Below are 54,298 nucleotides of genomic sequence, written 5' to 3'. Positions count from 1 at the left end.
GGCCGCCTCCAAGATCGCCGCGGCCACTTCCGCCCGCCCGGTCGGCACCTTCCCGCGGCCTGTTGCGGAAGTTGTAGTCATGTGACTACACTACCAAATGTAGTCAGTTGACTACACCCGTTTTGACCCAAGGAAGACGACATGACAGGTCAGATAACCGTCACCAAGCTGGGAAGCCGCATCGGGGCCCGGATCGACGGCGTGAGCCTCGGCGGCGATTTGGACGACGCGGCGGTCGAGACGATCCGCCGGGCGCTGTTGACGCACAAGGTCGTCTTCTTTCGCCACCAGCACCACCTCGACGACGCGCGGCAGCTCGATTTCGCCCGCCTGCTGGGCACTCCCATCGGCCACCCGGCCGCATCAACCCTGGCCGCCAAGCACATGCCGGTGATCACGCCGATCGACTCCGAGTACGGCAAGGCGACCCGCTGGCACACCGACGTGACATTCGCCGCCAACTACCCGGCGGCCTCGATCCTGCGCGCGGTCAACCTGCCCAGCTATGGCGGCTCCACGCTGTGGGCCTCGACCGTGGCGGCCTACCAGCATCTGCCCGAGCCGCTGAAGCACCTGGTGGAAAACCTCTGGGCGCTGCACACCAACCGCTACGACTACGTGGCAGGCGAAGCGGTCATGTCGATGAGCGAACCGCAGCGGGCGTTTCGACAAGCCTTCGAGAAACCGGACTTTCGCACCGAACATCCCGTGGTGCGGGTGCACCCCGAGACCGGTGAACGCGCTCTGCTGGCCGGCGATTTCGTGCGCGGCTTCGTCGGCCTGGACAGCCATGAGTCGAGCGTGCTGTTGGAACTGCTGCAGCGGCGAATCACCATGCCGGAGAACACTATTCGCTGGAGTTGGGCGCCGGGCGATGTCGCCATGTGGGACAACCGCGCGACCCAGCACCGGGCGATCGACGACTACGACGACCAGCCCAGGCTCATGCACCGCATCACCTTGATGGGCGATGTTCCCGTCAACGTGCGCGGCGAGCGCAGCCGAGTGGTCAGCGGCACACCGCTGGAGGTGTTGGCGAGTTAAAGCCCGATGACGACGACGCGATCGCCACGGCCGCGCTCGCGATCGTCACGAGACCGAGCTGACCGGATCGACCGGTAACCAGCGCAGCGCACCCGGGGCGGAGAGGGGCACCCGCGGGTGCGCTGGCGCTATCGGGTCCAGCCGGCGATAGGACTCGCCCTGCGCCGGGCGCTGGTCGTTCTCGCCGTTGTTCGGCCACAGCGACGCGGCCCGCTCGGCCTGGGCGGTGATCGACAGCGACGGGTTCACGCCCAGGTTCGCCGAGATGGCGGCGCCGTCCACCACGAACAGGGTCGGGTAGCCGTAGACGCGGTGATAGGGGTCGATGACCCCGTGGTCGGCGTTGTCGCCGATCACCGCGCCGCCGAGAAAGTGCGCGGTCAGCGGGATGTTCAGCAGCTCGCCCCAGGTGCCGCCGGCCACGCCGTCGATCTTGGCGGCGATGCGGCGGGTGACCTCGTTGCCGACCGGGATCCACGTCGGGTTCGGCTCGCCGTGGCCCTGCTTGCTGGTGTACCAACGGATGCCCAGCTTGCCGCGTTTGGTGAAGGTGGTGATCGAGTTGTCCAGGTGCTGCATGACCAGCGCGATCATGGTGCGCTCGCTCCACTGGCGCGGATTGAGCAGCCGCAGCATGGCCCGCGGATCCTCGCGGGCGGTGTCCAGCAATTGCTTCCAGCGCGGCACGTCGGTGCCTTCCGGTCCGGGGCCGTCGGTCATCAACGTCTGCAACAGCCCCATCGCGTTGGAGCCCTTGCCGTAGCGGACCGGCTCGATGTGGGTGTCGGGTGTCGGGTGGATCGACGACGTGATCGCCACCCCGTGGGTCAGGTCCAGATCCGGCGAGACCTCCAGGCGCCCGGCCCCGACGATGGATTCGGAGTTGGTGCGGGTCAGCACGCCGAGGCGCTTGGAGAGCCGGGGCAGCCGGCCCTCGTCGCGCATCTTGAACAGCAGGTGCTGGGTGCCCCAGGTCCCGGCCGCCAGGATCAGGTGCTTGGCGGTGTAGGTCCGCTGGTCGCGGCGCAGCCAACTTCCGGTGCGCACGGTGCGGACCTCCCACAGCCCATCGGCACGCTGCTCGAACCGCTTCACCGTGGTCATCGGAATGACTTGCGCCCCACCGGATTCCGCAAGAAACAGGTAGTTCTTCAGCAGGGTGTTCTTGGCGCCGTAGCGGCAGCCGGTCATGCAGCAACCGCATTCCAGGCAGCCGGTGCGCTCGGGTCCCGCACCGCCGAAGTAGGGGTCCGGCACGGTTTTGCCCGGCGCCTTGGTGCCGTCGGGACCGAAGAACACCCCGACCGGGGTCGGCACGAACGTCTCGCCGCAGCCCATCTCGTCGGCGACCTGTTTGACGACGCGGTCGGCGTCGGTGAAGGTCGGGTTCTCCACCACGCCCAGCATGCGTCGCGCCTGGTCGTAGTGCGGCATCAGCTCGTCGCGCCAGTCGGTGATGTGCGTCCACTGCGGGTCTTTGAAAAACGGCTCCGGCGGCACATAGAGCGTGTTGGCGTAGTTCAGCGAGCCGCCGCCCACCCCGGCGCCCGCCAGGATCAACACGTTCTTCAACGGGTGGATGCGCTGGATGCCGTAGCAACCCAGCTTCGGCGCCCACAAAAACTTGCGCAGATCCCAGGATGTCTCGGCGAAATCCTCGTCGGCGAACCGGCGTCCGGCCTCGAGGACGCCGACGCGGTAGCCCTTTTCCGTCAGCCGCAACGCGCTGACGCTTCCCCCGAAACCCGAACCGATGATCAGTACGTCGTAATCCGGCTTCATCGCACCAGTATGGCCTTACCCGCCGGTAACAAGCCAGCGGCCCTCGGGGCTCAGCTACCGACGGTCAGGCCGACCTTCTGGAACTCCTTGAGGTCGCAATAGCCGGCCTTGGCCATCGACCGGCGCAGGCCGCCGACCAGGTTGAGGCTGCCGAACGGGTCGTCGGACGGGCCGCCCAGCACCTGGTCCAACGGCGGGCGCTCGCCGACGGCGATCTGCAGCAGCGCGCCGCGCGGCAACGACGGGTGCGCGGCCGCGGCCGGCCAGAACCAGCCCTCGCCGAGCGCCTCGGCGGACTCGGCGAGCGGCGTGCCCAGCACCACCGCGTCGGCGCCGCAGGCGATGGCCTTGGCCAGCTCGCCCGACGTGTGGATGTCCCCGTCGGCCAGCACGTGCACGTACCGACCGCCCGTCTCGTCGAGGTACTCGCGGCGCGCGGCGGCGGCGTCGGCGATCGCGGTGGCCATCGGCACGCTGATGCCCAGCACCTCGTCGCTGGTGGTCACGCCCCGGGTGGCGCCGTAGCCGACGATGACGCCGGCGGCGCCGGTGCGCATCAGGTGCAGCGCGGTGCGGTGGTCCTGCACACCGCCGGCGACCACCGGCACGTCGAGCTCGGAGATGAAGGTCTTGAGGTTCAGCGGCTCACCATCGCTGGCCACTCTTTCGGCCGAGACGATGGTGCCCTGGATGACCAGCAGGTCGATGCCGGCCTGCAGCAACGCCGGGGTGAGCGCCTGGGCGTTTTGCGGGCTGACCCGCACCGCGGTGGTGACGCCCGCCTCCCGGATGCGGGCGACGGCCGAGCCCAGCAGGTCCGGGTTCAGCGGCGCCGCGTGGAATTCCTGCAGCAGCCGGATCGCCGCCGAGGGCTCGGGCTCCTTGCTGGCCGCCTCGACCAGCTGGGCGATCTTGGCCTCGACGTCGGCGTGCCGGCCGATCAGCCCCTCGCCGTTGAGCACGCCCAGGCCGCCGAGGCGGCCCAGCTCGATCGCGAACTCCGGAGAGACCAGCGCGTCGGTCGGATGGGCCAGCACCGGGATCTCGAACCGGTAGGCGTCGAGCTGCCAGGCGGTCGATACATCCTGCGACGACCGCGTGCGCCGGGACGCGACGATGCTGACTTCGCTCAGTTCATAGCTGCGACGGGCGGTGCGGCCCATCCCGATCTCGACCATCTGGGCCTCAGCGCGCGTAGTAGTTGGGGGCTTCGACCGTCATGGCGACGTCGTGCGGGTGGCTTTCCCGCAGCCCGGCCGCCGTGATCCGGACGAACTGGGCCTGCTGCAACTCCTCGATGGTCGACGAGCCGGTGTAGCCCATCGCCGCGCGCAGGCCGCCGGTCAGCTGGTGGATCACCGAGGACAGCGGGCCCCGGAACGGCACCCGGCCCTCGATGCCCTCGGGCACCAGCTTGTCTTCGGAGAGCGCGTCGTCGGCGAAGTAGCGGTCCTTGGAGTACGACTTTCCGGTCCCGGAGCCCCGACCGGCCATGGCCCCCAGCGACCCCATGCCGCGGTAGCTCTTGAACTGCTTGCCGTTGACGAAGATCAGCTCGCCGGGCGCCTCGGCGGTGCCCGCCAGCAACGAGCCCAGCATGGCCGTCGACGCCCCGGCGGCCAGCGCCTTGGCGATGTCGCCGGAGTACTGCAGCCCGCCGTCGGCGATCACCGGCACGCCGGCCGGCCCGCAGGCGGCGACGGCTTCCAGGATCGCGGTGATCTGCGGCGCGCCGACGCCGGCCACCACCCGGGTGGTGCAGATCGACCCCGGACCCACGCCCACCTTCACGGCGTCGGCGCCGGCGGCGACCAGCGCGGCCGCGGCCGACCGGGTGGCGACGTTGCCGCCGATCACCTCGACGCGGTCGCCGGCCTCGGCCTTGAGCTTGCCGACCATGTCGAGCACCAGCCGGTTGTGCGCGTGCGCGGTGTCCACGATCAGCACGTCCACCCCGGCATCGACCAGCATCATCGCGCGCACCCAGGCGTCGCCGCCGACGCCGACGGCGGCGCCGACCAGCAGCCGGCCGTCGCTGTCCTTGGTGGCCAGCGGGTGCTGTTCTGTCTTGACGAAGTCTTTGACGGTGATCAGGCCGGTCAGCCGGCCATGGCCGTCGACGATGGGCAGCTTCTCGATCTTGTGGCGCCGCAACAGGCCCAGCGCCGCGTCGGCGGACACCCCCTCCTGCGCGGTGATCAGCGGGGCCTTGGTCATCACCTCGGCGACCTTCTTGGTCTGGTCGACCTCGAAGCGCATGTCGCGGTTGGTGATGATGCCGACGAGTGCGCCCGATTCGTCGACCACGGGCAGGCCGGAGATGCGGAACCGCGCGCACAGCGCGTCGACCTGAGCCAGCGTGTTGTCCGGGCGGCAGGTGACCGGATCGGTGACCATGCCCGCCTCCGAGCGCTTCACCATCTCCACCTGGCCGGCCTGTTCGGCGACCGGCAGGTTGCGGTGCAGTACGCCCATGCCGCCGGCGCGCGCCATCGCGATCGCCATCCGCGACTCGGTGACGGTGTCCATCGCCGAACTCACCAGCGGCACTTTGAGCCTGATCTTCTTGGTGAGCTGGCTGGACGTGTCGGCGGTGGCGGGGACCACGTCGGAGGCCGCGGGCAACAACAGGACGTCGTCGAACGTCAGCCCCAGCATCGCGATCTTGTGTGGGTTGTCGCCCCCGGTGGGCACCGGGTCGTCGACCAAGCCACCGACCCGGACATAGGGACTGCCGACGAGGTCGGAGCTGGCTTCCAGGTGGGACGTGCCACGGGTCATCAGTGGGGCCCTCCATACGATGCGGCGTGAGAAGCCCATCCTATCGGCTCCCCTTCCCCCGGTGACGATGCGCGCCGGGACGGCGCGAGGAGGAAGCCGGGCAATCACGCACAGCCCTGGCGTTCGCTTGCTCGGGGCGCGCGGCGCACCCCGAACGGAACGGCTCCCTGCTGGCGTTATCCCGACCGGGCTGCGTAGGCTAGGGGCGTGCGCGACCACCTCCCACCGGGTTTGCCGCCCGATCCTTTCGCCGACGACCCCTGCGATCCGTCGGCGGCGCTGGAAGCCGTCGAGCCAGGCCAGCCCCTGGATTCCCAAGAGCGGATGGCCGTCGAGGCCGACCTCGCGGATCTGGCTGTGTACGAAGCGTTGCTGGCGCACAAAGGTATTCGCGGACTCGTGGTCTGCTGCGACGAATGTCAGCAGGATCACTACCACGACTGGGACATGCTGCGGGCCAACCTGCTGCAGCTGTTGATCGACGGCACCGTGCGCCCGCACGAGCCCGCCTATGACCCCGAGCCGGATGCCTACGTCACGTGGGATTACTGCCGGGGCTACGCCGACGCCTCGCTCAACGAAGCGACGTCGGATGCCGACGGCTTCCACCGCCGGCACTGATTACCACCGCTAAGGAGTAGCCGCCTTCGGCGTGGCTGACGAGGCCGTCGGGGCCGGCAATGTGGCGCTCGGATTGCGCGATTCGACCTTGGCGTTCAACAACTTCAGCTGGTTCGTCAGGTCCTGCTTGGTGACCGGGTCGTCGATCGACTGCACCAGACTGCTCACGTCGGTCAGCTGATTTCTGGCCAGGTCCCACTCGCCGCGGTCGATCGATTCCTGCACCTTGGCCAGGTCGGCCTTGGCGGCCAGCATTTCCTGCTTTTCGTTGACGCGCGGCTGGTCGAAGAACATCGCGTGCAGCCCGTGCAGCGGGGTGCCGGGGCGGGCCTCGACCACCATGGCGCCGAAGCCACTGAGCGCGATCAGCGCGGCGGCGACCGAGGCGATGGCGGTCAGACCGCGACGGCCCCGCCCGCGCTCGGCCAGCCCGGTGCGCAGTGCGTTGACGGCCTCCTCGGGTGTCACCAGCGCGCTGGCCGGGGGCCATCGCAGGTTGTCGCGCCAGTCCTCGAGCATCGTGGTCAGCACCTGAAAATCAGGGTCGTCGGGGTCCTCGACGCTCACCGGCCGGCGCTGGGCCAGCGCATCGAGGAGCAGATCGGTGCGGGCGAATTCATTAAGGGATTCAGGCACAGTCACCTGCCGCAATCATTTCGGACTTCAACCGCGACAACGCGCGGTGCTGGGCAACTCGGACGGCCCCCGTGGTACTGCCGACCGCGGCCGCGGTCTCTTCGGCGGACAGGCCGACGACGACGCGCAGGATCAAGATCTCGCGCTGCTTGGCGGGCAGGATTTCGAGCAGTTCGCTCATCCGGCTCACCGAATCGGCTTCGATGGCAAGCTGTTCGGGCCCGGCGTCGGGCGACCACCGTTCGGGAATCGACTCGGTGGGGTAGGCGAGGTCACGACCGGCGGCCCGATGGGCGTCGGCGACCTTGTGGGCCGCGATGCCGTACAGGAAGGCCAGAAAGGGGCGTCCGCGGTCGCGATAGCGGGGCAGCGCCGTGATGGTCGCCAAGCACACCTCCTGCGCCACGTCATCAGCTGACAGGCCACCGCGGTCGACCGTGCCGACGCGGGCCCGGCAATAGCGCACGACGATCGGACGGATGGTCTCCAGCACCTCCCTCAGTGCGCCGTGGTCTCCGGTGACGGCCTTGGCGACCACAGCATCGAGACGTTCCCCTGCTGGAATTGTCATCGACGGTGATATCCCTAACGTTACGAACCGGACACATCGCGGGCCAACTGGGCTAACTAACGAAATGACAATAACGGGCGGGAGGCCGATTCAAGCGGAACGCCACGTCCCACCGGCGTGCCGCACCTGGCCTGCGCAGACATCGCGGATTTCGTGCAGTTGACGTGCCGAAAAAGTGACGCTTTCGATATCAATCAGCAAGCACGCCAACGCCCAACGAAGCGGGAGCAGACCTAACCGTCCGGTGGACTGCAACGCGGCGTCCGCGACCGCGCGGGCACGCTCGAGGTTTCCCGCGCTGCACAGCGCGGCCGCCAGCACCACCTCGCTTTTGACGCGGTGCCGGGCCGACGGGATGGCCATGGCCGCCGCCAGCTGCACGGCTTCGCCGGCGTGACGGACGGCGACGTCGCCCTCGCCGCGGGCCATCGCGAGCTCGGCGGCCACCCACCGGCGGCGCACCGGAAGCCGGTCGGGCACCGACGCTTCGGAGTCCCGGGCCGCCAGCAGCGGGTCGGCGCGCGCCAGCAGCGTCGCCGCGGCCGCGAAGCGCCCGACGCCCAGCGCGTCGGCCGCCAGCCCGATCAGGGCGTCGGCCCCCGCCTCGGGATCGGTGCCGGCCACCGCCAGGGCGCGCCCGTCCCAGCCGCGCGCCAGGGTGTGCCAACCGAGCTGCCGCAGAAACGATCCCTGGGTGCTCATGGCCAACGAGGCCAGCCGGCCGGCCGGCGCGGCGCGCCGCAGCGCCGCGAGGTCGCGTTGGGCGGCGCCATAGCGTCCCTGTCCCCCGGCCGCCACGGCGCGCAGCCACAGTTGCGCCGGCGTCGTCGCCGAGGGCAGCGGCCAGTCGTCGGGCCGGTCGCCGAAGGCGGCGTCGGCCAGCTGCCGCCCAATCAAGGAAGTGTGACGAGTTTCAATCACAATGATGTAGTAAACAGTTTGTGGTCTTCCTGTTACCGAACAGTTAATCACTATAGCTCATGGATAAATTCGGTCCGTGGCTCCGGTCGGGCGCTGAGCTGGGAAATCTCCTTTCGGGTCAACTGCCTGGTAGCGCCGCGTCGGCACCGCAATTTCATTCGAGATGAACGCAAAGTTAATTCTGCCCCAATGGACACATACTTTGCCGGGCTAAGTGGCTATTGACGGAAATTCACCGTCGCCCCTAACGTCTACTCATGACGGGTAGTCATCGGGGACTCCACTCGACTTAATTTAAGTTGCACACATCGCTTTCGCGAACCTGACCTCACTTGGCGGGCCGTGCAGAGAGGGAACGAACCAATGCCACAGCCGGAGCAGCTACCTGGGCCCAACGCCGACATCTGGAATTGGCAACTGCAGGGCTTGTGCCGCGGCGTTGACTCAGCGGTGTTTTTCCACCCCGACGGCGAGCGCGGACGCGCCCGCATGCAACGCGAGCAGCGCGCCAAGGAAATGTGCCGGCAGTGCCCGGTGATCCAGGAATGCCGTTCGCACGCCCTCGAAGTCGGTGAACCCTACGGGGTTTGGGGCGGCCTGTCGGAATCCGAGCGCGACCTCCTGCTCAAGGGCGACATCGGCCGAGGCATCCGGCGCAGCGCCTGACCCCCCGATCCTGTTCGGCCCGCGCCCTCACGCGACGCGCGGCCGCTGAGTTTTCAGGTCTCCGCCGCGGCCTGGGCGGGGCATTGCGCGCCGCCCTCGCCCTCCCATCGGTGGATCTGCTTGTCGGGAACATATGCCGAATCATGTTGCATGAGAACAGTTTTCACTTTCTCGGTGAGTCCGTCGAGTTTCGGGACGCCGCGGCGGGTCGCTTCCATCACCTTCATCACCGCAAGACCACCTGTGGCGCGCGGCGTTTCGCCGCGTGCATCCCGTACGGCAGCGCCTTCAGTAGTGTCACGGACCGCCCCGTCCCGTCCGGGATGGCGTAGAAACGCTGATCGCCGGGACGGGCGCCGGCGATCGCTCGGCCCAGCGGGGACGCCATCGAGTACGCCTTGATGCCGGCGTCCCCGGGACACGGCCTGCCGAGCAGAAACGTCTCGGTTTCGCCGGTGTCGTCGTAGCGGATGGTCAACACCTTGCCCGCTTCGGCGACGGGATCAAAGGCGGCCCCTTCGCCGACGACGACCGCGTTGGACAGCAGACCCTCGATCTGGCAGATGCGCGCGCGTCGCACGGACTGACGCGCACGGCGTTTCGGGTTGTAGTCCATGAGGTCGTCGGGAACCTCGACACCGCGGCGCGACCGCAGCCCGGTCAGCTCCTCGTGCAATCGCGTGTAGTCCTGCGGCGTCATCCGGATGCGCTGAATGGTGGTCATGGCGCGTGGCATCCTTTCGTGTCGGAGGGGTTGCCGCCAGGGGCGGGCGGGCCGGTGCACCGCCCCTGACGACTCGGGTCGCCCTGGGGGCGAAGTCTTCGTCCGTTGCTGATTCCATGGTCACGTCGCCGGGCGCGTCGACGCTTGCCCCAGCCGGACAACGGCGCGATGCCGCGTTGTCGCGCTCCGACAACGCTCCGACAACGCCGGCGCCCCACCACAGCCCGAGCGGTCGCCCTCGACTGAACGATTCGCAGCCGCAGTCCGTGAACCAGACATGGACGCGGCGCACCAGCCGCCGTCTAGAGCCGACGCGGCGCCGAGACGCGTTGCGCCACGCCGGTGCTCGCACCCCGGAGGGGACGCACTGTGGCACACGCACGCACAACACTGGGACGACAAGCGTGGCTGGACCGGCCGAGCTACCGACTCGAGCACGCGCTGACCTTCCTGTTCGCCGCCGCGGGGCGGCATCGGGACCGGATCAGCAACTTCTTGCACGGCACCTGGCTCGGTCATCCGTTGCATCCGGCTGTGACGTCGGTCCCGATGGGAGCGCTGACGACGACGGTCGCGATGGATGCGGTCAGCGCGTTGCCCGGGAGCGCCGCACAGTTACGCGGCGCGTCGAGGTTCGCGCTCGGCGTCGGGCTCGTTGGCAGCGTCGGCGCGGCCGCCACCGGCCTGACCGACTGGCAACACACCCACGAACAATCGCGCCGGATCGGTCTCGTGCACGGCTTCCTCAACACCGTCGCGACGGGCCTGTACGCGACGTCCTGGTGGGAGCGCCGGCGCGGCCGACATCGGCGCGGGATGGCGGCGAGCGCGCTGGGCTATGGCCTGACCCTTGGCGCCGGCTACCTCGGTGGGACGTTGGTGTTCGGATCGGGCGCCGGGGTCGACCGCTCCGGCGCGCGGCTCGGTGGGGACCAGTGGACGCCGGTGTTGGCGGCCGCGGCGCTGGACGGCCAGCCTCAGCGGGTCGAGGTGGCCGGCGTCGGCGTGGTGCTGTATCGCACCGAAGGCCGGGTATTGGCCGTCGGTGAACACTGCCCCCACCTGGGCGCGCCGATGAATGACGGCTGGATCGACCGCGATCGCATCGTTTGCCCCTGGCACGGTTCACGGTTCGCGTGCGAATCGGGAGAAGTGTTGCGCGGACCGGCAACAGCGGCGCTGCCGCGTTATCCGGCGCGGATCCGCGACGGACTCGTCGAGGTGCGCGGAGTCGCACAATGAACGCCTACGACGTGCTGTTCGAGCACCACAAAGTCTTGCGCGGACTCTGCGAAAAGATCACCGCGATACCGCCGGACACCGACGAGCGCCAAGTTGCTCTCGACGAGTTGTTGATTGAGTTGGACATCCACATGCGCATCGAAGACGACCTGTTCTATCCGGCGGTATCGGCGGCGAGCACACTCGTCGCCATCGCCCATGCCGAGCACCGCCAAGTCTTCGACCAGCTGGCGGCGCTCCTGCGGACGTCGCCGACCGCGCCGGACTACGAACACGAATGGCAGTCGTTCGTCAAGGTCCTCGATGCCCACGCCTTCGAAGAGGAACGCGACTTGTGTCCGGCCCCAATAGATTTGAGTGAGGACTTGCTCGAGGGCCTCGGGAATCGAATGATCGAGCGCATCGCCCGGTTGCGTCAGTCGACCCTCAACAGGCTCCGCGTCCGCGGCCGCGTGGCTCTGCTCAGTTCGCTGTAAGCCCGCGGCGCGGCGCGCCACGCTCGTTTTGAAATCGGCGAATTGGGTAGGCACCGCCCATGAACAAGGGCGCATCTTTCGCGGTCGCGGTGCTCACCGCGACCATCGCACCGCTGGCCGCCTGCGCGAACCAGCAGAGCAGCCAACCGAATACGTCTCCGCTGACCAGCCCCGCCCCGGGCTCCGAGCGGCTGACCACCCAGCTCAAGACCTCCGACGGTACCCCGGTCGCCAACGCCACCTTCGAGTTCGCGAACGGCTACGCGACGGTGACCGTGGAGGCCGGCCCCAACCAGGTGCTGAGCCCGGGCTTCCACGCCCTGCAAATTCATTCGGTCGGCAAGTGCGAGGGCGACTTCGACTCCGCGGGAAGCGTTTACCAGGCGGCCAATCACACCGGATATCCCGCCAGCGGCGATCTGACCGCGCTGCAGGTGCGCTCCGACGGTTCGGCGAAGCTCGTCACCACCAGTAACTCGTTCACCGCCGCGGACCTGAGGAACAGCTCGGGCAGCTCCCTGGTCCTGCACCAGAGCGCCGACAACTTGGGCGCCGGCCCCGCCGCCGAGCCGAGCAAGCGCATCGCCTGCGGCGTGATCGCCGCGGCCTCGGCGACGACGACCTCCTCGACAACCAGTGTCACGACCAGCACTACCACCGTCGCCGTGCCGCCGCCGTCGACGAGCACCAGCACCAGCACGGTCACGGTCACCAGCACCCCGGCCGTGACGTCCACGCCGACCACGGTCGTGACGACGCCGCCCAGCCTGCCGCCGGGGACCCGCTGACGCGTTAGGCCGGATACGTTCGATCGCCTACTCGGTAGAAGAAGTGAATCGGGTGAGCAGATCCGTCAGTCGTTCGGCCTCCCCCGGACCCAAGACGGACACCAAATCCTGGGCCAACGGCTTGGCGGCCGCGTGAGCGGCATCGAACACCTCAAGCCCCTTGGCGGTGATCTCCACTGCCCGTACCCGCCGATCACCTGGAACGGGCTTACGGACGGCGAGCTTCTTACGTTCGAGGTCGTCGACGATCCGCATGATTCCCGCCTTGTCCGATCCCGTCGCATCGACCAGGTCCCGTTGCTCGGTGGGCCCGCGGTTGACGAGGACAATCAGCACGGCGAAATGCCTTAACTCGATGCCGAGCGGCCGAAGGGCCTCCGACATCACCGCGGCCGCGTGCCAGTGCGCCCGGCGCAGCAACAAACCGAGTGCGAAAGGCGACCGATCACCAGGTCGATCGGTGGCACGCGCGTCGGGCGCATGCCCGCGAGATACCTTGCGGCTCATGATGCTTGGGTTGTTTCGTTTCGATCCAGCGCCGACATTCGCGCGGCCGATGGGTCGGCCTTCCAGGGCTCGGGTGAATCGTCGTCCACGAAGGTGACCGTTTCATCGAGCGGTGCCCTGCCGGTACGGACGTAACTGACCGTCGGGTCCTCGTAGCCAATCGACATGCCACAGAAGAGTACTAACCGGTCCGGGGGGCTCACGATGTCTGCAACGGTCTCGCGAACCTCCGACCACGCCATCTGCGGACAGCTGTGTAGGCCCTCGGCGCGGAGCAGCAACATGACGGTTTGCAGATACATGCCGAGGTCCGCCCATTGGGCCGGGCCCATGTCGCGGTCGATGTAGCAGAACATGGCTGCGGGCGCACCGAAGCACTCCCAGTTGGCGATGGCCGCCCGATGGCGGGCTTCCCAGTCATCCCGCGCGATGCCCAGTGCGCTGTAGCGCTCCTTGCCGAACGTCGACCGCCGCTCGCGATACGGGGACTGCAGCGCCTGCGGGTACATTTCGTACTCCCGCTCATCCCACGGCGCGCCGGCGGCCACCCGTGCAACGGAGCGCTTTTTCAACTCTGCCAACGGCGCACCGGTGAGCACGTAGATGTTCCACGGCTGGATGTTCGACGCCGACGGCGACCGCGCTGCCGCGGACAGCACACGCTCTAGCACCCCTTTCGGAACCGGCCTGTTGGTGAACCCGCGCACCGCCCGTCGGCTTGTGACTGCCTCGTATACGTCCATGGCCTCCGCCTCTCATCCGATCATCTCGTATCATACAAGACTGTATCGTTCGATACTATTCCCGCGGCGACCGCCCTAGCGTTTGAGCCCGCGTGCACCCAGCAGCCGCTGACGCCCCAGACAGAAGAAAAAGCACCGCGCGCCCTGCACCGGGGAATTACTGTTCTGAGATGCAGACCGCGCTGTTCACCCTGGGCCTGGTCCTGTTCCTGCTCGGCCTGCTCACCGGGCTGGCCGTGCCCGCGCTGAAGAACGCGCGAATGGGGTTGTCGAGCCACCTCGAGGGGGTGCTCAACGGCATGTTCCTGGTGTTGCTCGGTTTGCTGTGGCCGCACCTGCACCTGTCCCACGCGTGGGGAATCGCGGCGGTCGCACTCGTCACGTATGCCGGCTACGCCAACTGGTTGACCGTGCTGCTCGCGGCGGCGTGGGGCGCCGGGCGCCGCTTCGCGCCCATCGCGGCGGGCGACCACCAGGCCTCGGCGGCGAAGGAAGGCTTTGTCAGCTTCGGGTTGGCGTCGCTGTCGGTGGCGATCGTGGTGGGCGTGGTCATCGTCATCGTCGGGGTCCTCGTCGGGCAATGACCGTGGCGCTACCGATTTCGTGCTACCCGATGGCATGTGCGGGTGCTTAGGTCGGGTTTGTGAGTTCCCTCGGTATTTTCTTTCGCGACACGGTCGCGGCTCGGATAGCGGTGGCGGCCGTACTCGGGATTGGCGTCGCTCTCGTAATCGGCAACACGGTCGGCTGGCGGTTCGCCCTGGCGGGCTGGGTCATCACCGCCGCTGTCTACGTGGTGTGGACGCGGCTCCTGCTCGGTGGAATGGACGCCGACCAAACCCGCGAGTATGCGACCAGGGAGGACCCCACCCGATGGGCCTCCGATGCGGTCATCGTGTCGGCGAGCGTCGCGAGCCTGGGCGGGGTCGGTTACGTGGTGGCCGCCGCGTCGCGGTCGGGCCCCGGCGCCCTCGAGGCCGCCGTCGTCGGCATCCTGACCGTCGCGGCATCCTGGTTCGCCGTGCACACGCTGTTCACCGTGCACTACGCGCGGCTCTATTACTCCGGTGAGCCGGGCGGAATCGACTTCCACGACCCGGAGCGACCGCGCTTTCGTGACTTCGCGTATGTGGCCTTCACCGTCGGCATGACCTATCAGGTGTCAGACACCGAGATCGGATTGACATCCATCAGGGCGACGGTGCTGCGCCACGCGCTGCTGTCCTACCTGCTCGGCGCGGTCGTCCTGGCGGTCACCATCAACCTGATCGCGGGATTGGGTTCCAAGTTCTAAAAAGTGTGCGGCGGCCTTTTTCGGGCGCCGACCGTGGGACCTATGCACGAAAAACGTTGGGATTTCGTCCATTACTTCCACGCTCGACGTTGCGCGACAGACTTATCCGGAACCCTGCGGAAGGTGATAGGCGAACGACTTCTCTTGGCGCTGCTTCATCTTCTCCAGGCACTGGTGGTGCTTGCGGGCGTGATACGCGAGCGGGAAGTAGGTCAGCCGGTCGGGCAGCACCCGATAGGCGGTGCGGATCGCGGTGTACACGCGGGTGAGTTGGCGTTCCTCCTTGGCGCTCCACGTCACGCCGAGCTTCTCGCGAAGGCGCGGATCGAGCAGACCCACGACCGACAGGTAGTTGAGCCGAAGCGCGGGCAGCACAGCAGCCCGCACCAACGGCGTCAGCGCTTTCGGCAGCGCCGGCGGCACGTCGACCTTGCCCGTCTTCATGTCCTCCATCAGCTGCAACGCCTGGGGCGTGCCCTGCAGCGTGTCGATCATCGATTCGAAGTAGTCGGCCATCTCCTGCTGCGACTCGGGATAACCGCGCATGGGCACGTGGAGCAACCGGGCCAGCCGGCGGTTGTCGCGCAGCAGCTCCTCTTTCTCGGCCGCGGTGAATTCTCGGCCGATCAACAACCGCCCGGCCTGTGCGTTGACGATGTAGCCGGTGGCGATCACCCACTGATAGGCCTGCGGGTTCAACGCGCTGATCTGCCTACCGGTCTCGGCGCTTTTCATGGTGATCGGCTGGTGCAGGGCGCGCACCCGGTCGCCTTCGGCCTTGGCCTCGGTGCCGCCGTAGGTCCAGCGCAGCACCGAGTCGACGGAACGAATCGCCCGGCCGCCCGGGTCGCCGTGGAAGGCCGCGGAGTATTTGCCGGTGACCTCGGCGATCACCGGGTGCATGGCCTGCATCATGAACGCCGCGCCCTCGAGGATGAGGAAGGTCCATCGCCCGGTGTGCTCGGCCGTCAGCGATTCCGGCGGAACGAGTTCGATCTCCTCGACTTCCTCGGCGGACGCGCGGACATCGAGTTCCGGGGTTGAGGTCATGGCGCCGACGCTAATGTGACCGTAAGGTCGCGTTCAAGTCGCGTTAGGAGTTCGTGTGGCCACTGCAAAGACCAGCTCAAAACACCGAAAAGCGCCGCAACAAGCGCGCTCCCGCGAGATGGTCGCAAAAATTGTGTCGTCGACGACGTCGCTGCTGCACCGGCACGCGCCCGAGCACATCACCACCAACCTGATCGCCGAGGAGGCCGGCGTCAGCAAGGGCTCGATCTATCAATACTTCGCCGACAAGGAACAGATCATCAACGCGGCGATCGAGCGGCTCGCCGCCGAACAGGCGCCCGCGATCGAGGGCATGCTCAGGGGCATCACGCTCGATCGGCCGGAGTCGGCGATGGAGTCATCGATCGACATCCTGATCGACTACACCATCGCCAACCGTCGGCTGATCCGCTACCTCGCCGAACGGCCCGACCACGTCCGCACCTTCGACAAAGTCTCCGGACTGAATGCCACCCTGCTGGCGATGACCACGCTCCACATGAACCACTACCGCAGCCAATACCGCGACGAGCTGAGCCCCAGCGCGCTGGCGTGGTTGTTCTTCAACATGGCCGTGGCGACGACGATGCGCTACATCGAGTCGGACGACCCGATCCGGCTGGACGAATTGCGGGCCGGCCTGAAATTCGCGTCCGCCGGATTACTGGCCGCAGGTCGCGCCGACGGCATCGCCGCCGAGTGACCACGCTGCTCAATCCGTAACGGGTATGTCCGCTATCCACTCACTAGCCGGTACATCTGACGGAGGTATGAAGACGAACTGCGGTATGTCCTGCCCGATGCACAACGGCCAGTCGACCACGCTGTCATCGTCTTGATGTTCGGGTCCGTGCACAGTGCAGCATCATCCCATGGCACCCAGACACCACAACAGGTTCATTAGCTGAGACGTCGCTCCGGCGTGGTGTATGTGCTGCCAGATACGTTGTTCGGTGCAAGTAGTGGCTTAGCTTACTGCCTCAAGAATCGTCGTCATCGCGCGCAGGCGTCCGACAACGAGAAACACCCCCGGTCCCAAGACCGAGGGTGCATCTCTGAGTCAGCCGAGACCCCTAGCTAGTGATGGTGATGCCCATGGCCGTGGCCGTGGTCGTCCTCTTCGGCCGGCTTGTCCACAATGGCCGTCTCGGTGGTCAGCACCATCCGGGCCACCGACCCCGCGTTGAGCACCGCCGAGCGGGTGACCTTGACCGGGTCGATGACGCCGTCGGCGATCAAGTCACCGTAGGTGAGCTTGTCCGCGTTCAGCCCGTGCCCGTTGGGCAGTTCGGTCACCTTGTGCACCGCGACCGCGCCGTCGAGCCCGGCGTTGGTGGCGATCCAGTACAGCGGGGCCGCCAGCGCCTCGGAGAAGACGTCCACGCCGAGTGCCTGATCGCCGGTCAGCGAGCCGCGCAGCGTTTCCAGCGCGTTGCGGGTCTGCAGCAGAGCCGAGCCGCCGCCCGCCACGATGCCCTCCTCGACGGCGGCCTTGGCGGCCGCGACGGCGTCCTCGACGCTTTCCTTGCGTTCCTTGAGCGCGGTCTCGGTGGCCGCCCCGACCTGGATCACCGCGACGCCGCCGGCCAGCTTGGCCAGCCGCTCCTGCAGCTTCTCGCGGTCCCAGTCGGAGTCGCTGGACTCGATCTCGGTGCGCAGCTGCTTGATGCGGTTGGCCACCGCGTCCTTGGCGCCGCCGCCGTCGACGATGACGGTGTCGTCCTTGCTGACCACCACGCGCCGCGCCGAGCCCAGCACGTCCGTGCCGACCTCGCGCAGCAGCAGGCCCGCGTCGGGGTTGATCACCTGGCCGCCCGTCACGATCGCCAGATCCTCGAGGAACGCCTTGCGACGGTCGCCGAAGAACGGCGCCTTGACCGCGACGGCCTTGAGCGTCTTGCGGATGGAGTTGACGACGAGGGTCGCCAGCGGCTCGCCCTCGATGTCCTCGGCGATGATCAGCAGCGGCTTGCCCGATTCGGCGACCTTCTCCAGCATGGGCAGCAGGTCGGGCAGCGAGCTGATCTTGTCCTGGTGCAACAGGATCACCGGGTCGTCCAGCACGGCCTGCTGGGCATCGAAGTCGGTCACGAAATACGCCGACAGGAAGCCCTTGTCGAAGCCGACGCCCTCGGTGAACTCGAGCTCGGTGCTCAGCGTGGAGGACTCCTCGACGCTGACCACGCCGTCGGTGCCGACCTTGGTCATCGCCTCGCCCACCAGCTCGCCGAGCAGCGCATCGCGCGACGACACGGTCGCCACCTGGGCGATGGCGTCCTTGCCGGAGACGGGGGTGGCCGACGCCAGCAGCGCCTCGGACACCGCGTCGGCGGCCTTCGAAATTCCCGCACCCAGTTCGATGGGGTTGGCGCCGGCCGCCACGAGGCGCAAACCGCCCTTGACCAACGCCTGGGCCAGCACGGTGGCCGTGGTGGTGCCGTCGCCGGCGACGTCGTTGGTCTTGGTCGCCACGGACTTCACCAGCTGGGCGCCCAGGTTCTCGAACGGGTCTTCCAGGTCGATCTCCCGCGCGACGGTGACACCGTCGTTGGTGACCGCCGGCCCGCCGAATGCCTTGGCCAGCACCACATGCCGGCCGCGGGGGCCCAACGTCACCCGGACCGCGTCGGCCAGCGTGTTCACGCCCGCCTCGATGGCGCGACGCGCCGTTTCGTCGTACTCAATAATCTTGCTCATCAGGCTCCTTTAAACCGGGCTATAACGCATGCCGCCCCGGAAATCACCCGCGCGGACGCGGGGATCGCCGGGGCGGGACACGGTTCTTACTTGGAGACGACAGCCAGCACGTCGCGTGCCGACAGGATCAGGTACTCCTCGCCGTTGTACTTGATCTCGGTGCCGCCGTACTTGCTGTAGATGACGGTGTCGCCTTCCGAGACGTCCAGCGGGATGCGCTTCTCGCCGTCTTCGTCCCACCGGCCGGGGCCGACTGCGACGACGGTGCCTTCCTGCGGCTTCTCCTTGGCCGTGTCGGGAATGACCAGACCGGACGCGGTCGTGGTCTCGGCCTCGTTGGCCTGCACGAGAATCTTGTCCTCGAGTGGCTTGATGTTCACCTTCGCCACGATTGGAGCCCTCCAGTGTTTGGGTCGGGTCCGGGACGAGCCCGGACCGGAGTTGGTGGCCGGTCCGGGCGGGCCCGGAACCTGCCGAATTATCAGGTGTTCGGCATTCGTCCATGCCCGAGCGCCGTCGTCGCGGGTGCCGACACAGGGCGTGGCCGATTGCCACCTAGCACTCTATACACGGGAGTGCTAGCACTCAAGGGGACCCTGCTGCTTCCCGCATGTTCGCCATGAGCGATCAGCTGACCTGCGCCTTCACCACCGGCAGGCCCGGGTCGCTGGGCGCGTCCAGCGGGGATTGTGGCGCCCCGGCCGCCACCAGGTGCGCGGCGAACGAGGCGATCATCGCCCCGTTGTCGGTGCACAGCCGCGGCCTGGGGATGCGCAACGTCAGCCCGGCCGCCGCGCAGCGCTGCTCCGCCAGCTCCCGCAGCCGCGAATTCGCGGCCACTCCCCCCGCGATGAGCAGGGTCGAGACGCCGAGGTCCGTCGCGGCGCGCACGGCCTTGCGGGTCAGCACGTCGGCCACCGCCTCCTGGAACCCGGCCGCGACATCGGCGTTCACCGCATCGGGGTGGCTTTCCAAGTGCCGGGCCACGGCCGTCTTGAGGCCCGAGAAGCTGAACGCGTAGGGGTCGTCGCGTGGCCCGGTCATGCCGCGCGGGAAGGCGATCGCGTCGCGGTCACCGGTGCGGGCCAACTCGTCGAGCACCTTGCCGCCGGGGTAGCCGAGCCCCAGCAGCCGCGCCACCTTGTCGTAGGCTTCGCCGGCCGCGTCGTCGACGGTGCTGCCCAGCTCGGCGATCGGCTCGCCGAGCGAACGCACATGCAACAGGTGGGTATGGCCGCCCGAGACCAGCAGCGCCACGCACTCGGGCAGTGGCCCGTGCTCGTAGACGTCGGCGGCCAGGTGCCCGCCCAGATGGTTCACCGCATAGAACGGGACGCCCCACGCGGCCGAATACGCCTTGGCCGCAGCAACTCCCACCAACAGGGCACCGGCCAGCCCGGGCCCGATGGTGGCCGCGACGACGTCGGGCCTGTCCAGGCCGGCGGTCGACAGCGCGCGGCGCATGGCGGGCCCCAGCGCCTCGAGATGTGCGCGAGAAGCGATCTCGGGGACCACGCCGCCGAACCGCACGTGTTCGTCGACGCTGGACGCCACCTCGTCGGCCAACAGGGTGACGGTGGCATCAACGCCGGTGCCCTCCAGCCGCGCGATGCCGATTCCCGTTTCGTCGCAGGAGGTTTCGATCGCGAGAATGGTGGTCATGTGATTGCCTCCCGCCGCATGGTGTACGCGTCGGCGCCGCTGACGCGGTAATAGCGCCGGCGCAGGCCGATCTGCTCGAACCCGACACTGCGGTACAGGCCGATGGCCGCCTCGTTGTCGGTGCGCACTTCCAGGTACACGACACCGCCGTCGGCGAATGTCAGCAGCTCCTCGAGCAACCGGCGGCCGATGCCCTGCCCCTGATAGGCGGGGTCCACGCCGATGGTGTGGACTTCGTGTTCGTAGGGTGGTGTGCGGCCCAACCGCGAGATGCCCGCGTAGCCGACGAGTGTTTCGCCGACGCGTGCGCCCACGTAATGATTGTGGGCGCTGGTTAATTCGCGGTTGAACGCCGCCGCCGGCCACGGGTCGTCGCCGTCGAAAAGCTGCGCCTCCAGCTCGGCGCAGCGCTGCGCGTCGGCCCGCGTCAGCGCGCCGACGGTCACCGGCTCGGCGATCATTGGCGCGCCGCCAGAGGTTTGGCGTCGGGCCGACGCAGGTACAGGGCCACCAGCGGCGCCGGGTCGGCGGACCAATCCGGTACCGCGGCAACGAGTCCGGCCGGTGTCGGGTACACGGGCTCGCACACCGGCAGGCCGAGCCCCGCAGCGTGTTCGGGTGAGCCGGCCACCTGCTGCGCGCCGCCGTGGTCGACGTCGGCGGGCGCGCTGACGGCCGGGCCGTGGACGCGCGCGCCGTCGCGGTAGCGGGCCCAGTAGACCTCGCGCCGGCGGGCGTCGGTGACCACCAGCGCGTCCCCGGTGGTGTGCACGCCGATGGCGTCCAGGCTGCACACGCCGTGCACCGGGATGCCCAGCGCATGTCCGTAGGCGGCGGCGGTGGCCATCCCGGCCCGCAGACCGGTGAACGGCCCCGGGCCGCAGCCCACCACGACGGCGTCGAGGTCGGCCATGGTCAGTCCCGCATCCCTAAGGGCGGCAACCACATTCGGCGTGAGCCGCTCGGCGTGGGCGCGGGCGTCGACGGTGACCCGCTGCGCCAGCACGGCCAGGTCCTCACGCCGCACGACGCCGGCCGTCACCGCCGGGGTGGAGGTGTCGAGGGTCAGCACGAGGGTGCTCATGAATCGGCCCCGCTGCCGGCCCAGCGCCAGGTCGCTATCCGCACGTCGGATCCGCTGAGGCGTTCCAGCCTGATGTCGAGGTGCCGCTCCGCGAGCCGCTCGACCAGGCCCTCGCCCCATTCCACCACGACCACAGCGTCGTCGAGATCGCTGTCCAAGTCCAGTGAATCGAGCTCACCGAGCAGGTCGGCGCCCTGGTTGTCGGCGTGGTCGAGCAACCGGTACATGTCGACGTGGATCATCGTCGGGGCGCCTTGGCGCCGGGGCGGATGCACGCGCGCCAACACGTAGGACGGCGAGGTGACCGGGCGGTCGACGTCCATGGCCGCGGCGATCCCCTTGGCCAGCACGGTTTTTCCCGCACCCAGCGGACCGGAGAGCACCACCACGTCGCCGGCCCGCAGCTGCTCGCCGAGCCGGGTCCCCAACGCGATCGTGTCCTCGACGCGCTCACACGTCGCGGTGCCGCCGCCATCAAGCTCAGCCACGGCGCCGCAGCCTTTCTCGTATCCGCCGCAGCCGCAGCGCCGCCTTGGTCGGGGTGGCGCGCCGGACCAGCCGCACCAATCCGCCGTTGATGGCCTCCGGTTTGTCCAGCAGCGCCAGGTGACTCGCCCCGACGACGATGACCAGCTCGGACTGCGGCAGACTGGCGGCCATCTTTCGCGAATACTCGTCCGGGGTGAGCAGGTCGTGGTCCCCGCAGGCGATCAGGGTCGGAATCCGCAGCAGTGTCCACAGCCCGGCGGTTTCGTCATGCCTTTCCAACGCGTCCAGAAATCCCACCATGGTGGGAATCGGCGTGCTGTTCATCATCCGTTGTGAGAAGGCGTCCAGGCTCCGGCTGACCTGCAGATCGCTGTAGGAGGCGGCCCGCAGCACCGGGCCGATCAGCGAGCGGGAGACGTTGCGGCCGCGGTGCATCAGGTTCGGCGCGGAGCGCGCCGCGACTCGAACCGCTTCCAGCGCAGGGTTTTTCAGGATCTCACCCAGCGGTGATCTCGCGACTCCTTCGGCCGCGGAGGAGATCAGCGCGGCGCCCACGATGCGGCGGCCGTACTGTTCGGGGAACTGACGGGCGTGCGACAGCACCGTCATGCCGCCCATCGAGTGGCCCACCAGCACGATCATTCCGCGTGGCACCACCGCGTTCAGCACGGTTTGCAGATCCCTGCCGAGTTGCGTCAGCGTGTAGGTCTCGGGCGCGGCCTCGCCGGATCGGCCGTGCCCACGCTGGTCGTAGAAGACCATTCGCACGTCCGGGCCCAGCTGGTCGGGCAGCCGGGTCCGCTGAAAGTGAAACGCTCCCATCTGCAGGCAGAATCCGTGCACGAACACCACGGTCAACGGCGCGTCGGCCGGGCCGGCTTCCCGGACCGCCAGCGGCAACCCGTCGGGCGTGGTCACCACCAGGCTGCGGTCATCCTCGAGTCTGTTGAAATCCTCGTGGGCGTAAGGGTCTTCGACCGTGGCGCGCTGGGTGATCGACCGGCGGGCCGAGGCTCCGATGATGGTGGCGATGGCCGTCAGCCCCGCACCTCCCGCAAGCCAGGCCCTGCCCTTGTAGCGCCTGCGGGTCCGCTCAGGGCTCAACGGTTCGCGCCCCGCGATAGGTCCTGGTGATCCGCCCGCGCGGGCTGGTGACCACTTCGTAGTGGATGGTGCCGAGCAGATCGGCCCAATCCTGGGCGGTGGGTTCGCCGTCGCCGCCGGGCCCGAACAGGATCGCGTCGTCGCCCTCGGCGACATCGGTGCGACCGGGCCCCAGGTCGACGACGAACTGGTCCATGCAGATCCGCCCGACTCCCGGTCGGCGCCTGCCGTTGATCAACACCTCCAAGCGGTTGCCCAGGGACCGGAAGACGCCGTCGGCGTAGCCGACCGGCAGCAGCGCGACGTTGGTGTCACGCTGCGCGGTCCAGGTGTGACCGTAGGACACGCTCTCCCCAGCGCGGATCGACTTCACCAGTGCCACACGGCATTTCACCGTCATGGCCGGGATCAGACCCATGTCGCCGAGCTCGGGCACCGGGCTCAGCCCGTATACCGCGATGCCGGGCCGCACCATGTCGAAGGCCAGGTCGGGACGTGACATCGTGGCCGACGAGTTCGACAGGTGCGCAACCTCGTAACGCACCCCCTGATCGCGCGCGTGGGCGAGCATGTCGGTAAACCGTTGAGCCTGAAGGTCATTGACGGGGTTGGCGGGTTGGTCGGCGTACACCATGTGGGACATCAGGCCGCGCAGCACGATCGTGTTCTCGGCGACGGCGCGGCGCAACGCGGTCAGCATCGACGGGTAGCGCTCCGACGGCACGCCATTGCGGTTCAGACCGGTGTCGACCTTGACGGTGACCGTCGCGGTCCGGCCGGTGCGGCGCACCGCGTCCAGCAGCTCGTCGAGCTGGCGCTCCGACGACACGGCGATCTGAATGTCGGCCAGCAGCGCCGGCCCGAAGTCGAAGCCCGGCGGGTGCAGCCAGGCCAGCACCGGCGCGCCGAGGCCGTCGGCGCGCAGCGCCAGTGCCTCGCCGACGGTGGCGACACCCAATTCGGCCGCCCCGGCGGCCAGCGCGGCGCGCGCCGTCTGGCCGGCTCCGTGCCCGTAGCCGTCGGCCTTGACCACGGCCATCACCTGCGCACCGCCGGCCTGCTCGCACAGCAGCCGCACGTTGTGCTCGATGGCGCCCAGGTCGACCAGGGCCTCGGCGAGGAGGCCCGGTGTCAGGGATACCGGCGTAGCAGACACGGCCGCCATTGTCCCAGAACCGCCCCAACGGCCGCCGACCGTGGACTTGTTGTGCGGATTCCGGCGTCGATTCGCGGCAACAACTCCACGCTCGGCGGGCGGCGCCGCAAAAACGCTAGTGCGCGAAGTGCTGGTCCGCGTAGTGACCGCCGGGCCGCAGCTTGTCCAGCGAGCTGAGCGCGGAGACGGCGTCGTCGTGCAGAGCCCGGGCCAGGTCGGCGGACAGGCCCTCGCGCACCACGATGCGCAGCACCGACACGTTGGTGGCGTTGTCGGGCATGGTGTAGGCCGGCACCTGCCAGCCGTAGGTCCGCAGCTCGTGGGACACGTCGAACTCGGTGTAGCCGCGATCCTTGGACAGCCGGAAGGCGACCACCGGGATCGCCGAGCCGTCGGAGACCAGCTCGCAGTGCTCGCTGACCCGCAGCTGTTCACCGAGCCAGCGCGCCGTCCCGGACAGCGCCTGCATGACCTTGGTGTAGCCCTCCCGGCCCAGGCGCAGGAAGTTGTAGTACTGGCCGACCACCTGGTTGCCGGGGCGGGAGAAGTTCAGCGTGAAGGTCGGCATGTCGCCACCGAGGTAGTTGACCCGGAACACCAGGTCGTCGGGCAGGTACTCCTTGCTGCGCCACACCACGAACCCGACGCCGGGATAGGTCAGCCCGTACTTGTGGCCGCTGACGTTGATCGACACCACCCGCGGCAGCCGGAAGTCCCACTTGAGCTCCGGGTGCAGGAAGGGCACCACGAACCCGCCGCTGGCGGCGTCGACGTGCACCGGGATGTCCACACCCCCGCCGGCCGCCAGCTTGTCCAGCGCGCCGCAGATGTCGGCGACCGGTTCCAGCTCACCGGTGTAGGTGGTGCCCAGGATCGCCACAACGCCGATGGTGTTCTCGTCGACGGCGTCGATGACCTGTTCGGGGGTGATGACGTAGCGTCCCTCCTCCATCGGCAGGTAGCGGGGTTCGACGTCGAAGTAGCGGCAGAACTTCTCCCAGACCACCTGGACGTTGGAGCCCATCACCAGGTTCGGGGTGCGGCCCTTCCAGTCTTTGCCGATTTTCTGGCGCCACCGCCACTTCATCGCCAGCCCGCCCAGCATCACCGCCTCGCTGGAGCCGATCGTGGAGACCCCGCACGCGCTGTAGGGGTCGGCGTCGTTGAGCCCGTCGGCGTGGAACAGGTCGGCCACCATGCACACGCAGCGCTGCTCGATGGCCGCGGTCGCCGGGTACTCGTCCTTGTCGATCATGTTCTTGTCGAACGTCTCGGCCATCAGCTTCCCGGCCTCGGGGTCCATCCAGGTGGTGACGAAGGTGGCCAGGTTCAGCCGCGAACTGCCGTCGAGCATCAGCTCGTCGTGGATGAAGCGGTAGGCGGCGTCGGGATCCATCGACTCGTCGGGCATCCGCAGCGCCGGGACCGGCGCGGTGAACAACCGGCCGGTGTAGGCGGGGGCGATGGCGTGCGCGGGCAGCGAAGGGTGTTGTGGCACCGGGGGATCCTCTCGATAGGTCTACAGGGCGGCCAGGGCGGCTCGGACGTGGGGCACGATGCGCGAGGCCGAGGTGGGCGCGTCGCCCGGGCCCGGGTCTGCGGCGGAGAGCGCCGCCGCGCGGGCGTGGACGAAGGCGGCCGCCCCGGCCGCCTCGCCCGGCGGCAGGCCCGCCGCCAGTAGCGCGCCGATCATGCCGGACAGTACGTCGCCGGAGCCGGCGGTGGCCGCCCAAGACTGCCCGGCCGGACTGAGGTAGACCGGACCGCCAGGATCGGCGACGACCGTGACGTTCCCCTTGAGCAGCACCGTGGCGCCGAACGCGTCGGCCAGCTTGCGGCACGCACCCACCCGGTCATCACCGGGGGGGTTACCCGCCAGGCGCGCGAATTCACCCGCGTGTGGGGTCAGCACCGTCGGCGCGGTGCGACCGGCCACCAAGTCGGGATGGGCCGCCAGGATGGTCAGCCCGTCGGCGTCCACGATCACCGGCAGGTCGGTGTCCAGCGCGAACCACAGCGCCGCGGCCCCGGCGTCGTCGGTGCCCAATCCCGGCCCCACGACCCAGGACTGCACCCGCCCGGCCGCCGCCGGGGTGGGCGAGGCGATCACCTCGGGCCAGTGCGCGAGCACCTCGCGGTGCGCGCTGCCGGCGTAGCGGACCATCCCCGAGGTCGCCGCCACCGCGGCGCCGGTGCACAGCACGGCGGCGCCCGGATACGTCGACGAGCCGGCCATCACCCCGGTGACGCCCTGGGTGTACTTGTCGTCGTGGGGTCCCGGCACCGGCCAGCGTGCCGCCACGTCGGCGGCCTCGAAGCCCAGTACGTCCGTGTCCGGCAAGTCCAGGCCGATGTCGATCAAGCTCACCCGCCCGCAGTCGCCGAGCGCGTGCACGGGTTTGAGTCCGCCGAAGGTGACTGTCAGCACGGCGCGCACCGCGGGGCCGCTCACGGCACCGGTCGCCGCATCGATGCCACTGGGGATGTCGACGGCGACTACCGGGATCCTCGCGTCGTCGACCGCGGCGAACACCTCGGCCGCCGCGGGCCGCAGCGCCCCCGAGCCGGAGATGCCGACCACCCCGTCGATAACGAGATCGGTTGCGGGCGAGAATCTTTCGACGATCCTGCCGCCCGCACTGCGAAACGCCGCCAGCCCCTTGCGGTGGGTGCGGTCGGGATTGAGCAGGATCGCGTCGGCGGCCGCGCCGCGACGGCGCACGAAGGTGGCCGCCCACAGCGCGTCACCACCGTTGTCCCCCGAGCCGACGACCGCGCACACCCGCCGTCCGGCGACCCCGCCGGTACGGGCCGTCAACTCGCCGAGGATCTCGGTGGCCAACCCGTAGGCCGCGCGCCGCATCAGGGCGCCGTCGGGCAGGCTGGCCAGCAGCGGCGCCTCGGCCTCGCGAATCGCATCTACGGAGTAGTAATGCCGCATCAGAGCCAGATTACGTGTCGCCGCCACGGGGGCTTGGCGCCCACCATCTTTCGCTGCGCGGCGGCATCAGCCCGGGCCCGCCGGGGGCACGCTGCGGCGCGCCATCGCCTTGAGGCGGGCCGGGCTCAGCGGCCGGCTGCCTTTGGAGCGGATGCGCGTCAGCGGGTAGAAGCACAGGCCGATGAGGATCGAGGCGAAGTGCCCGATCGCGGTGAAGTCCAGGTCGACGCGGTCCATGGTGAGCAACGGGAATCCGAAGATGACGAACAGCACTCCGAGGTAGCCCCAGCGCCAGGGCCGGGCAATGTGGTAGGCCAGCACGGCCATCACGCCGACAAGGAAATAGCTGACCCCGATGTCGCGCGCGTGCACGAGGCGTTGGGACGCGTCGCGTTCCTCGATCGCGAAGTACAGGATGCCCTCGCTGATGTAGGTGGCGAGGATGTGCGAGCTCAATCCGACTGTGAGCCAGCGCAGCTGGCCGAGCCAATGTTCGGCCGGCGCGAGAAACAGGGTGAACAGCAGCAGGTAGGGCTCGAAGTTCTTGCCGTCGATCCACAGCAGGCTGGAAAACAGGACGTCGAGGGGGTTTCTGCCCAACTCATGAATGTTGGTGGAGCGGTGCAGCAATACGGAGTGCAACTGACGGCCGGTGAGATGGTTCTGGATGATCGTCGTGACCATCAGCACCAACAGCCAGCCGTAGGTGAGCGGAGCAGTGCTGACGAAATGCCACACCGCCAGCGTCATGCTGCGCACCCGTGCCCGAACCGATGCATCCGCCACGACATCAACCTTCGCACGCGGGGCGCCGCGCCCCTACGAACACGCCGCCGCCCTCAGCTACTCGACGGTGCGGGCTCCGGAATCGGCGGCGCGGGAGCGGGCACCGGCGGATTCAAATGTCGCCACCAGCATCCGATGTAGAGCACCATCGAGACCGCCAACGCGAGCAGGACCCAGATCACGACGGTGATGTCGACCCAGCTGCCGAAGGGAGGCGAACCGGGTAGCGCGTTTCTCAGCGGCACCACCGCGAACAGCATCGCTGCGTACCACGTCGTCATCGGCGGCTGGAACGGCCGCCGGTCCCGCGCAGTCTGGACCGCAACGAACAGAGCCAGACTGGCGATCGTGATGAGCACGCCGAGGATGACGATGGCGAACGCGGCGGTGCTCAGCGACCGCCGCAGATACAGCCGGTACGGTCCGTCCGCCTGGGGCCTGGTCGCGGTGAGCTGCCACCCCGACAGGTGGTCGACGAAGGTGACGGGCACGTGCGCGGGGGCGCGGTCGGTCTCGGAGCCGTAGAAGATCTCGACTTCCAGCGGCCCGGAGCGATACCGGTCGAACGGCCAGCGTTCGATCTGCCCGCCGATGGTCAGCGGGACCGCCATCAGGCCGGGCAGCATGCCCTTGGTCCAGGTATGCCGGGACGGCATCGCCGACGATCTGACGCGGAGGCTGAGATCCTCCTTGAGATGGCGGGTTTTCGGATCCAGCAACTTCGATCCCGGATTCAACGCGAGGTTGACCGCGAGCACGCTGTTGTTGGACTGGATCTCTTCGACGTTGATCGTCGCCGAGGGCTCATCGCCGCTGACGACCGGGGTGACGTCCTCCAGACGCCGGACGGCATCGCCTTGGGCGTACATCATGACCGACGCGACGTATGCCGCGAGGACGAGCACGACGACACCTACGACCCCGTATCGGATGCCGCCCGATCGCATACTTCCTCCCGCACGGACGCCTTGACCAGCTGGCCGAAATGCTTTCCCAGGGCAATGTAATGGATCGGTTGCGGGTCCGTCGCCGATACGGGCGAAGCGGTCCGACTTCGCTACTCGACGGTGACGGACTTGGCCAGGTTTCGCGGCTTGTCCACGTCGTAGCCGCGCGCCTGGGCCACCGAAGCGGCGAACACCTGAAGCGGGATCGTCGACAGCAGGGGCTGGAGAAGTGTTGACACCGAGGGGATTTCGATCAGGTGGTCGGCGTAGGGACGCACGGTGTCGTCGCCTTCTTCGGCGATCACGATGGTGATCGCCCCGCGGGCCTGGATTTCGCGGATGTTGGACAACAGCTTGGCGTGCAGCACCGCCGAGCCCTTGGGGGACGGCATGACGACGATGACCGGCAGGTCGTCCTCGATCAGCGCGATGGGGCCGTGCTTGAGCTCGCCGGCGGCGAATCCCTCGGCGTGCATGTACGCCAATTCCTTGAGTTTGAGCGCGCCTTCCAGTGCCACCGGGTAGCCGACGTGACGGCCCAGGAACAACACCGTCGGCGACTGGGCGAATTGATAGGCCAGCGCGGCGACCGGCTTGATCGTCGACAGCACCCGCGCGACGAGGTCCGGCATGGCCTCCAGCTCGTGGTATTCGCGTGCGACCTCGTCGGGGTACTTGGTGCCGCGGGCCTGCGCCAGCGCCAGGCCGACCAGGTAGTTGGCGGTGATCTGCGCCAGGAACGTCTTCGTCGACGCCACCCCGATCTCCGGGCCGGCGCGGGTGTAGAGCACGGCGTCGCACTCGCGCGGAATCTGCGAGCCGTTGGTGTTGCAGATCGCCAGCACCTTGGCCTTCTGCTCCTTGGCGTGCCGTACCGCTTCGAGGGTGTCGGCGGTTTCGCCGGACTGCGAGATGGCGACCACCAGGGTGCTGCGGTCCAAAACCGGGTCGCGGTAACGGAATTCGCTGGACAGCTCAACCTCGACCGGCAGCCGCGTCCAGTGCTCGATCGCGTATTTGGCCAGCAGCCCGGAGTGATACGCGGTGCCGCAGGCCACCACGAACACCTTGTCGATCTCGCGCAGTTCCTGATCGGAGAGGCGCTGCTCGTCGAGCACGATCCGGCCGTCCACGAAATGGCCCAGCAGGGTGTCGGCGACGGCGGCGGGCTGCTCGGCGATCTCCTTGAGCATGAAGTACTCGTAGCCGCCCTTTTCGGCGGCGGCCAGATCCCAATCGATATGGAACTCGCGGTATTCGACATCGTCGTTGCCGTCGAAGTCGGTGATCCGGTATCCGTTCGCGGTAAGCACCACGGCCTGGTCCTGGCCGAGTTCGACGGCGTTGCGGGTGTGCGGGATGAACGCCGCCACGTCGGAGCCGACGAACATCTCGCCGTCGCCGATCCCGAGCACCAGCGGGGTGGAGCGGCGGGCGGCGACGATGGTGCCGGGGTCGTCGGCGTTGGCGAAGACCAGCGTGAAGTGGCCGTCGAGGCGGCGCAGCACCGCGAGCACCGACGCGGCGAAGTCGCCGGCGGTCTCGCCGTGGCGGTAGGCCTGCGCCACCAGGTGCACCGCGACCTCGGTGTCGGTGTCGCTGGCGAACTCCACGCCCTGGGCTTCCAGCTCGTGGCGCAGGTTCGCGTAGTTCTCGATGATGCCGTTGTGGACCACCGCGATCTTGCCGGCGGCGTCGCGGTGCGGGTGCGCGTTGCGGTCGGTGGGGCGCCCGTGGGTGGCCCATCGGGTGTGGCCCAGACCGGTGGTGCCGGTCAGGGACGACGGCGGCATCTGGGCGACCGCCTCCTCCAGGTTGGCCAGCCGCCCGGCGCGGCGGCTCACGGTCAAGGTGCCGTCACCGTTCGCCAGCGCGATGCCCGACGAGTCGTACCCGCGGTACTCCATCCGGCGCAGGGCGGCCATGACGACGTCACAGGCGGGCTGCTGCCCGACATAGCCGACAATTCCGCACATTCTGAACAGGGTAGTGCAGGCGGCACACCGAACCCGCAATCCGGCGCTATGGTTAGGCCGCCCACCTGCAGAAAGGCGCGTCGTGACCGGCCCTTACCGCCAGTTCTCCCTCCCGCTCGTCGAGCACACCGGCGCGATTGCGTTCTTCCAGCAGCGCAGCTACACCGTCACCGGCACCCTCGAACAATGCGAGCAGGCGTATCACCGCGCGCAGACCCACAACCTGCTGGCCGGCTGGTGGAGCGTGCTGTCGCTGGTGGTGATGAACTGGGCCGCACTCCTTTCCAATTGGGGCGCCGTTCGGCAGGTCCGCAAGCTGGCCGAACAGCCCGCCACCGGCTATGTCGCCGCGGCGTCCGCCCCGGCCGGGCCGCCGCCGGGGTGGTATCGCGACCCGTCAGGACCCGGGCACCGCTACTGGGACGGCCTCAGGTGGACGTCCTGGACCAACCCGCCCAGTCCCTCGTCATTCACGTCACCGCCGACCGGCGGGAATTCTTTCACCTGATGTCTGCGCGACGTTTTCATTCGCGTCATCGCACCCGGGTGCTACGCCCCTAATATTCGAATTGTCAGCAAAGATCGTCACCGACCGAAGGACGAGCTGCGTGAGGCTGCCCGAACGCTCTGGCTACCTCGATTTCCCGGTTTCACCGAAGCATGAATTCAGTCGTCAATGGCTGTTCACCGGGAATTGCGCAGCGGGTCGCACTGAAATGCATCGAAATGCGTAACTTGCTTCGACCGACCACCGTGCACCATGAGGAGGCGACCATGACCGCAGTTCGGTACGACGACGTGGTGCCCGCCCCGTCGGCTCCAGCGCCCACGCGCGCCGCCCGGCCACGCCGGCAGCCGCCGGCGGGTTCCGGAAACGCCTTGATGGACATGACCACCCACGTGCTGACCGCCACGCTGCACCAGCTCTACGCGGCGCTGTGGCGAGCGGGCGTCATCGAGGTCACGGCCTAGTCATCTGTCCCGGCGCGTGACGGCGATGCGCTAACGTCGACGCGTGGCCCGCATCCGCAAGCTCGTCGCCGCTCTGAGCCGCCGTGGTCCGCACCGGGTTTTGCGGGGTGACCTGGCCTTTGCCGGGCTGCCGGGAGTGGTGTACACCCCGGAGGAGGGCCTGAATCTGCCCGGCGTGGCGTTCGGCCACGAATGGCTCGCCGGCGCAGGCCGGTATGCGAACTTGCTCGAGCATCTGGCGTCGTGGGGCATCGTGGCCGGCGCTCCCGACACCCAGCGCGGTGTGGCCCCCTCGGTGCTGAATTTCGCCTTCGATCTCGGCACCGCCTTGGACATCGTGTCGGGCGTGCGGCTGGGACCCGGCAACATCAGCGTGCATCCCGCCAAGCTGGGTGTGGTCGGTCACGGATTCGGCGGCTCGGCCGCGGTGTTCGCCGCCGCCGGAATGCCGGCCAAGCCCGCGGCGGTGGCGGCGATTTTCCCCAGCGTCACCAGCCCGCCGGCCCAGGAACCCGCCGCGACGCTCAAGGTCCCGGGCGTGATCTTCACCGCGCCGGGCGACCGGACGACGCTGAATTCGAACGCGCTGGCGCTCGCCGAGGCGTGGGAGCCGGCGGCGCTGCGCATCGTCAGCAAGGCCGAGCCCGGCGGGCTGGTCGAGGGCCGGCGGCTGGCCACGGTGCTCGGCCTGCCCGGCCCGCACCGGCGCACCCAGCGCTCGGTTCGCGCATTGCTGACCGGGTACCTGCTCTACACCCTCGGCGGCGACAAGAAGTATCGCGAGTTCGCCGACCCCGACGTGCACCTGCCCGGGACCGACGCCATCGATCCCGAGGCCGAGGCGATTCCCCTGGAAGACAAGATCGTCGCCCTGCTCAAGTGAGGGGAGTTCATGTCCGCCGCGCACGCGCTGTACACGCGCTGGATCACCGAACTCTGGAACGGACGGCCCGTCGCCGCTGAGCTCGTCACCGACGACTTCGTCGGTCACTGGCCCGGCCGGGAGGTACACGGGCCCGACGCGCTCGCGCAGATCATCGAGCAGACACGAAACATGTTCTCGGACTTGAGTTTCAGCATCGAGGTCGGCCCGCTGTCCGACGGTGACCTGGTGGCCGGACGTTGGGTGGGCACCGGCCGCGGCCCGGCCGGCCCGGTCTCGTTCACCGGCAACGACATCCTTCGCCTGTCCGCCGACGGCCGGCGGTTCGCCGAGTACTGGACGGGCACTTCGGCGGGCTGAGGGTCCGGACCCCCGCGGTCGCGTGGTAAGTGTCATGGATGCGAATCGGGATCGCTCTCAACTATTCGGGTGGTTTTCACGAAGCCGTGGACCGCGTCGTCGAACTCGAGAAGTCCGGCATCGAGGTCGCGGTGGTGGCCGAGGCGTATTCGTTCGACGCCATCAGCCAGCTGGGATACCTGGCCGCCAAGACCAACACCGTCGAACTGGCGTCCGGGGTGCTTCCCCTCTACATCCGCACGCCCTCGCTGCTGGCGATGACGGCCGCGGGCCTGGATTTCGTGTCCGACGGGCGATTCCGCTTGGGCATCGGCACTTCCGGGCCGCAGGTGATCGAGGGCTTTCACGGGGTCCCGTTCGACGCGCCGCTGGGGCGCACCCGCGAGATCGTGGAGATCTGCCGCAAGGTGTGGCGCCGCGAGCGCGTGCAATACGCCGGCAAGCACTACCAGCTGCCGCTGCCCGCGGACCGGGGCACAGGCTTGGGCAAACCGCTGCAGCTCATCAATCACCCTGTGCGCGAACGCATTCCGATCAGCATCGCCGCGTTGGGACCCAAGAACGTCGAGCTCACCGCCGAGATCGCCGAGGGCTGGCAGCCCGTCTTCTACCTCCCGGACAAGGCCGCGTCGATCTGGGGTGAGCCGCTGGCCGCCGGCGCCGCCAAGCGTGATCCGGCGCTGGGTCCGCTCGACGTCATGGTGCACGCGTCGCTGGCGATCGGGGACAACCTCGACGAGCGGCTGGCCTGGGTCAAGCCGCAGCTCGGCCTCTACATCGGCGGGATGGGCGCCAAAGGCCGCAATTTCTACCACAATCTGGCGACGCGCTACGGGTACGGCGAGGTCGCCGACCGGATCCAGGAGCTGTACCTGTCCGGCCGCAAGCAGGAAGCGATCGACGCCGTGCCCGACGAGCTGGTGCGGGGCATGTCGCTGATCGGCCCGCCCGGATACGTCGCCGAACGCATGGCCGCCTTCGCCGAGGCCGGGGTGACCACGCTGTTGTTGAGCCCGTTGGCCGCCGACCGCGACGAATCCATTCGCTTCGTGCAGGAAGCCCTGCGGCTGCAGCCCTGAGCGGTCACTGTCCCGCCTGCGGGAGCTGGTCGGCGGCAATCTCGCACGGCGTCTTCGCCGGGTCGGCCGCGGGTGCCGGTTCGGCGACGGGGGCGGCCGGCGGCGCGTCGGGTGGTGATGGCGTATCGGCCGGCGGCGGTGCGTCGGCCGGCGGTCGTGTGTCGTCGGGCGGGATTGCGTCGTCGGGCTCGGGCTGAGATTCACCCGCCGGCTCCGGCTGGCCGGCGTCGGCGGGCTCGTCTGGATCGTCGCGGGCCTTGTCGGCGACCGTGTCCTCGGGATCGTCTGCGTCAAAAGGCTTTTCGTCGAAAACATCGTCGCCGTCGTTCAACGCGGCCGCGCCGTCCGTCCCGTCGCCTGCCGACCCGAGCACGTCGCCCATCGCATCGACGATCCGGCCGGCCAGCCCGAGCAGCCCGCCGCCACCCCCGCCGAGCCCACTGCCGAGTCCGCCCCCGCCGAGCCCGCCCAGGTCGCCCAGACCTCCGGCGGGCAGCCCCGACGCGTCGCCGAAGCCGGTTCCCCAGTCCGCGGCGGGCGCCGGCGCCGGGGGAGCCGGCGCGGGGGCGACCGGCGCCGGTGGAGCGGGCGTGGCGGCGACCGGCGCCGGCGCCGCGGCCGCCACCGTCGCCGCTGGGTCTTCCAGCCGCACCGCGGGTGCGGCCACCGGCGGGGCGAGCTGCACCGGGACAACGCTCACCCCGAGATCACCGGGAAACTCGAACCGCGCTGCCGGGGCGGCGGCCGCCCTGTCGATCACCATGGCGTAGGACGTCTGGACCCCGTCCGACGTGGACCGCATCGCGTCCAGCCAGTCGTGGCGAATGTCGTTGTCTACGTATGGAATCACCTGCCCGCGCACCACTTCCTCGGCGCCTTGTGTGTTCCCCGCCGTGATCGCGGCGGCGGCGGCCAGCCAGGCCGGCCGCTGCGCCTGGGTGCGGTCGTCCACGGCGATCGCGGTCGCCGCTTTCGAATCGATGAGATGCCACAGGTTGTCGCGCAGTGACTCGCATCGCTGGGCGGCCGCGCGTAGTTCGGCGGCGAGCGCGTCCGCGGAGTCGCAATGCCGCTGCAACAGCTGCACCGCGGCGTCCCCGCCCGGTCCGGTCCACGCCGCGGCTAGCTCGGCCACCTGGGCGCGCTGGATGCGCAGCGCTTCGGCGGCCACCACGCCGGCCGCGCGCAGCTCCGCACAGTCACGGTCGAGCGCGCGCAGGTCGAGTCCGTCCTCGCTCGCATACCATTCGCGGATCTGCGCGGGATGCGCTGTCAGGTCGCGATGTTGGTAGCCGAGCGCGTGGCCGGCCTGCACGTAGGTCTGCGTGTGCTCGACGGCGACCCGGCCCTCGGTGAGGCGCGCGTCCACGTCCAACCGGGCGGCCACGGGTTAGGCGATCCGCGCCGCGGCATACAGTTCGGCGTCGGCGTAGCGCTCGGCGCTGGACCGCAGGGCGGCGGCGATCTCGGTGGACGCGCGCGACCACTGCGACACCTGCTGCGTCAGACGCTCCAACTCGGCGCGCAGCGCGGCGCCACGTGCGGCGTGCGCCCGCCCCGCGCAGGCTCCGCCGAAGGCCAGCCTGGCCAGGTGATCGCTGACCGCGCGGTCGAGAAATTCTGCGGCCATGGCGAATTGGTTAGCGACGCGGTGCGTGGCCGGCGCGTCGATCTGGGTGCGGGCGGCGGCACTGGGCCGTGTTCCACCAACGACTTTCATGCCTAATCCGACGCCGGGAGGCGGGTCGGGGTTCCGGGTGCGGACGGATCAGTGCGCGGCGCTGACCGCTTCGGCGACCCGGGTGGCGAGCCGCTGAGCGATGCCCTCTTCGGGGGCCTCCACCATCACGCGGATCATCGGTTCGGTTCCCGAGGGGCGCAACAGGATTCGGCCGGTGTCGCCCAGTTCGGCCTCGGCCTGCCCGACGGCGGTCTGCACCGACGGTGCGGTGGCGGCCGTCGCCTTGTCGGCGACGGTGACGTTGATCAGCACCTGCGGCAGCGTCCGCATCGCCGAGGCCAGGTCGGCCAGCGACGAGCCGGTCTGCGCCATGCGGTTCATCAGCCGCAGCCCGGTGACGATGCCGTCCCCGGTCGAGCCCAGCGCGGGCATCACGATGTGCCCGGATTGCTCGCCGCCCAGGCTGTAGTCGCCGGCCCGCAATTCTTCGACGACGTAGCGGTCGCCAACGCCGGTGGTGCGCACCGTGATTCCGGCCGTGCGCATCGCTAAGTGCAGCCCCAGGTTGCTCATCACGGTGGTCACCAGCGTCCTGGAGGCCAGTTCGTCGGCCTCGTGCATGGCCAGCGCGAGCACCACCATGATGTGGTCGCCGTCGACGAGATTGCCGTCGGCGTCGACGGCCAGGCAGCGGTCGGCGTCCCCGTCGTGCGCCAGGCCGAGGTCGGCGCGGTGCGCGACGACCGCCGAGCGCAGCGAATCCAGGTGCGTGGAGCCGCAGTTGTCGTTGATGTTGAGCCCGTTGGGTTCGGCGTTGATCGCGATCACCCGCGCGCCGGCCGCGCGGTAGGCGCGCGGGGCCACCGCCGAGGCGGCGCCGTGGGCGCAGTCCACCACCACGGTCAGCCCGTCGAGGCGCAGCGTGCTGGCCTTGCTCAGGTGGCGCAGGTAGCGGTCGGCGGCGTCCTCGGCGTCGAGGACCCGGCCGATCCCTGCGCCTTCCGGGCGCGGCCCGGGGTCCCCGACCAAGGCTTCGATCCGGTCCTCGGTGCCGTCGTCGAGCTTGCGGCCGCCGGGGCCGAAGATCTTGATGCCGTTGTCGGGCATCGGGTTGTGCGAGGCGGAGATCATCACCCCGAAGTCGGCGTCGTAGGCGCCGGTCAGGTAGGCCACCGCGGGGGTGGGCAGCACGCCCACGCGCAGCGCGTCGACGCCGTGGCTGGTCAGCCCGGCGATCACCGCGGCCTCGAGCATCTCCCCGCTGGCCCGCGGATCGCGGCCGATCACCGCGACCCGCCGGCCCGGTGCCGACGCGCTCGCCAGGTGCCGCGCGGCCGCGGAACCCAGCGCCAGCGCCAGTTCGGCGGTCAACTCGCGATTGGCGACCCCACGGACACCGTCGGTGCCGAATAGTCGACCCATGCGAACAAACCTCTCACAGTTGTCGGGCTAGCACCTAACGTGCCCGTTCCTTTGTGGCCGAAACCGGGCGCGGGTGGGCGCAGACACGCCGCAACCGGCCACAACTTGTGCACCGCGATGCCAAGTTGTGGCCGGAATGCGACGGCTGATCAGCGCTTGCTGTACTGAGGCGCCTTACGGGCCTTCTTCAGGCCGTACTTCTTGCGCTCGGTGGCGCGCGGGTCACGGGTGAGGAAGCCGGCCTTCTTCAGCGCGGGGCGGTCGTCCGGCGAGGCCAGGATCAGCGCCCGCGCGATGCCCAGGCGCAGCGCGCCGGCCTGCCCCGAGGGGCCGCCGCCGTGCAGGTGGGCGTAGATGTCGAAGCTCTCCACCCGGTCCACGGTGACCAGCGGGGCCTTGATGAGCTGCTGGTGCACCTTGTTGGGGAAGTAGCCCTCCAGGCTGCGGCCGTTCAGGTTGAACTTGCCGGTGCCGGGCACCAGGCGCACCCGTACCACGGCCTCCTTGCGGCGACCGACGGTCTGGATGGGCCGCTCGAACAGGTAGGACTCGGCGGGCGCGGCGACCTCGGCGGCCTCGACCGGGGCTTCGGTCACCTCGGCGGCGGCCTCGACGGCCTCGACGGCCTCCGGGGTTTCGGGGTTCTCTGGGGTCTGGAGGCCCTCGGTCGTTTCGGTCACTGGGCCACCTGCTTGATCTCGTACGGAACCGGCTGCTGCGCGGCGTGGGGATGCGTCGGGCCGGCGTAGACGTGCAGCTTGCGCGCGATCTGCCGGGCCAGCTTGTTCTTGGGCAGCATGCCGACGATCGCGTCCTCGACGACACGGTCGGGGTGCTTGTCCATCAGTTCGCGGATGGTGCGGCTGCTCAGACCGCCGGGATACCCCGAGTGGCGGTACGCCAGCTTCTTGTCCAGCTTCTGGCCGCTGAAGGCGACCTTGTCGGCGTTGATGACGATGACGAAGTCGCCGCCGTCGACATTGGGGGTGAACGTCGGCTTGTGCTTGCCGCGCAGCAGGTTGGCTGCCGCGACGGCAAGGCGGCCAAGCACCACGTCCGTGGCGTCGATGACGTGCCACGACCGCGTGGTGTCACCCGCCTTTGGCGTGTACGTAGGCACAGCGCTTACCACTCTTTCTCTGCGAGCCCCGGTTCCGAGGCTGTGGATCCCGGTGTGAACCGAGGGCCGGTCAGGCGTCCGCGGTAAGGGCTTGTCTCGGCGACCGACATTGACCCGAGGCCCTGGCGTACCGCACGCCAACGGAGCAGCTTACCGACCGCCATCCCCGCAGGTCAAAATGACTGTGTGGTCCCGACGGCTCTCCCCCGTCAGGACCACACAGTCTCACGCGCGGCCGGGACCGCGCGGTGTCTTTTCGGCCGCTACCGCGTCCACACGCCGGCCGCGCGGCGGTCGGCGTCGGCCACCTCGTCCGCACCGTCGCGCACCGCGTTTCCGAGCTCGACGAGCAGCTCGTTGAGTGCGGTCGCCGCTTGATGCCATTTCAGCTGCTCAGCCTGGTAGGCGGCGGCCGCTTCGCTGGTCCAGAGCTGCCGCAGTGGGGCGATGTGTGCCCTCAGCTCGTCGAGCGCGGCATTGAAACGGGCCGATGTCGAGTGAATTTCCTGGCGCACCGAGTATTCGATTTCACCGAAGTCGTAGGACAACACCGAATCCACAGAAATCCACTCTCCTAAAGGTTTGCGCCGGCGCCGGCGATGCGATCGGCGTGGCTCTGGCCGGCCCCCTGGAGGGTGGCCGCGTTCTGCCGAATGGTGTCGGCGATGGCGTGCAGGGCGTGGTAGAGCCGCACCGACTCCGCGTTCCAGCGATCGATCACGTCCTTGAAGCGCGTGGCCGCCAACCCGCCCCACGCCGACGGCGGCACGGCGCTCATCCGGCCGATGAACGCCTGCAGCATCGCCCGGATTTCGTCGTTGCGGGCGTCGGTGGTGCCCGCCACCGACCGCATCAGGTCGAAGTCCGCGCTCAATGGGTTTGGTGCAGCCATACCCATTTCGACCGCGGCGGCCGGCGTTCGGTTCCACGAATCTGTCATCCGATCGCGTGGGCGGATCGCACGGCCTGCTCGCAGGCGTCGCGGACGGCGTCCTCGCCGCCCGGCCGGCTCTGGCATCCGATGCTGATTCGCACGGGGCCGTCCAGCAGCACCGTCCACCGGACGTGATGAGCCGGGCGCACCTCGCGGTAGGTGACCGCGGGCCGGCCGGCGCCGGTGCCGGACGGGTTGAAGTCGACAAACAGCCCGGCGGGCTCGGCGTCGATCGCGCGTTTCAACCGTTCGGCGGTGCCGCTCAGCGTCTCGCCGGCCACGGGCGACTGGGTGATGTGCAACGCGACCTCGAGATCCGCCGGGGAGGTGACCTGCACCCGCGCCGAGCCCGGCCCGGTGACCACCCGTCGCGTCGGCCATGCCGACGGCACCGACAGCGCCACCCGGCCTTCCACCAAAAACGTTGTGGGCAAAGACGTTGCAGACTCCACCCGGTTCAGGGGGACCTCTGCGGGCCGGTTCGGAGCCATCGCCGCCGGAGCCGCCGCGGCGACGACCATGGCGGCGCAGCCCAGTGCGCCCAGCGTCCGCGCCCGCGACGGACGGGCGGTGGCACGTGCGGCAGCGGTCGGTGCCGACGGCGCCGGACGCGCCCGGACGGCCGTCCGCGCCAGCCGGGCGAGCCGAAGGTCGTTGATTTCCAAAACATCTGGTCCCGTCTGCCCGTTCCGGCATAGCGCGTCGGCGATCGACGCCGCCAGTGCCGACGCGCCGGCGACCGTGCTCGGCGTGTCGATCAGCGCGGCTGCGGGCGCCGCGCTGGCGATGACGCCCGCGACGGTGTCGGCGACGGCTTGCCGATCGGCGTTGCGCGGTACGGCGGTCACCACCTCGGTCGCCGTGATCGCGATCAGCCGCTCGGTGATTTCGACCGCCACTATTGATTGCGCGCGAGAGGCCTGCTCCAGCAACCACGATCGCGGGCGCGTCCGAACCTCGCCGGCCACCCTCGCAGCGGCCGAGGTCACCACAGCCACGCGCGACGAGGACCACCAGGACGGGTGCACGACGACCATGCCGTCGCCGGTCCCGCAGGTTGCCGAACGCAGCGCGGCTTCCCACAGCGCATCGACGGTGAGCGGCCGCTCCCCCACCAGCGCAATGCGGTCGTCGATCGCGCCCAGGGCCGAGCGGGCGACGTCGGCCATCTCGCCCTCGTCGATTGTTCCTGCACCACAACACAACCGACGGATAGTGCCCGGTCCGGCCTCGACGATCGGACGGTGCTGGTTCACGGCGGGCTCCAGGCCACCTGGACGAGATCGTCGTCGTCGACACAGCTGGTCAGGATGCCGCGGCCAGGCGGCAATTGCGCCGCGCGGGGCGGGCCGAACGGGGTGGCCTCGGCGGGAGATCCGCTCATGTTCAGCGACATGCAACCGAGGTCACGCAGGCCCGCGAGCAGCGGCTCGAACATCGCGCGCTCGGCTCCCCCGCCGCGTCGGGCGACCACGAGATGCAATCCCAAATCCTGGGCGTAGGGCAGGAATTCGACGATCGGCGCCAGCGCATTGCCCGCCGGGGTGGCGACCAGGTCGTAGTCGTCGACCACGACATAGAGGTCCGGCCCGGACCACCACGAACCGGTGCGCAGCTCGGCCTGGCTCGCGTGGGGTGGCGGCATCCGTGCGCTCAGCAGGCCGAGCAGGTCGGGCAGCAGCACGGTCAACGCGGCCGGCGACATCGCATACCCGCGAAGATGGTTCGACTCGACGACGCCGAGCAGCGTGCGCCGGAAGTCAACGACCACCAGTTGGGCTTGGTCGGCGGACTTCGTCCTCACCAGCTCCCGGCACACGGTCCGCAGCGTCGCGGTCTTGCCGCAGTCATTGCCGCCGACGATCACCAGGTGCGGCCTGTTGTCGAAATCGATTGCCACTGGCCGCAGTTCACGCTCTCGCACGCCGAGCAACACCCGCGTGCCAAATTCGCTTCCCGACGCGCCCAGCAAGGCCTCGCGCTCCACGTGATCGGGCAACAATGGTATCGGCGGCGCAACCGCGTTGCCGGCGGGCACCTTGGCGATGGGCGTCGCGATCACCATGTGCAGCCCGTCCCGGGACAGGCCGCGGCCCGGGCTGCCGTGCGGCACGTGCGCAGCGGCCTTGCGGTCCAGTTCGGAGTCGGCGGGATCGCCGAGCCGTAACTCGATGCGGGTGCCGAGCTGATCCCGCAGCGATGGCCTGACGTCGGCCCAGCGGGGCGCCGACAACACCACGTGCACACCGAACGAAAGCCCGTGGGTCGCCAGGGCGGTGATCGAGGCCTCCAGCGTCTCGAATTCCTGGCGCACGGTTGCCCAGCCGTCGATGACGAGGAAGACGTCGCCGAACTGATCATCGATTGCGCCGTCCGGCATGGCGCGCCGCCGGCGGTAGTCGGCGATCGAGGCGATCGCGCGCTGACCGAACGTGGTCTCGCGCCGTCGCACGACCGATTCGCATTCGGCGACCATCCGCCCGACGAGCCGGGACTCGGCCCTGCCAGCGACGGCGCCGACGTGCGGCAATGCCCGGGCCGACGATAGCGTCCCGCCGCCGAAATCCAGGCAGTAGAACTGCACTTGGCGCGGGTCGTGCGTGGCCGCCAGGGCGGTGATGAGGGTGTACAACGCCGTCGACTTGCCCGATTGCGGTCCACCGACGATCGCCACGTTGCCCGCGGCGCCGGACAGATCGACCATCAGTGGCGTTCGGCACTGCTCGAATGGGCGATCGACAAGGCCGACGGGGACGGCGGTCAGCCCGGCCGGCGTGGGCACCGCGCCGTTCAGCAGGGTGTGCAAATCCGGAGCCGGCCCCAGCGGAGGCAGCCACACCCGGTGCGCGGGCGGCCCCTGCCCACGCAGCCGGTCCAGGACCGCACGCGAGATTGCCGGTGGGGAGGGCGCGCTCGCCTCGTGGGTGCGACGGACCGCTCCGGTGACCCGGGTGGTGAACACCTGGACCGAGCGCGCCGCCACAGGTGGCGCACCGGAAGGAGGGCCCGTCCGCAGCGGTTCCGAGACCGAGGCGGCCTGGAAGCGAATCGGTTCGCCGCCGCCGACCCGTAGGAAACCGGCGCCGGGCGCGGTGGGCAGCTCGTAGGCATCGAGATTGCCCAGCACCGTGCGGGATTCGGAGGCGGACAGGGTCTTCAGGCACAGCCGGTACGACAGGTGGGCATCGAGCCCGCGTAGCCGGCCCTCGTCGAGGCGCTGACTGGCCAGCAGCAGGTGCATGCCCAGGGAACGGCCAAGGCGGCCGATCGCCACGAACGTATCTACGAAATCCGGGTGCCGGCTGAGTAATTCGGAGAACTCGTCGACGATGACGAACAGCACCGGCAGCGCCGCCGGCGGCGGGTCGCCCGCCTGCCGCGCGCGTTGGTAGGCCTCGACGCTGACGCAGCCCACCGTCCGCAGCAGCTGCTGACGACGGTTCATCTCACCGGCCAGCGCGTCGCGCATGCGGGTCACCAGCGGCGCGTCGTCGGCGAGGTTGGTGATCACGGCGGCCACGTGTGGCGCTCGCGCATAGTCGAGAAAAGTTGCGCCGCCCTTGAAGTCGACGAGCAACAGGTTGAGTTCTTCCGGCGAGTTGAGGGCCATCATGCCCAGCGCGATGGTGCGCAACAGTTCCGACTTGCCCGACCCGGTGGCACCGACGCAGAGCCCGTGCGGGCCCATGCCGTACTCGGCCGGCTCCTTGATATCCAGCTCGAGCGGTGCGCCCTGCATGGTGGTCCCGACGGGGACGCGCAGCCGGTCACGACGTCGTTGGCGGCGCCATAGCGTCGCCGGGTCGAAACGTTGCACATCGTGCAGCCCGACCAATCCGGGCCAACTGGGATCACCGCCTCCCGCGCCTGGCCGATGCCCGGCCAGCCGGCGGGCGCACACCAACGCATCGACGGGATCCATCCGGTCGGGGCACGTGACCGGTGCAGTCTCGGTGGACTGCCGGATCGCCAGCGGCGCACCGTCGCAGCCGGCGCCGATCGCGATCGTGCTGGTACCGCTGATCGCGGCGGCGCCCTCGGCCAGTTCGGCGACCATCACCACCCGCGTCGCCTGGACACCCGCCAGGGCCCGCTGTGCCTGCGCGGCATCCGAATAGATCATCCGCACCGGGCCCGCCGAGTCGGCTTCGCCGGGATGTTGGTTGTGCGGCAACCATTTCAGCCATTCCCAGTGGGCGCGATACGGGTCGCTGATCGCGGCGACGATCCGCACCTGGTCGGGCGCATGCAGCACGGCGAGTTGGCAGATCATCGCGCGTAGCAAGCCACGCGCGGCGCTCACGTCGCCGTCGATCGTCACGAGCGATCGGTCCCCCAAGGCGACCGCCACGGGCCCGACGATCGTGGAATATGCACCCAGGAAACGACGCAACGCCGTGTCGGTGACCGGATCGCGCAGCTCCTCGGCGGGAAGCTCCGGCGCCACCACGCGGCGGGCAAGCGGCTGGGTTCCCAGGCCCACCCGCACGCGGCAGAAGTCCGCGTCGCTCGACTTGCGCTGCCACATTCGTGCGCCGCCGATCAACGTCCACAATGTGTCGGGATCGGGATGGCGCCAGATAGCCGATGCCCGCTGCGCCATGGCGGCCTCGGACACGGATTGACCGAGCCGACTCAGGTATTCGAGGTATTGCCCGCGATCGGCATCGATGCCATCACCGCGCCCGCGGGCACGCCCGGTCAGTCCGGACCCGAGCACCGAAACCAGCATCATCAGCGGAAAGGCCAGGAACATGGGGTGGCGAGTGATCGCGCTCCCGGACGCGAACGCAGTCGCCATGACACCCATGCTCACCACGGACAGCGCGACCGGCGCCACGCGGGGCAGCAGGCTGGGCGCTGCCGCCGGCGGCAGGTCCGGTGGAGCCTCGACCACAAACGGCGGCTGTTGTGCCGCGGGCACCGAAACTTCGCTCATCGCATCGCCTCCAATTCGACGACGGTAAGGAGCACCGAAAACCGCGACAAGTCACCTGTGGACAGCCGCACACCCGGGTCGCCGAAACCCGGCTATGTTCCCCAGGATCCGACCGAAGGGTTCGCCGTTGGCTGCATCCGAAACCGGGCCGTGCCGTGTCTGCGTTCATTGGGGCACCGCCGCCACTGATCTGGCGCTGCCCACCGGAGTTCCTGTCGCGGTGCTGATTCCGTCGCTCATCGATGCCCTCGAGGTTGGCCGGACGGGCCAGGAGGCGATGCGCTACCAGTTATCGGTCCCCGGCGGCCCCGCACTGGACCCGTCGAAGACGTTGGCGCAGAACCGCGTCGGCGATGGGACCGTCCTGGTGCTGAGCCGCGCCGACGTGGCATCGCATGCGCCGCGTTACGTCGATGTCGCGCAGGAGGTGTCGGCCACGCTGGAGGACGCCCGCCGGTCGCGCGGCGACGGCGGGAACCGGCGGATCTCCCGGCTCTCCGGCGCGGTGGCGGCCGTCGTCCTGACCGCGGTCGGTGCGCTGGCCTTGCTGCGAAATATCGTCAGCGCCAGTCACACTCGAGACACCGGCGTATCGGCGGCCGTTGTGGGATCCGCCGCGCTCGTCGCTCTGGGGCTTGCGGCGATCGCCCACCGGGCCTATCGAGATCCGGTCGCCGGGCTGGCGCTGAGCGTGATCGCCACCGTGTTCGCGGCGGTGGCCGGGTTTGTCGTGGTGCCGGGGCCGCCAGGCGTGTCCAACGTGCTGCTGGCTGCGGCGGCGGCGGCCGTCGCCTCCGTGCTGGCGATGCGGCTGTCGGGCTGCGGTGTCGTCGCGTTGACGGCGGCGGCATACTTCGCGGCGGTCATCGCCGCGGCGGCGCTGGCGGGTGCAATCAGCGGAGCGCCTCCGCATGTCATCGCTTCGGCAGCCGCGACCCTATCCCTCGCCCTGCTCGGGGCGGCGCCGCGCGTGTCCATCGCGCTGGCGGGGTTTTCGCCACGATGGGCGCCGTCCGGCGTCGCCTACCCCGAACCGAGTGACTCGGGGACGCCCGCGCAGGCGATCCGCGCCGACCGGTGGTTGGTGAGCCTGCGTGCCGGACTGGCGGCATCGGCGGGCGTCGGCGCCGTCGTCACCGTGCTGGCCGGCGGACCGCGGCCGTCCTGCCTGGCGTTCGGGGCCGTGACCGCCGCGCTGTTGCTACTGCGCTCCAGATCCGGCGAAGGCGCACGGATGCTGGGCTTCGCTGTCAGCGGGATCACCACCACGGCAACGGTATTCGGCGTCGCAGCGGTGCGCATACAGATGCAGGGCCCGATGCTCGCGGCGGCGACGGCGCTGATCTCAGCCGCGACGTATGTCGGCTTCGCCGCGACAGCGTCATCGCCCGTCGCACTGCGCTGCGTCGAAGTGCTGGAGTGGCTGGCATGGGCGGCACTTGTCCCGCTGGCCTGTTGGGTCAGCGGAGTCTACGGGGCGGTCCGGGGAATGAATCTCACATGAGGTCCTGGCACGTGGGGCGCGTGCTGGCGGCGTCGGCGCTGACGATGGTTTCCGCGTTAGGAACGCCGCAGGCGCAGGCGGTTTCGCCCCCTGGTGTCGACGACAGGTGGCTGCCCGAGCCGGCCCTGCCCGCGCCGCCACGGCCGACCGTGCAGCGCGAGGTCTGCGCGGCGCTGACCGTCGACTCGGGCCCGGGCCGTGGCCAGGGGCCGGGAGCGTTCGATCTCTCGGAGGTGTGGCGCCTCACCCGCGGTGCCGGACAACGGATCGCGGTCATCGACACCGGAGTCTCGCGGCATCGCCGGCTGCCCGACGTGGTGCCCGGCGGCGACTACGTGTCCACCGGCGACGGCACGCAGGACTGCGATGCGCACGGCACGCTGGTGGCCGGAATCATCGCGGCCGCAGCAGATTCCAAGTCCGGCGGCTTCAGCGGGATCGCTCCGGACGCCACGTTGATCAGCGTTCGGCAGTCCAGCGCGAAGTTCGCGCCGGCCAGCGACCGGTCCCGTAGCGGGGTCGGTGATGTCGACACCATGGCCAAAGCGGTTCGGACCGCCGCAGATCTGGGCGCCTCGGTGATCAATATTTCCTCGGTGGCGTGCGTTCCGGTGACGGCCGCGCTCGACGACCGCGCGCTGGGTGCCGCGCTGGCTTACGCCGTCGACGTCAAAAATGCCGTCGTCGTTGCGGCGGCCGGCAATACCGGCGGCGCCGCGCAGTGCCCGCCGCAGCGACCCGATGCCACCTGGCAGACCATCACGGTCGCGGTCAGTCCCGCGTGGTACGACGACTATGTGCTGACCGTCGGTTCGGTCAATGCCGAGGGAGCGCCCTCGGACTTCACCCTCCCGGGGCCGTGGGTCGATGTCTCCGCGCCCGGCGAGGCGGTGACCTCCCTTGCGCCCGATCCGGTGTCCGGCACGAGTTACGCCGCCCCCGTGGTGAGCGGTCTGGCCGCGCTCATTCGGGCCCGCTTCCCGGCGCTGACCGCGCGCCAGGTGATGCAGCGCATCGAGGTGACGGCGCATCATCCGCCCGCCGGGCGGGATCCGCTCGTCGGAAACGGCGTCATCGATCCGCTCGCCGCGGTCAGCACCGGGACGGGCCCGCCCGACAGCCCTCCCAAGCCGCCGCCGGCCGCGGCCGCCGTGTCGCCGCCGATCACACGGCCGCCCGATACCCGCGCCCGCGACACCGCGGTGCGCGGCGCCGCGATCTGCTTCATCGTGCTGACGGTCGCCCTGGTCGCCGGCGCGGTCAGACGGCGGCTACGGGGAACCCGCGACCGCGTCCCGGGCGAGTGAGGCGCCGCGTCTGCTCAGCTCCGGTCCGGCCGGCAACAGCGTGAGCACCGGCCAGGGCGCCGGGGTCGCCTCGATGAGACCGAGATCGTGCGCGGCGTCGTCGTCGTGGATGGCGAACCGCACCCCGGTGTCGACGATCAGGTACCGGCCGCCGGCCTTGTCGCCCGCCCGCACGTAGGCGGCGCGACCGGGTGGCACGTACGCGCCGTCCAACGCGGGGCCCGGGCCGTCGGCCTGCGCCAACGTCACCGCCGCCCGACCGGGCGGCACCGGCAGCCGGCTACCCGCCAGCAACGCCACACCGGGTCGCGCGCCTTCCCAGCTGACGCATAACGTTCCGGCGGACACCGGCAGCGTCGGCGCCCGCTCGGGAAAACCGGCCACGGGCAGTTCGCTGACGACGGGAGCGGCGCGGATCGCCTCGGGGGCGACGGTGGAGGGATTGACGGTGCCCTGGGAGCTGCCGAAGCGCACCAGGTCGGCGGCGACCTGGCCGATTCGCTGCACGCCGCCGGCCAGCACCACGTAATACTCGTCACCGTCGGCGCGTGTGATGCGAAGCACACTGCCGACGCGAAATCCCGGGAGCCCCGGCGCGGCACCACCCAGGCCACGGATCCGGGGGGCCGAGATCGGCGGCGCCTCCGGGATCGCGTTCAGCAACGCCGGCGAGACGCGCCGCGGCGCGCGGCCCTCGAGGCGCAGCGCACGCACGACCGCGGCATCGGCAAGGTCCACGATGGCCCGGTGACCGTCGTAGAGCAGGTAGACCGGCGAACCCGAGGCGGGAGCCGCCAGGACGGCCTGCCCGGTGGGCATGCGGGTAACCGCGTTGTCGGCGACGGGGCCGACGATGACCGTCGTGCTGTCGGCGCCGCCGCCATCGCACATCGCGAAGGCCAGCTCCTGCGCGGAGAGCGGCCTGCCGACGAAATGCGGCGCGCCCGGAATGCCCAGCAGCGGGCCGCGTTTGCCGCGCTCCAGGTCGGCCTGGGCGACCGGCTGCGGATCGGCGGCTGTCCGCGCGATGAGCCGCGCCGATGCCACATTCAGCACCGGATGCCAGACGTCGCCCACCCGAACGAACAGCGCGCCCGATTCCCGGGCCATCACGATCTGCGCCCGATCCAGCGCGACGTGCGGTCTCAGCAAACCCAGAAGCGCGCAGCCGGCCAGCGCGAGGACCGTCAGCGCACAGCCGGTCGCCAGCGACATCGACGGCATCCGCAGCCGTGGGCCGCGCTGGTAGATCGCCTCGCCCAGCAACGCGTACTCGATGCGGCGCCGCAGATACCGGTGAGCGCTGATACGCAGCCACGTGGTCGGCTGACGCGGCACTGATCCCCCCACCCTGCGAAGTCCGTCTGGGCTCACGGTAGGCCGCCGATCGGCCGCGCCGGAGCGGTTATCCACAGGTCGCAGGAGTTTCGCCGCGGCCGAAATTGGGTAAAATTGCCCGGTGAAAACTCGCCGCACGCTTGCGCGCTTCGTCGGCCTTGGCGCTTCCGCCCTGGTTACCGCCGCCGGCCTCCTCGCCACGCCGGTGGCCTCCGCCGATGACTGCCCGGACGTCGAGGTCATCTTCGCCCGCGGCACCAACGAGCCCGCGGGTCTGGGCCGGGTCGGCGACGCTTTCGTGGACTCGCTGCGCCAGCAGACCAACTTGAACATCCTGCCCTACGGGGTGAACTACGCCGCCAGCAAGCTGCAGCTGCACGGCGGTGACGGCGCCAACGACACCATCGACCGCGTCAAGAAGAGCGTGGAGAAGTGCCCGAACACCAAGATTGTGCTGGGCGGCTACTCGCAGGGCGCGTCGGTGATGGACATCGTGGCCGGCGTCCCCATCGGCGGCATCAACTGGGGCAACTCGTTGCCGCCGCAGTACGCGGGCAACATCGCGGCCGTCGCCACCTTCGGTGACGTGGCCGACCGCGCGGGCGGCACGCTGCCCAGCCAGAGCAAGCTGTTGGGCTCCAAGGCCATCGACCTGTGCAACCCCAACGACCCGATCTGCCACGCCGGGCCCGGCAACGAGTGGAGCGGGCACACCGAGGGCTACGTCCCCGTCTACACCACCCAGGCCGCGGCGTTCGTCGCGTCCAAGCTCGTCGGCGCCGGACAGTCGGTGCCCGGGTACGGCCCGTCCTTCCCCGGTGCCGGCCCGCAGCTCCCCGGCCAGCCCGGCTACGGCCAGCAGACACCGGTGTACGGGCAGACCCCGCCCGGGTCGGGCCCCTCGATCCACGGCGGGACCGGCACCGCCCCCGCACCCGCGCCGCTCGCGCCCGGGCCGACGACGTCGGTACCGCAAGCACCTCTCGTCTAAATCGTTACCGGCGGGTTATCAACGCGCGCTTAACATCTCTGTGTGAGGCTTATCCCTTTAGGGCTGGGCGTCGGATTGCTCGCGGGGGCAGCGTTATTGGTTGCCCCGCAATTGGTTCCCCGTGCATCGGCGTCCTGCCCCGGCGTAGAAGTGGTCTTTGCTCGAGGAACCGATGAGGCGCCCGGTGTCGGGAAGGTGGGCGGGGCGTTCGTCAACTCGCTGCGCGAGCAGACCCGCAAAAGCGTTGGCGCATATGGCGTGAACTACCCGGCCGACAAGGACTTCCTGGCGGCCACGGACGGCGCCAACGACGCCAGCGGCCACATCCAGCGCATGGCGGTGAACTGTCCCAACACCAGGCTGGTGTTGGGCGGGTACTCGCAGGGCGCCGCCGTCATCGACATCGTTACGGCCGCACCGGTGTCCGGCTTCGGGTTTCGCAGGCCGTTGCCGCCCGCGGCCGCCGATCACGTCGCCGCCGTGGCCCTGTTCGGGAATCCGTCGGGGCGGGCGGGCAACCTGATGAGCGCGCTGAGCCCGAATTTCGAGGGCAAGACCATCGACCTGTGCAACCCGGGCGACCCGATCTGTTCGGGCGGCCTTCGGTGGGCGTCGCATCTGAGTTACGTGCCCGGATTGACCAACAAGGCTGCGAGTTTCGCGGCGGCGAGGGTCTAGCGCGAGCGCACGTCGCGGGTGATGAGGTTGCGCGCGGCCAGTTGGTCATCGGGCGGGTAGTCGACGCCGACCAGCGTCAGCCCGTGCGCCGGGGCGGTGGCGTAGTCGCTGGATCGGGCTGTGGCGGATAGCAGTTCGCGGCACCAGGAGACGGGGCGCCGGTGTTCGCCGACGGCCAGCAGCGCCCCGACCAGTGAGCGCACCATCGACCAGCAGAACGCGTCGGCGCTGACCCGCGCGGTGATCGACTCACCGTCGCGCGTCCATTCCAGGCGTTGCAGGTCGCGGATGGTGGTGGCGTTCTCGCGGTGACGGCAGAACGCGGCGAAGTCGTGCAGTCCCACCAGGTCCCCCGACGCGGCGGCCATCGCCTCGACGTCCAGGGGGCGCGGCCATGCAGTGACGTAGCGGGCCTGCTGCGGCTGTACACCCCACGGCGCCGTCGACAGTCGGTACACGTAGTGGCGGCGCAGCGCCGAGAACCGGGCGTCGAAACCCGCAGGGGCGCGGGCGATGTCGATGACCCGGACGTCGGTGGGCAGAAAGCGGCCCAGCCGGCGCAGCAACGGCAGGAACTCGGCCTCACCGACGTGCGGCGCACGCGAATACGCGTTCGGCACCGCGGCGGCCGGCACATCGACATGGGCCACCTGCCCGGTGGCGTGGACCCCCGCATCGGTGCGCCCCGCCGCGCGCAGCCGCACGGGCGTGCGAAAGACGGTCGTCAGCGCATCGTCGAGAACCCCGGCCACGGTACGCTGGCCGGTCTGAGCTGCCCAGCCTGCGAAACCTGTTCCGTCGTAGGCGATATCGAGCCGAAGACGGACGTCCTCGCTAACTCTCGTCAGCCTCGTCGTCCGCCTTCTCGGCGGCCTCGGCTTCGGCACGCGCGGCGACGGCCTTGTCGGCCTTGTCTTCGGCTTCGGCCTGGGCCTTGGTCGGCTCCTCGGAGGCCCCGGCTTCCGTCTGGGTCTCCTCGGCGTCGGCCGTGGCCTCCTCGGCCGTCGGGCCGACGGCTTCCTCGGGCTCGACTGCCGCCTGAGGCGCCGCCGCCGCCGCGACGGGAGCGTCAGTCTTCTTGGACGCCTTCACCCGACGAGCCCGGTCGGCCTCGGAAGTGACCGTCTTCTCCCGCACCAGCTCGATCACGGCCATGGGCGCGTTGTCGCCCTTGCGTGGTTCGACCTTGATGATGCGGGTGTAGCCGCCATTGCGGTCGGCGAAAAACGGCCCGATCTCCTCGAACAGGGCGTGCACGACGTCCTTGTCGCGGATCTTCTTGAGCACCTCTCGACGGTTGTGCAGCGCACCCTTTTTCGCGTGGGTGATCAGCTTTTCCGCATACGGCCGCAGCGCACGCGCCTTGGGCTCGGTCGTCTTGATCCGGCCGTGCTCGAACAGCGACGTCGCCAGGTTGGCCAGCAGGGCCTTCTGGTGCGATGACGACCCGCCGAGGCGAGGGCCCTTGGTGGGCTTGGGCATTGCGACTATCTCCTATGTGGGGCCGACCCCCGTATCAGGTAGGGCCGGGACGGACGTGGCTTGTCGGACGGCCTTTACAGCTGTTCGGTTTCCGCGTAATCCTGGTCGTCGTAGGCGGCCTCGGTGGACCAGGTGCCGGTGGCGACGTCGTAACCCGCGACCTGCGAGGGGTCGAAGCTCGCCGGGCTGTCCTTGAGCGACAGGCCCAGCTGGTGCAGCTTGACCTTCACCTCGTCGATGGACTTCTGACCGAAGTTGCGGATGTCCAGCAGGTCAGACTCGGTGCGCGACACCAGCTCGCCAACGGTGTGCACACCCTCGCGCTTGAGGCAGTTGTAGGACCGCACCGTCAGGTCCAGGTCGTCGATCGGCAGCGCGAACGACGCGATGTGGTCGGCCTCCGCCGGCGACGGCCCGATCTCGATGCCCTCGGCCTCGACGTTGAGTTCGCGTGCCAGGCCGAACAATTCGACCAGGGTCTTACCCGCCGACGCCAGCGCATCGCGGGGGTTGATCGAGCTCTTGGTCTCGACGTCGAGGATCAGCTTGTCGAAGTCGGTGCGCTGCTCGACACGGGTGGCGTCCACCTTGTAGGTGACCTTGAGCACCGGCGAGTAGATGGAATCGACGGGGATGCGGCCGATTTCGGCGCCCGATGCCCGGTTCTGAACGGCCGGCACGTAGCCACGGCCGCGCTCGACGACCAGCTCGACCTCGAGCTTGCCCTTGTCGTTCAGCGTCGCGATGTGCAGGTCGGGGTTGTGCACCGTCACACCGGCGGGCGGCACGATGTCACCCGCGGTGACCGCACCCGGCCCCTGCTTGCGCAGGTACATGGTGACGGGCTCGTCCTCCTCGGAGGACACCACCAGGCTCTTGAGGTTCAAGATGATCGCGGTGACGTCTTCCTTGACGCCGGGCACGGTGGTGAACTCGTGCAGCACGCCGTCGATGCGGATGCTGGTGACGGCCGCGCCCGGGATCGAGGACAGCAGCGTGCGGCGCAACGAATTGCCCAGGGTGTAACCGAATCCCGGCTCCAGCGGCTCGATGACGAACTGGGAGCGGCTGTCGGTGAGCACTTCCTCCGACAATGTGGGTCGCTGAGAGATCAGCATGGTGTTTCTTCTTCTCCTTCTCGGCACCCGCTATTTGATGCCGTTAAGTGCCCGCCACTGCGGTCGCAGCGGCGGAAGTCGGGGTCTACTTCGAGTAGAACTCGACGATGAGCTGCTCGGTGAGCGGCACGTCGATCTGCGCCCGCTCGGGCAGCTGGTGGACGAGGATGCGCTGACGCTCCCCCACCACCTGCAGCCAGCTCGGGATCGGGCGGTCGCCCGCGGTCTCCCGCGCGATCTGGAACGGCACGGTGTTCAGCGAGCCGTCCCGCACGTCGATGATGTCGTACTGCGACACCCGGTAGCTGGGGACGTTGACGTGCACGCCGTTGACGCTGAAGTGGCCGTGGCTGACCAGCTGACGGGCCATCCGGCGGGTGCGCGCCAGCCCGGCGCGGTAGACGACGTTGTCGAGGCGGCTTTCCAGGATTCGCAGCAGCTCTTCACCGGTCTTGCCGGATTGCCGTACGGCCTCTTCGTAGTAGCGACGGAACTGCTTTTCCATCACGCCGTAGGTGAAGCGGGCCTTCTGCTTCTCCTGCAGCTGCAGCAGGTATTCGCTTTCCTTGATCCGCGCGCGGCCGTGCTGGCCGGGCGGGTAGGGACGCTTCTCGAACGCCTGGTCGCCCCCGACGAGGTCGGTGCGCAGCCGGCGCGACTTGCGGGTGATGGGTCCGGTGTAACGAGCCATGAGTATCTCCTAGACCCTTCTGCGCTTCGGGGGGCGAACGCCGTTGTGCGGCTGGGGGGTGACGTCGGAGATCGCGCCGACCTCCAGACCGGCGGCCTGCAGCGACCGGATCGCCGTCTCCCGGCCCGAGCCCGGACCCTTGACGAACACGTCGACCTTCTTGACGCCGTGCTCCTGCGCCTTGCGGGCCGCGTTCTCGGCGGCCAGCTGCGCGGCGAACGGCGTCGACTTCCGCGAGCCCTTGAACCCGACGTGACCCGACGACGCCCAGGCGATGACGTTGCCCTGCGGGTCGGTGATCGTCACGATCGTGTTGTTGAAGGTGCTCTTGATGTGGGCGGCACCGTGCGGGACGTTCTTCTTTTCCCGGCGACGGGTCTTCTGCCCCTTCTTGGGGGCGGATGCGGCCTTCTTGGCTGGTGGCATGGGCGGTTACCTGGCCTTCTTCTTGCCGGCGATGGTGCGCTTGGGACCCTTGCGGGTGCGCGCGTTGGTCTTGGTCCGCTGGCCGCGCACCGGCAGGCCGCGGCGGTGCCGCAGGCCCTGGTAGCAGCCGATCTCGATCTTGCGGCGGATGTCGGCCTGCACCTCGCGGCGCAGGTCACCCTCCACCTTCAGGTTGGCTTCGATGTAGTCGCGCAGGTGGGTCAGCTGGTCGTCGGTGAGGTCCCTGGTGCGCAGGTTCTTGTCGATCCCCGTCGCGTCGAGAATCTCGTTCGAACGGGTCCGGCCGACGCCGAAGATGTAAGTCAGCGCGATCTCCATCCGCTTGTCACGCGGCAGATCGACGCCTACTAGTCGTGCCATAGGTGGCGTTTCCTCTTTTTCTCGGCGGAGGTCTGATCCCAGCCCGTTCCCCTGTGACGGGGGTCCGGCCTCCGTCCGGACGTGGATGAGCGACGCATTCGCTCAGTGGTGCTGGGAGGTCTGCATTCAGTTGTGCGTGCTGCTCGGCCCGAGGTTTAACCCTGGCGCTGCTTGTGGCGCGGATCGGAGCAGATCACCATGACCCGCCCGTGCCGACGGATCACCCTGCACTTGTCACAGATTGGCTTGACGCTCGGGTTCACCTTCACGGCTGTTCGATCCTGTTCTGTGTCGTTCGTAGGTT

Annotated in this window: 59 protein-coding genes and 1 pseudogene (1 of these 60 only partly in view); 18 read left to right on the top strand and 42 right to left on the bottom strand. The window is 69.2% G+C overall.

Annotated features, from left to right (window positions below; genetic code table 11):
• Positions 1-81: the start of a TetR/AcrR family transcriptional regulator gene (locus ACZ50Z_RS25105; protein WP_464485946.1), read on the bottom strand. Its footprint begins 495 nt before the window's first position; the window shows 81 of its 576 coding nt (coding positions 1-81); its start codon is at positions 79-81; its stop codon lies beyond the left edge, outside the window.
• A 60-nt stretch (positions 82-141) separates the two neighbouring features.
• Between ACZ50Z_RS25105 and ACZ50Z_RS25100 the strand changes: the two genes are divergently transcribed.
• On the top strand, positions 142-1,044 hold the full coding sequence (locus ACZ50Z_RS25100; RefSeq protein ID WP_464485945.1) for a TauD/TfdA dioxygenase family protein: 903 nt from the start codon (positions 142-144) through the stop codon (positions 1,042-1,044).
• Positions 1,045-1,089: 45 nt separating this feature from the next.
• Here ACZ50Z_RS25100 and ACZ50Z_RS25095 read toward each other — a convergent pair whose 3' ends face one another.
• From ACZ50Z_RS25095 to guaB, 3 genes are read right to left on the bottom strand one after another with little or no spacing between them, the layout of a single operon-like run.
• The gene (locus tag ACZ50Z_RS25095) at positions 1,090-2,826 is read right to left on the bottom strand and encodes a GMC oxidoreductase (protein ID WP_464485944.1); all 1,737 of its coding nucleotides are present in this window, start codon (positions 2,824-2,826) and stop codon (positions 1,090-1,092) included.
• A gap of 50 nt (positions 2,827-2,876) precedes the next feature.
• The gene (locus tag ACZ50Z_RS25090) at positions 2,877-4,004 is read right to left on the bottom strand and encodes a GuaB3 family IMP dehydrogenase-related protein (protein WP_464485943.1); all 1,128 of its coding nucleotides are present in this window, start codon (positions 4,002-4,004) and stop codon (positions 2,877-2,879) included.
• 7 nt (positions 4,005-4,011) lie between these two features.
• On the bottom strand, positions 4,012-5,607 hold the full coding sequence (guaB, locus tag ACZ50Z_RS25085) for an IMP dehydrogenase (RefSeq protein WP_014942860.1): 1,596 nt from the start codon (positions 5,605-5,607) through the stop codon (positions 4,012-4,014).
• 207 nt (positions 5,608-5,814) lie between these two features.
• Here guaB and ACZ50Z_RS25080 point away from each other — a divergent pair, with 207 nt between their 5' ends.
• A complete protein-coding gene (locus tag ACZ50Z_RS25080) occupies positions 5,815-6,228 on the top strand; it encodes a DUF5319 domain-containing protein (protein ID WP_067101334.1) in 414 nt (137 codons plus the stop codon).
• 12 nt (positions 6,229-6,240) lie between these two features.
• Here ACZ50Z_RS25080 and ACZ50Z_RS25075 read toward each other — a convergent pair.
• From ACZ50Z_RS25075 to ACZ50Z_RS25065, 3 genes and pseudogenes are all read right to left on the bottom strand, one after another.
• Positions 6,241-6,870 (bottom strand): annotated as a pseudogene (locus tag ACZ50Z_RS25075) (anti-sigma-D factor RsdA); the annotation flags it as partial.
• The gene (locus ACZ50Z_RS25070; RefSeq protein WP_014381051.1) at positions 6,857-7,435 is read right to left on the bottom strand and encodes a sigma-70 family RNA polymerase sigma factor; all 579 of its coding nucleotides are present in this window, start codon (positions 7,433-7,435) and stop codon (positions 6,857-6,859) included. The pseudogene ACZ50Z_RS25075 and the gene ACZ50Z_RS25070, both read right to left, overlap by 14 nt.
• Positions 7,436-7,525: 90 nt before the next feature.
• Complete coding sequence (locus ACZ50Z_RS25065; RefSeq protein ID WP_464485942.1) at positions 7,526-8,356, bottom strand: hypothetical protein; 831 nt, start codon at positions 8,354-8,356, stop codon at positions 7,526-7,528.
• Positions 8,357-8,719: 363 nt separating this feature from the next.
• On the opposite strand from ACZ50Z_RS25065, the gene ACZ50Z_RS25060 reads away from it, so the two are divergent.
• The gene (locus ACZ50Z_RS25060) at positions 8,720-9,022 is read left to right on the top strand and encodes a WhiB family transcriptional regulator (protein WP_020823504.1); all 303 of its coding nucleotides are present in this window, start codon (positions 8,720-8,722) and stop codon (positions 9,020-9,022) included.
• Between the two features lie 53 nt (positions 9,023-9,075).
• Here the strand turns inward: ACZ50Z_RS25060 and ACZ50Z_RS25055 are convergent, their stop codons facing one another.
• Complete coding sequence (locus tag ACZ50Z_RS25055; RefSeq protein ID WP_464485941.1) at positions 9,076-9,249, bottom strand: hypothetical protein; 174 nt, start codon at positions 9,247-9,249, stop codon at positions 9,076-9,078.
• Positions 9,249-9,746, bottom strand: coding sequence for a GreA/GreB family elongation factor (locus tag ACZ50Z_RS25050; protein ID WP_464485940.1), 498 nt, complete (start codon positions 9,744-9,746; stop codon positions 9,249-9,251). The genes ACZ50Z_RS25055 and ACZ50Z_RS25050 overlap by 1 nt, the downstream gene beginning before the upstream one ends.
• A gap of 369 nt (positions 9,747-10,115) precedes the next feature.
• Between ACZ50Z_RS25050 and ACZ50Z_RS25045 the strand changes: the two genes are divergently transcribed.
• The 3 genes from ACZ50Z_RS25045 to ACZ50Z_RS25035 are packed head-to-tail and all read left to right on the top strand — an operon-like array spanning position 10,116 to position 12,252.
• A complete protein-coding gene (locus ACZ50Z_RS25045) occupies positions 10,116-10,988 on the top strand; it encodes a Rieske (2Fe-2S) protein (protein ID WP_464485939.1) in 873 nt (290 codons plus the stop codon).
• Positions 10,985-11,464 (top strand): hemerythrin domain-containing protein, encoded by a 480-nt coding sequence (locus ACZ50Z_RS25040; protein ID WP_464485938.1) that lies wholly within the window; start codon positions 10,985-10,987, stop codon positions 11,462-11,464. The genes ACZ50Z_RS25045 and ACZ50Z_RS25040 overlap by 4 nt, the downstream gene beginning before the upstream one ends.
• Before the next feature lie 59 nt (positions 11,465-11,523).
• Positions 11,524-12,252 carry a superoxide dismutase family protein gene (locus tag ACZ50Z_RS25035; protein WP_464485937.1) on the top strand — a complete coding sequence of 243 codons (729 nt, stop codon included), beginning with the start codon at positions 11,524-11,526 and terminating at the stop codon, positions 12,250-12,252.
• A 27-nt stretch (positions 12,253-12,279) separates the two neighbouring features.
• On the opposite strand, the gene ACZ50Z_RS25030 is transcribed toward ACZ50Z_RS25035, so the two are convergent.
• Both ACZ50Z_RS25030 and ACZ50Z_RS25025 read right to left on the bottom strand, forming a co-directional pair.
• Positions 12,280-12,759: a MarR family winged helix-turn-helix transcriptional regulator gene (locus ACZ50Z_RS25030; protein ID WP_464485936.1), complete on the bottom strand. Its 480-nt coding sequence runs from the start codon at positions 12,757-12,759 to the stop codon at positions 12,280-12,282.
• Positions 12,756-13,502, bottom strand: coding sequence for a nitroreductase (locus ACZ50Z_RS25025; protein WP_083019869.1), 747 nt, complete (start codon positions 13,500-13,502; stop codon positions 12,756-12,758). The genes ACZ50Z_RS25030 and ACZ50Z_RS25025 overlap by 4 nt, the downstream gene beginning before the upstream one ends.
• A gap of 170 nt (positions 13,503-13,672) precedes the next feature.
• Here ACZ50Z_RS25025 and ACZ50Z_RS25020 point away from each other — a divergent pair, with 170 nt between their 5' ends.
• Positions 13,673-14,086, top strand: coding sequence for a hydrogenase (locus tag ACZ50Z_RS25020; protein ID WP_083019867.1), 414 nt, complete (start codon positions 13,673-13,675; stop codon positions 14,084-14,086).
• A gap of 59 nt (positions 14,087-14,145) precedes the next feature.
• Positions 14,146-14,796: a DUF1345 domain-containing protein gene (locus ACZ50Z_RS25015; protein WP_067176080.1), complete on the top strand. Its 651-nt coding sequence runs from the start codon at positions 14,146-14,148 to the stop codon at positions 14,794-14,796.
• 102 nt (positions 14,797-14,898) lie between these two features.
• On the opposite strand, the gene ACZ50Z_RS25010 is transcribed toward ACZ50Z_RS25015, so the two are convergent.
• Positions 14,899-15,846 carry an oxygenase MpaB family protein gene (locus ACZ50Z_RS25010; protein WP_464485935.1) on the bottom strand — a complete coding sequence of 316 codons (948 nt, stop codon included), beginning with the start codon at positions 15,844-15,846 and terminating at the stop codon, positions 14,899-14,901.
• Between the two features lie 118 nt (positions 15,847-15,964).
• On the opposite strand from ACZ50Z_RS25010, the gene ACZ50Z_RS25005 reads away from it, so the two are divergent.
• Positions 15,965-16,549 (top strand): TetR/AcrR family transcriptional regulator, encoded by a 585-nt coding sequence (locus ACZ50Z_RS25005; RefSeq protein ID WP_464485934.1) that lies wholly within the window; start codon positions 15,965-15,967, stop codon positions 16,547-16,549.
• A 374-nt stretch (positions 16,550-16,923) separates the two neighbouring features.
• Here the strand turns inward: ACZ50Z_RS25005 and groL are convergent, their stop codons facing one another.
• The 13 genes from groL to glmS form a co-directional block, all read right to left on the bottom strand.
• Entirely contained in the window at positions 16,924-18,543 is a 1,620-nt protein-coding gene (groL, locus tag ACZ50Z_RS25000; protein WP_464485933.1) for a chaperonin GroEL, read from the bottom strand.
• Positions 18,544-18,629: 86 nt separating this feature from the next.
• The gene (gene groES, locus ACZ50Z_RS24995; protein ID WP_007167930.1) at positions 18,630-18,932 is read right to left on the bottom strand and encodes a co-chaperone GroES; all 303 of its coding nucleotides are present in this window, start codon (positions 18,930-18,932) and stop codon (positions 18,630-18,632) included.
• Between the two features lie 238 nt (positions 18,933-19,170).
• Positions 19,171-20,205: a tRNA (adenosine(37)-N6)-threonylcarbamoyltransferase complex transferase subunit TsaD gene (gene tsaD, locus ACZ50Z_RS24990; RefSeq protein ID WP_464485932.1), complete on the bottom strand. Its 1,035-nt coding sequence runs from the start codon at positions 20,203-20,205 to the stop codon at positions 19,171-19,173.
• Positions 20,202-20,666 carry a ribosomal protein S18-alanine N-acetyltransferase gene (gene rimI, locus ACZ50Z_RS24985; RefSeq protein WP_464485931.1) on the bottom strand — a complete coding sequence of 155 codons (465 nt, stop codon included), beginning with the start codon at positions 20,664-20,666 and terminating at the stop codon, positions 20,202-20,204. The genes tsaD and rimI overlap by 4 nt, the downstream gene beginning before the upstream one ends.
• Positions 20,663-21,289, bottom strand: a complete 627-nt coding sequence (tsaB, locus tag ACZ50Z_RS24980) for a tRNA (adenosine(37)-N6)-threonylcarbamoyltransferase complex dimerization subunit type 1 TsaB (RefSeq protein ID WP_464485930.1) — start codon at positions 21,287-21,289, stop codon at positions 20,663-20,665. Before tsaB ends, rimI begins: the two co-directional genes overlap by 4 nt.
• Positions 21,286-21,777 carry a tRNA (adenosine(37)-N6)-threonylcarbamoyltransferase complex ATPase subunit type 1 TsaE gene (gene tsaE, locus ACZ50Z_RS24975; RefSeq protein ID WP_464485929.1) on the bottom strand — a complete coding sequence of 164 codons (492 nt, stop codon included), beginning with the start codon at positions 21,775-21,777 and terminating at the stop codon, positions 21,286-21,288. Before tsaE ends, tsaB begins: the two co-directional genes overlap by 4 nt.
• Positions 21,770-22,819, bottom strand: a complete 1,050-nt coding sequence (locus ACZ50Z_RS24970; protein ID WP_464486399.1) for an alpha/beta fold hydrolase — start codon at positions 22,817-22,819, stop codon at positions 21,770-21,772. Before ACZ50Z_RS24970 ends, tsaE begins: the two co-directional genes overlap by 8 nt.
• A 52-nt stretch (positions 22,820-22,871) precedes the next feature.
• Positions 22,872-24,038: an alanine racemase gene (gene alr, locus ACZ50Z_RS24965; protein WP_464485928.1), complete on the bottom strand. Its 1,167-nt coding sequence runs from the start codon at positions 24,036-24,038 to the stop codon at positions 22,872-22,874.
• 115 nt (positions 24,039-24,153) lie between these two features.
• Entirely contained in the window at positions 24,154-25,536 is a 1,383-nt protein-coding gene (locus tag ACZ50Z_RS24960) for a glutamate decarboxylase (protein WP_464485927.1), read from the bottom strand.
• A 21-nt stretch (positions 25,537-25,557) separates the two neighbouring features.
• Positions 25,558-26,979, bottom strand: coding sequence for an NAD(P)H-hydrate dehydratase (locus tag ACZ50Z_RS24955; RefSeq protein WP_464485926.1), 1,422 nt, complete (start codon positions 26,977-26,979; stop codon positions 25,558-25,560).
• 66 nt (positions 26,980-27,045) lie between these two features.
• The gene (locus tag ACZ50Z_RS24950; protein WP_464485925.1) at positions 27,046-27,765 is read right to left on the bottom strand and encodes a rhomboid-like protein; all 720 of its coding nucleotides are present in this window, start codon (positions 27,763-27,765) and stop codon (positions 27,046-27,048) included.
• A 53-nt stretch (positions 27,766-27,818) separates the two neighbouring features.
• On the bottom strand, positions 27,819-28,712 hold the full coding sequence (locus ACZ50Z_RS24945; RefSeq protein ID WP_464485924.1) for a DUF4436 domain-containing protein: 894 nt from the start codon (positions 28,710-28,712) through the stop codon (positions 27,819-27,821).
• 110 nt (positions 28,713-28,822) lie between these two features.
• Positions 28,823-30,688, bottom strand: a complete 1,866-nt coding sequence (gene glmS / locus ACZ50Z_RS24940) for a glutamine--fructose-6-phosphate transaminase (isomerizing) (RefSeq protein WP_464485923.1) — start codon at positions 30,686-30,688, stop codon at positions 28,823-28,825.
• A gap of 82 nt (positions 30,689-30,770) precedes the next feature.
• Here glmS and ACZ50Z_RS24935 point away from each other — a divergent pair, with 82 nt between their 5' ends.
• The 5 genes from ACZ50Z_RS24935 (at position 30,771) to ACZ50Z_RS24915 (ending at position 33,982) form a co-directional block, all read left to right on the top strand.
• Positions 30,771-31,196, top strand: coding sequence for a DUF2510 domain-containing protein (locus ACZ50Z_RS24935; RefSeq protein WP_464485922.1), 426 nt, complete (start codon positions 30,771-30,773; stop codon positions 31,194-31,196).
• A gap of 266 nt (positions 31,197-31,462) precedes the next feature.
• Complete coding sequence (locus ACZ50Z_RS24930) at positions 31,463-31,660, top strand: Rv1535 family protein (RefSeq protein ID WP_464485921.1); 198 nt, start codon at positions 31,463-31,465, stop codon at positions 31,658-31,660.
• Between the two features lie 43 nt (positions 31,661-31,703).
• Positions 31,704-32,543, top strand: coding sequence for a dienelactone hydrolase family protein (locus ACZ50Z_RS24925; RefSeq protein ID WP_464485920.1), 840 nt, complete (start codon positions 31,704-31,706; stop codon positions 32,541-32,543).
• Positions 32,544-32,552: 9 nt separating this feature from the next.
• Positions 32,553-32,903 (top strand): ester cyclase, encoded by a 351-nt coding sequence (locus tag ACZ50Z_RS24920; protein WP_464485919.1) that lies wholly within the window; start codon positions 32,553-32,555, stop codon positions 32,901-32,903.
• A 38-nt stretch (positions 32,904-32,941) separates the two neighbouring features.
• Positions 32,942-33,982: an LLM class F420-dependent oxidoreductase gene (locus tag ACZ50Z_RS24915; protein ID WP_464485918.1), complete on the top strand. Its 1,041-nt coding sequence runs from the start codon at positions 32,942-32,944 to the stop codon at positions 33,980-33,982.
• A gap of 4 nt (positions 33,983-33,986) precedes the next feature.
• On the opposite strand, the gene ACZ50Z_RS24910 is transcribed toward ACZ50Z_RS24915, so the two are convergent.
• The 9 genes from ACZ50Z_RS24910 to eccCb form a co-directional block, all read right to left on the bottom strand.
• On the bottom strand, positions 33,987-35,369 hold the full coding sequence (locus ACZ50Z_RS24910) for a hypothetical protein (RefSeq protein WP_464485917.1): 1,383 nt from the start codon (positions 35,367-35,369) through the stop codon (positions 33,987-33,989).
• A 3-nt stretch (positions 35,370-35,372) separates the two neighbouring features.
• Positions 35,373-35,702 carry a hypothetical protein gene (locus ACZ50Z_RS24905; RefSeq protein ID WP_464485916.1) on the bottom strand — a complete coding sequence of 110 codons (330 nt, stop codon included), beginning with the start codon at positions 35,700-35,702 and terminating at the stop codon, positions 35,373-35,375.
• Between the two features lie 48 nt (positions 35,703-35,750).
• A complete protein-coding gene (gene glmM / locus ACZ50Z_RS24900; RefSeq protein ID WP_464485915.1) occupies positions 35,751-37,085 on the bottom strand; it encodes a phosphoglucosamine mutase in 1,335 nt (444 codons plus the stop codon).
• Between the two features lie 149 nt (positions 37,086-37,234).
• The gene (rpsI, locus tag ACZ50Z_RS24895) at positions 37,235-37,681 is read right to left on the bottom strand and encodes a 30S ribosomal protein S9 (protein ID WP_464486398.1); all 447 of its coding nucleotides are present in this window, start codon (positions 37,679-37,681) and stop codon (positions 37,235-37,237) included.
• 80 nt (positions 37,682-37,761) lie between these two features.
• The gene (gene rplM / locus ACZ50Z_RS24890) at positions 37,762-38,205 is read right to left on the bottom strand and encodes a 50S ribosomal protein L13 (RefSeq protein ID WP_464485914.1); all 444 of its coding nucleotides are present in this window, start codon (positions 38,203-38,205) and stop codon (positions 37,762-37,764) included.
• A 263-nt stretch (positions 38,206-38,468) separates the two neighbouring features.
• A complete protein-coding gene (locus tag ACZ50Z_RS24885) occupies positions 38,469-38,771 on the bottom strand; it encodes a WXG100 family type VII secretion target (protein ID WP_464486397.1) in 303 nt (100 codons plus the stop codon).
• Between the two features lie 8 nt (positions 38,772-38,779).
• Positions 38,780-39,097, bottom strand: coding sequence for a WXG100 family type VII secretion target (locus ACZ50Z_RS24880; RefSeq protein ID WP_464485913.1), 318 nt, complete (start codon positions 39,095-39,097; stop codon positions 38,780-38,782).
• Positions 39,098-39,141: 44 nt separating this feature from the next.
• Positions 39,142-40,395 carry a type VII secretion-associated protein gene (locus ACZ50Z_RS24875; protein ID WP_464485912.1) on the bottom strand — a complete coding sequence of 418 codons (1,254 nt, stop codon included), beginning with the start codon at positions 40,393-40,395 and terminating at the stop codon, positions 39,142-39,144.
• Positions 40,392-44,078 (bottom strand): type VII secretion protein EccCb, encoded by a 3,687-nt coding sequence (gene eccCb, locus ACZ50Z_RS24870; RefSeq protein WP_464485911.1) that lies wholly within the window; start codon positions 44,076-44,078, stop codon positions 40,392-40,394. Before eccCb ends, ACZ50Z_RS24875 begins: the two co-directional genes overlap by 4 nt.
• 94 nt (positions 44,079-44,172) lie before the next feature.
• On the opposite strand from eccCb, the gene eccD reads away from it, so the two are divergent.
• Both eccD and mycP read left to right on the top strand, forming a co-directional pair.
• Positions 44,173-45,582 (top strand): type VII secretion integral membrane protein EccD, encoded by a 1,410-nt coding sequence (gene eccD, locus ACZ50Z_RS24865; RefSeq protein ID WP_464485910.1) that lies wholly within the window; start codon positions 44,173-44,175, stop codon positions 45,580-45,582.
• Positions 45,579-46,889, top strand: coding sequence for a type VII secretion-associated serine protease mycosin (gene mycP, locus ACZ50Z_RS24860; RefSeq protein WP_464485909.1), 1,311 nt, complete (start codon positions 45,579-45,581; stop codon positions 46,887-46,889). The genes eccD and mycP overlap by 4 nt, the downstream gene beginning before the upstream one ends.
• Here the strand turns inward: mycP and eccB are convergent.
• Positions 46,854-48,227, bottom strand: coding sequence for a type VII secretion protein EccB (gene eccB / locus ACZ50Z_RS24855; protein WP_464485908.1), 1,374 nt, complete (start codon positions 48,225-48,227; stop codon positions 46,854-46,856). The genes mycP and eccB overlap by 36 nt on opposite strands.
• A gap of 121 nt (positions 48,228-48,348) precedes the next feature.
• Between eccB and ACZ50Z_RS24850 the strand changes: the two genes are divergently transcribed.
• On the top strand, positions 48,349-49,218 hold the full coding sequence (locus ACZ50Z_RS24850; RefSeq protein WP_464485907.1) for a cutinase family protein: 870 nt from the start codon (positions 48,349-48,351) through the stop codon (positions 49,216-49,218).
• Positions 49,219-49,260: 42 nt separating this feature from the next.
• Positions 49,261-49,896 (top strand): cutinase family protein, encoded by a 636-nt coding sequence (locus ACZ50Z_RS24845; protein ID WP_464485906.1) that lies wholly within the window; start codon positions 49,261-49,263, stop codon positions 49,894-49,896.
• Here the strand turns inward: ACZ50Z_RS24845 and truA are convergent.
• The 7 genes from truA to rpmJ all read right to left on the bottom strand — a co-directional run bounded on the left by truA (position 49,893) and on the right by rpmJ (position 54,263).
• The gene (gene truA, locus ACZ50Z_RS24840; protein WP_464486396.1) at positions 49,893-50,744 is read right to left on the bottom strand and encodes a tRNA pseudouridine(38-40) synthase TruA; all 852 of its coding nucleotides are present in this window, start codon (positions 50,742-50,744) and stop codon (positions 49,893-49,895) included. The genes ACZ50Z_RS24845 and truA overlap by 4 nt on opposite strands.
• Positions 50,731-51,378, bottom strand: coding sequence for a 50S ribosomal protein L17 (gene rplQ, locus ACZ50Z_RS24835; protein ID WP_464485905.1), 648 nt, complete (start codon positions 51,376-51,378; stop codon positions 50,731-50,733). The genes truA and rplQ overlap by 14 nt, the downstream gene beginning before the upstream one ends.
• Before the next feature lie 74 nt (positions 51,379-51,452).
• On the bottom strand, positions 51,453-52,496 hold the full coding sequence (locus tag ACZ50Z_RS24830) for a DNA-directed RNA polymerase subunit alpha (RefSeq protein ID WP_464485904.1): 1,044 nt from the start codon (positions 52,494-52,496) through the stop codon (positions 51,453-51,455).
• Between the two features lie 85 nt (positions 52,497-52,581).
• Positions 52,582-53,187: a 30S ribosomal protein S4 gene (rpsD, locus tag ACZ50Z_RS24825; protein ID WP_464485903.1), complete on the bottom strand. Its 606-nt coding sequence runs from the start codon at positions 53,185-53,187 to the stop codon at positions 52,582-52,584.
• A gap of 9 nt (positions 53,188-53,196) precedes the next feature.
• Positions 53,197-53,613: a 30S ribosomal protein S11 gene (gene rpsK, locus ACZ50Z_RS24820; RefSeq protein ID WP_008260256.1), complete on the bottom strand. Its 417-nt coding sequence runs from the start codon at positions 53,611-53,613 to the stop codon at positions 53,197-53,199.
• 6 nt (positions 53,614-53,619) lie between these two features.
• Positions 53,620-53,994, bottom strand: coding sequence for a 30S ribosomal protein S13 (gene rpsM, locus ACZ50Z_RS24815; protein WP_163712226.1), 375 nt, complete (start codon positions 53,992-53,994; stop codon positions 53,620-53,622).
• A 155-nt stretch (positions 53,995-54,149) separates the two neighbouring features.
• On the bottom strand, positions 54,150-54,263 hold the full coding sequence (gene rpmJ / locus ACZ50Z_RS24810; RefSeq protein WP_003879483.1) for a 50S ribosomal protein L36: 114 nt from the start codon (positions 54,261-54,263) through the stop codon (positions 54,150-54,152).
• Positions 54,264-54,298: the final 35 nt, after the last annotated feature.

The sequence above is a fragment of the Mycobacterium sp. NTMscope_MAC_269 genome, from assembly GCF_976985695.1.
This window is presented reverse-complemented; position numbering and strand designations above follow the sequence as displayed.

What these genes read in the sequence shown, in the direction of transcription:
- groL (WP_464485933.1), bottom strand. Translation starts at nt 18,543, where the DNA reads ATGAGCAAGATTATTGAGTACGACGAAACGGCGCGTCGCGCCATCGAG.
- ACZ50Z_RS24920 (WP_464485919.1), top strand. Translation starts at nt 32,553, where the DNA reads ATGTCCGCCGCGCACGCGCTGTACACGCGCTGGATCACCGAACTCTGG.
- rimI (WP_464485931.1), bottom strand. Translation starts at nt 20,666, where the DNA reads ATGATCGCCGAGCCGGTGACCGTCGGCGCGCTGACGCGGGCCGACGCG.
- ACZ50Z_RS25020 (WP_083019867.1), top strand. Translation starts at nt 13,673, where the DNA reads ATGCAGACCGCGCTGTTCACCCTGGGCCTGGTCCTGTTCCTGCTCGGC.
- ACZ50Z_RS25095 (WP_464485944.1), bottom strand. Translation starts at nt 2,826, where the DNA reads ATGAAGCCGGATTACGACGTACTGATCATCGGTTCGGGTTTCGGGGGA.
- eccCb (WP_464485911.1), bottom strand. Translation starts at nt 44,078, where the DNA reads ATGAGCGAAGTTTCGGTGCCCGCGGCACAACAGCCGCCGTTTGTGGTC.
- ACZ50Z_RS25050 (WP_464485940.1), bottom strand. Translation starts at nt 9,746, where the DNA reads ATGACCACCATTCAGCGCATCCGGATGACGCCGCAGGACTACACGCGA.
- ACZ50Z_RS25100 (WP_464485945.1), top strand. Translation starts at nt 142, where the DNA reads ATGACAGGTCAGATAACCGTCACCAAGCTGGGAAGCCGCATCGGGGCC.
- ACZ50Z_RS25025 (WP_083019869.1), bottom strand. Translation starts at nt 13,502, where the DNA reads ATGGACGTATACGAGGCAGTCACAAGCCGACGGGCGGTGCGCGGGTTC.
- ACZ50Z_RS25070 (WP_014381051.1), bottom strand. Translation starts at nt 7,435, where the DNA reads ATGACAATTCCAGCAGGGGAACGTCTCGATGCTGTGGTCGCCAAGGCC.
- ACZ50Z_RS25030 (WP_464485936.1), bottom strand. Translation starts at nt 12,759, where the DNA reads ATGAGCCGCAAGGTATCTCGCGGGCATGCGCCCGACGCGCGTGCCACC.
- tsaB (WP_464485930.1), bottom strand. Translation starts at nt 21,289, where the DNA reads ATGAGCACCCTCGTGCTGACCCTCGACACCTCCACCCCGGCGGTGACG.
- rpsM (WP_163712226.1), bottom strand. Translation starts at nt 53,994, where the DNA reads ATGGCACGACTAGTAGGCGTCGATCTGCCGCGTGACAAGCGGATGGAG.
- ACZ50Z_RS24905 (WP_464485916.1), bottom strand. Translation starts at nt 35,702, where the DNA reads ATGAAAGTCGTTGGTGGAACACGGCCCAGTGCCGCCGCCCGCACCCAG.
- eccD (WP_464485910.1), top strand. Translation starts at nt 44,173, where the DNA reads ATGTTCCCCAGGATCCGACCGAAGGGTTCGCCGTTGGCTGCATCCGAA.
- ACZ50Z_RS25040 (WP_464485938.1), top strand. Translation starts at nt 10,985, where the DNA reads ATGAACGCCTACGACGTGCTGTTCGAGCACCACAAAGTCTTGCGCGGA.
- rplQ (WP_464485905.1), bottom strand. Translation starts at nt 51,378, where the DNA reads ATGCCCAAGCCCACCAAGGGCCCTCGCCTCGGCGGGTCGTCATCGCAC.
- ACZ50Z_RS24880 (WP_464485913.1), bottom strand. Translation starts at nt 39,097, where the DNA reads ATGGCTGCACCAAACCCATTGAGCGCGGACTTCGACCTGATGCGGTCG.
- ACZ50Z_RS25055 (WP_464485941.1), bottom strand. Translation starts at nt 9,249, where the DNA reads ATGAAGGTGATGGAAGCGACCCGCCGCGGCGTCCCGAAACTCGACGGA.
- glmS (WP_464485923.1), bottom strand. Translation starts at nt 30,688, where the DNA reads ATGTGCGGAATTGTCGGCTATGTCGGGCAGCAGCCCGCCTGTGACGTC.
- ACZ50Z_RS24930 (WP_464485921.1), top strand. Translation starts at nt 31,463, where the DNA reads ATGACCGCAGTTCGGTACGACGACGTGGTGCCCGCCCCGTCGGCTCCA.
- tsaD (WP_464485932.1), bottom strand. Translation starts at nt 20,205, where the DNA reads ATGACCACCATTCTCGCGATCGAAACCTCCTGCGACGAAACGGGAATC.
- mycP (WP_464485909.1), top strand. Translation starts at nt 45,579, where the DNA reads ATGAGGTCCTGGCACGTGGGGCGCGTGCTGGCGGCGTCGGCGCTGACG.
- ACZ50Z_RS24955 (WP_464485926.1), bottom strand. Translation starts at nt 26,979, where the DNA reads ATGCGGCATTACTACTCCGTAGATGCGATTCGCGAGGCCGAGGCGCCG.
- ACZ50Z_RS25090 (WP_464485943.1), bottom strand. Translation starts at nt 4,004, where the DNA reads ATGGTCGAGATCGGGATGGGCCGCACCGCCCGTCGCAGCTATGAACTG.
- ACZ50Z_RS24945 (WP_464485924.1), bottom strand. Translation starts at nt 28,712, where the DNA reads ATGCGATCGGGCGGCATCCGATACGGGGTCGTAGGTGTCGTCGTGCTC.
- ACZ50Z_RS25060 (WP_020823504.1), top strand. Translation starts at nt 8,720, where the DNA reads ATGCCACAGCCGGAGCAGCTACCTGGGCCCAACGCCGACATCTGGAAT.
- ACZ50Z_RS25035 (WP_464485937.1), top strand. Translation starts at nt 11,524, where the DNA reads ATGAACAAGGGCGCATCTTTCGCGGTCGCGGTGCTCACCGCGACCATC.
- rpsK (WP_008260256.1), bottom strand. Translation starts at nt 53,613, where the DNA reads ATGCCACCAGCCAAGAAGGCCGCATCCGCCCCCAAGAAGGGGCAGAAG.
- rpsD (WP_464485903.1), bottom strand. Translation starts at nt 53,187, where the DNA reads ATGGCTCGTTACACCGGACCCATCACCCGCAAGTCGCGCCGGCTGCGC.
- ACZ50Z_RS25005 (WP_464485934.1), top strand. Translation starts at nt 15,965, where the DNA reads ATGGTCGCAAAAATTGTGTCGTCGACGACGTCGCTGCTGCACCGGCAC.
- guaB (WP_014942860.1), bottom strand. Translation starts at nt 5,607, where the DNA reads ATGACCCGTGGCACGTCCCACCTGGAAGCCAGCTCCGACCTCGTCGGC.
- ACZ50Z_RS24915 (WP_464485918.1), top strand. Translation starts at nt 32,942, where the DNA reads ATGCGAATCGGGATCGCTCTCAACTATTCGGGTGGTTTTCACGAAGCC.
- glmM (WP_464485915.1), bottom strand. Translation starts at nt 37,085, where the DNA reads ATGGGTCGACTATTCGGCACCGACGGTGTCCGTGGGGTCGCCAATCGC.
- ACZ50Z_RS25010 (WP_464485935.1), bottom strand. Translation starts at nt 15,846, where the DNA reads ATGACCTCAACCCCGGAACTCGATGTCCGCGCGTCCGCCGAGGAAGTC.
- ACZ50Z_RS24830 (WP_464485904.1), bottom strand. Translation starts at nt 52,496, where the DNA reads ATGCTGATCTCTCAGCGACCCACATTGTCGGAGGAAGTGCTCACCGAC.